The organism is Stenotrophomonas sp. 610A2 (assembly GCF_030549615.1).
Taxonomy (GTDB): Bacteria; Pseudomonadota; Gammaproteobacteria; order Xanthomonadales; family Xanthomonadaceae; genus Stenotrophomonas; species Stenotrophomonas pigmentata.
Map to the genome: position 1 here is coordinate 4,290,001 of NZ_CP130832.1, position 57,359 is coordinate 4,347,359.

Here is a 57,359-nt window from a genome sequence, read left to right on the forward strand (position 1 = left end):
TGATCTCACGCGGGTTGATGGTGCCGGCCTCGACATCGGCGCGCAGCTGCCTGGCCTCGTCAATGGAGATGTCGAAGCTGAGCAGGTCGATCCAGCGCCACATCAAGGTGTCGTCCACCTTCATGGTCTTGGTGACCATGTCGATGGCCGGCTCACTGATGCCGATGTAGTTGTTGAGCGACTTGGACATCTTGTTGACGCCGTCCAGGCCTTCCAGCAGCGGCATGGTCAGCACGATCTGCGGCTTCTGGCCGTGGTTTTCCTGCAGGCCACGGCCCATCAGCAGGTTGAACTTCTGGTCGGTGCCGCCGAGCTCGACGTCCGCTTCCAGTGCCACCGAGTCGTAGCCCTGCACCAGCGGGTAGAGGAATTCATGGATGGCAATGGACTGCTGGGCGGCATAGCGCTTGGCGAAATCGTCACGCTCGAGCATGCGGGCGACGGTGTGCTGGCCGGCCAGGCGGATCATGTCGGCCGCACTCATCTTGCCGAACCACTCGGAATTGAAGCGGACTTCGGTCTTTTCCCGGTCCAGCACCTTGAATACCTGCTCTTCATAGGTGCGCGCATTGGCCAGCACGTCTTCCTTGCTGAGCGGCTTGCGGGTCAGGCTCTTGCCGGACGGGTCACCGATCATGCCGGTGAAGTCGCCGATCAGAAAAATGACCTGGTGGCCGAGGTCCTGGAACTGACGCAGCTTGTTCAGCAGGACGGTGTGGCCGAGGTGCAGATCCGGTGCGGTGGGGTCGAAGCCGGCCTTCACGCGCAGTGGGCGGCCGCTTTCCAGACGCTGGCGCAGGTCTTCCACTTTGAGGATTTCATCGGCTCCGCGACCGATCAGGGCAAGGGCTTCATCAATCGAGGACACGCTAAAACTCCCGACTTCGCAGTCAAAAACATGAATGGTGTTAAGTACAAGTTAACCACGTTAACCGATCGAAAAGCCATGCGGCTCAATGGTTTGACGCGGTATTGATAGGTGTCTATGTTACCTGCGTTTGGGCCCGCGATCCGGGTCGACCAGAGAACCGACCGATGTCCCAACCCGATCATGGCTCCGCGCGCAAACAGCGCTTCCAGGAAAGACTGCACGTCCTGCACGACAACGCCCTGCATCGGAAGTTGAAGGAACATCTGCCCGCCGCGTTCAACGAACGCTGGAGCCGGCGGCATTGGATCCACGCCAGCCTGTTCGTCACCATCGGTGCGCTGGCGGCGACGATTGTTCCGGGCTTTTCCAACGCCATCGACAGCAACCTGCCGTCATCCCACTCCACGCTCGCCCTGCCGCTGCCGCCGCTGTCCTTGGCGCGACGCGGTGAAACCCCGGGTGACAGCTGGCAGATCCAGCGGGTGGAGCGCGGCCAGACCTTGAGTGACCTGTTCGCCGCCGCTGGCGTGCCGGCCAGCACGATGCAGAAGGTGCTCGATCATCCCGGCACCCGCGATGTATTGACCAAGCTGCGGCCGGGCGCCGAAATCGCCTTCGACCTGCCGGTCAATGGCACGCTGCGCAGCATCCGCTTCGACCGCGATGGCAACCACCGCGTTGAGCTGAGCCTGCAGGGCGACCAGATCCGCGAAAAAGTCAGCGAGCGTGCAACCAGCACCCGCACCGTGGTGGCCAGCGGTGAAATCACCAGTTCGCTGTACAACGCCGCGCGCAAGGCCGGCTTGTCGCCATCGGCCATCGCCACGATGACCGATGAGATCTTCAAGTACGACATCGACTTCTCCAAGGACCTGCAGCCAGGCGACCGCTTCAGCGTGGTGATGGACGAAACCTGGCGCGAAGGCGAGCGCATCGACACCAGCAAGATCCTGGCGGCGACCTTCCAGACCGGCGGCAAGACCTATACCGGCTTCCGTTTTGATCGCAATGGCAAGTCCGAGTACTTCGACCTCAACGGCCGCTCGCTGAAGAAGAGCTTCATCCGTTCGCCGATCCAGTTCGCCCGCCTGAGCTCGAACTACGGCACCCGGCGCCATCCGATTCTCGGCACCATGCGCACCCACAAGGGCGTGGATTACGCAGCGCGTACCGGCACCCCGATCATGGCCGCCGGTGATGCCCGCGTGCAGTTTGCAGGCACCCAGCGCGGCTACGGCAATGTGGTGATCCTCGACCACGGCAGCGGCCACACCACCCTGTACGGGCATATGTCGCGGCTTGGCCCCTACCGTGCCGGGCAGCGCGTGAACCAGGGCCAGGTGATCGGCTACGTGGGCTCCACCGGCATGTCGACCGGCCCACATCTGCATTACGAATTCCGCGTCAACGGCGTCCATCGCAATCCGCTGTCGGTGACGATGCCGCCGCCGCAGCCGCTGCAGGGCGCCGATCTGGCCGCGTTCCGCGCACAGACCGCACCGGCGATGGCGCGCATCCAGGGCATGGAAGAACTGATCTACGCCGATGCTGGCGACAGCAAGCAGCCGGCAGCAACACAGACGGCGGCTGCCACACCGGCAGCAGGCGGCAAGCGCGGCTGAGCCAGCGCAACACCGTTGACGATACGGGCAGGGAGCTAGAAGCTTCCCTGCCCGTTTCTTTTTGGCGACCGCCATGACCTCTGTTGATCCACAGCTGCCCCTGTTCCTTGGCTTGATGTCCGGCACCAGTGCCGACGGCATCGATGCGGCGCTGGTGCAGTTTCCGCAGAGTGGCGGCTGCCGCTTCGTGCACGGTCTTACCCATGCCTGGGATGGCGCCACCCGTGACGCGTTGATCGCGCTGGGCCAGGGCGGCGAGCCCGCATCGATGGATGCGCTGGGGCAACTGGATGCCAGTGTCGGCATCGCCTTCGCCGCGGCCGCCAACCAGCTGCTGGAAGACGCCGGTGTGCAGCGCGCGCAGGTGCGAGCGATCGGTTCGCACGGCCAGACCATCCGTCACCGCCCGTTGAGCAACCCGGCTTTCACCTGGCAGATCGGCGATGCCAACCGTATTGCCGAGCTGACTGGCATCACCACTGTTGCCGACTTCCGCCGTCGCGATGTCGCTGCTGGCGGGCATGGCGCGCCGCTGATGCCGGCCTTCCACCTGGCGATGCTGGGCAGCGCCGACGAAGACCGCGCGGTGCTCAATCTCGGCGGCATCGCCAACCTCAGCCTGATTGCGCGCGATGGCAGCATCCGCGGCTTTGATACCGGCCCGGCCAATGCCTTGCTGGACGCTTGGTGCCAGCGTCATCTTGGTCATGCGTTTGATGCTGATGGGGCGTTTGCTGCCAGTGGTCGGGTGGATGAAGCGTTGTTGGGTCGGCTATTGGCCGAGCCTTGGTTCACGTTGCCGCCGCCGAAGAGCACCGGACGCGAGCAGTTCCACCTGGAATGGGTGGAGGCGCAGCTCGGTGCGGCCTCGTTGTCACCTGCGGATGTACAGGCGACCTTGCTGGAGCTGACCGCAGCCACGGTGGCCGATGCGCTGCTGGCACAGCTGCCAGCTGCGCGGCGCGTGCTGGTCTGTGGCGGTGGTGTGCGCAATCCGCAGTTGTTGTCGCGGTTGCAGGCGCGGCTACCGGGCGTGCTGATCGGCTCCAGCGCCGAGCATGGGCTGGACCCGGATTACATGGAAGCGATGGGGTTTGCGTGGCTGGCGCAGGAAACCCTGGCCGGGCGGCCGGGCAACCTGCCCAGCGTCAGCGGCGCGCGTGGGCCGAGGATTCTGGGCGCGATTCATTTGGCGTGAACGGTTGGCGGTAGGCGGTAGTGCCGAGCCATGCTCGGCAGAGGCTTTACCGGGAACGCCCCAGCCGAGCATGGCTCGGCTCTACAGGGGCTTAGATGTCGCTGCCGGTTGGCAGGGCCTGCAGGGCCTTGATGGCTTCGGAGAGGACGTCCACTTCCGGGTCCTCGAATCCGCCGCGCACATTGTGTTCGCTGGTGAACAGCCCCTGCTCCAGCAGGGCCAGGCAGGTTTGCTCGCGGGTCCAGCCGCGCGCCACCGAAAGGCGACGAATGCGCTCCATCAGCAACGGATCGATATCCCGCAGAGTCACGTCGGCCATGTGCACCACATTACTGTCGGTGGATCCCCCGGCGGCATCATCAACGACACCGCCGGAGGATTCAATCGGTGCGCAAGATCAACCCGCGCGCGACAGCTGGGTGGTGGCGTCAACCTCGCGGCGCAGCCACCACGCCATCAGCAGGCCTGGCATGCCTACTACCACCGAGACCAGGAAGAAAATCTGCCAGCCATAGGCGTCGGCCAACACACCGGCAAACGGCCCGACAAACACCCGCCCCAGGGTCGCGAATGCCGATAGCAAGGCGTAGTGGGTGGCCGAGAAGCGTGTACCGCAGAGGCCGCTAAGCAGCGCAACAAACGCGGCCGTGCCCATGCCACCGGCGAAATTGTCCAGGCTCAGGGCGAACAACAGCAGGCCATCCATCGGTGTGGGATGGTCGAGGTGGACGATCAACAGGTTGAACGCCGGCACTTCAACCGTACCCCATGCCCCTGCCCCTTCCCGCGCCAACAGGTAGAAGCCAAGATTGGAAACCAGCTGCAACACGCCAAAACCAATCACCGCGGTCGACAGGCGCAGACGCAGCAGGAAGAAACCGCCGACGATGGCACCCACTATCGTCATCAGCAGGCCGATGGTCTTGTTGGCCAAGCCCACTTCAGCCTGGCTGAAGCCCATGCCCTTGAGCAGGAACGGGGTGGACAGGCTCAGCGCGAACGCATCGCCCACCTTGTACAGCACCACCAGTGCCAGGAAGGCACCCGCGCCGCGCATGCCGAAATAGCTGCGCAGCGATGCATTGAGCGTCTCGAACCGCACCCAGCGGGTAACGCCCAGCCCCAACACCATTGCTGCTGCGATCTGGGTGACGACGAACACCAATCGCACCCAACGATCCGCGCTGTCCGGATCCAATCCGCACAGCACCAGTGCCTGATGCGCCAGCCATGCACCCAGCGCGACGCCGGCGACCAGCGCCAGGAAACCTCGCAGCTCACCGCCAGCCTTGGAGACCGGTGCCTTGAAGCGCTCCGGCAGCTGCGGCATCAGCAGCAGCGCCAACGCACCCACCGCCACCGACAGGCCGGCCATCACCCGGTAGACCTGCGGCCAGCTCTGCCATTGCTCAGCCCAGATCAGGGTGATGCCGCCGGACAGGACCATCGCCAACCGGTAGCCCAGCACGGTCAACGAACCACCCAGGCCGCGCTCGGCCGGTGCCAGCAGATCGGTACGGTAGGCGTCGATCACCACGTCCAGCGTGGCCGACAAGCAAGCCACCAGCACCGCCACCGAGGCGAACAACGCCAGGTTGCGTGATGGCGACAGCGTGCTCATGAAGGTCAGTGCCGCGCCAAGCGCGAACAGCATCAGCACGATCCAGCCGCGCCTGCGGCCTAGCACCGGCAGATCGAAGCGGTCGATCAGCGGCGCCCACAGGAACTTGAAGGTGTACGGGATGCCGATCAGCGACAGGAAGCCGAGCGTGACCAGGTCCAACCCGTCCACCGTCAGCCACGCCTGCATCGCACCACCGGTCAGCGCCAATGGCAGGCCGGAGGCGAAACCGAGCAGCAGGATCACGAACAACCGGCGCAGGCGTTGCAACCCGGCCGGCGGGGCTTCCACTACCGCTTCAGTCACAGGTCGTAGTCCACGGTGAACGGGGCGTGGTCGGAGAAGCGCTGGCCGGTATAGATCGAGCAGCCGCGCATGCGCTCGCGCAGGCTGGGGGTCACGAACTGGTAGTCGATGCGCCAACCAACATCGTTGGCGCGGGCCGCGCCGCGGTTGCTCCACCAGGTGTAGTCCTGGCCTTCCGGGTGCAGCGCGCGGTAGGCATCGACCCAGCCACGGCCATTGGCGGTATCGGTCAGCTCGGCCTGGTCGGCGCAGAAGCCGTTCATCCAGTCGCGCTCCTGCGGCAGGCAGCCGGAGTTCTTCTGGTTTGACTTCCAGTTCTTGATGTCCAGCGCGCTGCGCACGATGTTCCAGTCGCCGCACAGCACGTAATCACGGCCGCTGGCCAGCCATTCGTCGAGGATCGGCTTCAACCACTCCATCACTTCATATTTGAAGCCCTGGCGCAGATCACCCGAGGAACCGGACGGGATATAGAACGAAACCACGCTGAGGTTGCCGAAGCGTGCCTCGATGTAGCGGCCCTCGTCGTCGAACGGTGCCCAGCCCAGTGCGGTACGCACCTCGTCCGGCTCGCGTCGGCTCCAGATGCCTACGCCGCTATAGCCTTTCTTGGTGATGGCATCGCGGTAGAAGCAGTGATGGCCATCCGGGCGGAACAGCGCGTCGGTCAGCTGCGACTCCTGCGCCTTGGTTTCCTGGATGCAGAGCACATCGGCCTGCTGGGACAGGAACCACTCGTTGAAGCCCTTGGTGGTGGCCGAACGGATGCCGTTGGCATTGAAGCTGGTAATACGCATGAAGGACCGCTGTTGGGAAAGCTCAAGACCGGCACAGCATACCGCCCGGACCGGGGCGGTCGACAAACCAGGCCGGGGTTTTCCCCTGACAGCACTTCGGCCCAAGGGCCAGGTGCGGTCCGGACCCGCAGCGCAGCAATTGCAGGGGCCATGCTTTACCCTAGGAGCCTCAATAGACGATAAGACAGCGTATTTACATGAGTGACCACCGTTCCCGTTTCCTGCAGCTGGCGCTGAATGCCGACGCGCTGCGTTTTGGCCAGTTCACCCTCAAGTCCGGCCGGGTAAGCCCGTATTTCTTCAATGCCGGCCGTTTTGACACCGGCCTGGCCCTGGCCGAGCTGGGCAACTGCTATGCGGACGCCATCGATGCCGCCGGCATTGCCTACGACCAGCTGTTCGGCCCGGCCTACAAGGGCATCCCGCTGGCTACCGCCATTGCCTGCGAGTTCTCGCACCGCGGCCGCAACCTGCCGTTGACCTTCAACCGCAAGGAAGCCAAGGACCACGGCGAAGGCGGCACCCTGATCGGCGCCGACATGGCCGGCAAGCGTGTCCTGATCGTCGACGACGTGATCACCGCCGGCACTGCCATCCGTGAGGCACTGGCCATCATCCGCGAGGCCAAGGGCATCCCGGCCGGTATCGTGGTGGCACTGGACCGCCAGGAGATCGCTTCGGAAGAAGACCGCCGTTCGGCCGCCCAGGCGGTGTCTGCCGAAACCGGCATTCCGGTGATCGCCGTCGCCAATCTGGCCGACCTGCTTGCATTCGCCTCCGGGAACCCGGAACTTGTTGGCTATCGCGAACCGTTGCTGGCCTACCGTGGCCGCTACGGGAGCAATCCGACAGGCTGATAGCAGGGGGCTGCCATGGTGCCGAATCCGTCCAAAAACGCTGCAACGTTGTTGTTGGTGCTGGCTGCGCTGGCACTGCCCGCGTTCGCCCAGAACGCGCCGTCGAATGCCGGCAAGAAGCTGTATTGCTGGGATGAAGGCGGCAAGCGCATCTGCTCGGACACCTTGCCACCGGAAGCGGTGAACAAGGCGCGCGAGGAGTTCAACGCACGCAGTGGTATACGAGGTGCGGAGGTGCAGCGCGCGCTCACGGCCGAAGAACGTGCTGACGCAGCCCTGGCCAAAGCCCAGCAGGAAGTGGACGCGGCGGCGGCGGATACGCGCAAGCGTACCGAGCAGGCGATGTTGTCCACTTATGGCAGCGAAGATGATCTACGCCGTGTATTCAGTGAGCGCACGGCGATCGTCGACAACAACATCAAGACTGCGATTTTCAACGTGACCAGCCTGCGTGGGGCCCTTGCCTCCCAGCTTGCTGGCGCCGGCAACAGGGAGCTGGCCGGGCAGAAGGTACCTGACAAGCAGGCCGGTGAAATCCGCCAGCGCCACAACGAACTGCTGGCGCAGCTGCGTCTGCAGACTGCCTTCGAGCAGCAGCGGCAGGCGTTGGAAGTCGAGATCGCCGAGAGCCTGGCGCGGTACCGCGAGCTGAAGGGGATTGCAGCGCCGGCTTCGGCCGCTGCCGCACCTGCGGCCAGCGCAGAGCCAGCCAAGGGCTGAAAGCGGTAGTGCCGAGCCATGCTCGGCAGGGCTTTCCAAATAAACTGTCGGACTCAGAATGAAAGCGGCCTTCGGGCCGCTTTTTTTGTTTAAAAGCTTCCCCTCATCCGCCCCTTCGGGGCACCTTCTCCCGCAAGCGGGAGAAGGGATTGGCTTTCCTACGGCCGCAAGTCCGCGAGCTGCTGAAAGTCCACGTGCACCTGAGAGTCCACGAACTGCAGCAGAGTCGCAGCAGAGCAAGCGGGAGAAGGGATTGGCTTTCCTGCGGCCGCAAGTCCGCGAGCTGCTGAAAGCCTAAGGGCGCCTGAAAGTCTACGAGCAACAGCAGAGCCAGCCGCAAGCCATGACCGCCGTCCCTTCTCCCGCCTGCGGGAGAAGGTGCCCCGTAGGGGCGGATGAGGGGGCTTCGGCTCTGGACCTCGCTTCGGCTTCAGTTTGGGCTCTGGCTCTGGACTTTGACGCCGCTTCCACCGCGCCGTCAGCCGCCCCTCCCCAAAACCCCACTTTTTACGCGCCTTTTACGCCAACCCAACCCCAGCAGCGTCGATCGTTTACGCCTCCCAGGCGGACGATAGCGGCCTGATCGGGGTGATCAGACTTGTCGTTCGCGCCTGCCTGCCGCCCTACCCGTCCACCGACGCGTACTCCGGCAGCCCCGGCCGCGTCCTGATCCTGATTCGAGGTTTCCATGCCCGGCTGGCTTGCTCTGTTGTGCGGCGTAGTGGTGCTGATCGCCGCTGCCTACCTGTTGTACGCGGTCCTTCGACCTGAGTCGTTCTGAGGAGCGCCGTCGTGATTGAACCCATCATCATCATTCTGGCCAGCCTGGCGCTGGCCTGGCCGCTCGGCCTGTACCTGGCGCGGCTGATGCGCGGTACGCCGATGCGTATCGACGTCCTCTTCCATTGGATCGAGAAGCCGCTGTACCGCGTGCTCGGCGTTGATCCCAAGCATTCCATGTCCTGGCGCGGCTATGTGGTCGCCTTCCTGCTCAGCAACCTGGTGTTGGCAGTGCTGACCCAGGCGGTGTTCATGACCCAGGCCTGGTTGCCGTTGAACCCGGACAACGTCCCCAACATGCGCTGGGATACCGCGTTCCACACCATGGTCTCGTTCCTGACCAACACCAACCAACAGCATTACAGCGGCCAGGCGCAGCTGTCCTATTTCTCGCAGATGACCGGCATCACCGGCCTGCAGGTGATCACCCCGATGATGGGCCTGGCACTGGCAGTGGCAACGCTGCGTGCCTTGTTCATGAAACCGGCGACAAGCGACACCAGCAACACCCCGGTGCGCGTGACTGTAGGTAACTACTACGCCGACGTCGTGCGCCTGTGCCTGCGCTTCCTGCTGCCGCTGTGTCTGGTATGGACGCTGCTGCTGAACTGGCAGGGCGTGCCCTCCACGTTGGCCGCTGGCCCCCAGGCCACACCGATTGATGCCAGTGCCGGCATGGAAACGCAGAAGATTCCGCTCGGCCCGGTGGCGGCGATGGTTGCAGCCAAGCAGCTCGGTGCCAATGGTGGCGGCTGGTACGGTCCGAACAGCGCCTTCCCGCTGGAAAACCCGACGCCATTGTCGAATGCGCTGGAACTGATCGGCATCCTGCTGATTCCGATGGCCATCATCTGCATGCTCGGTGCCTTCACCGGCCGACGCCGCTTTGGTGCCCTGGTGTTCGGCTGCATGCTGACCATGTCGGTGCTCTCCACCGGCGCCAGCCTGTGGCTGGAAGGTCACAGCGCCAGCGCCGCCAGTGCGCTGCTGATGGAAGGCAAGGAAGCCCGCTTCGGCGCCGATGGCACAGCGCTGTGGTCGTCCATCACCACCCAGGTGCAGAACGGCTCGGTCAACGGCATGCATGATTCATTGAGCCCGCTCGGCGGCATGATGCCCATCGTCAACATGCTGGTCAGCGCGATCTGGGGCGGCATTGGTTGCGGCATCCAGCAGTTCCTGGTCTATCTGATGATGGCGGTGTTCCTGGCCGGCCTGATGACCGGACGCACGCCGGAACTGCTGGGTCGCAAACTGGAAACACCGCAGGTGCGCCTGCTCGCAGTGCTGGTGCTGCTGCAGCCGATCACCCTGCTTGGCTTGACCGCGCTGACCCTGGCCGTGCCCGGCCTGGCCGGCACCTCCAACCCCGGCTTCCATGGCATCAGCCAGGTGTTCTACGAGTTCACCTCGGCCTATGCCAACAACGGCTCGGGCTTTGAAGGGCTGGCTGACAACACCGTCTGGTGGAACCTGAGTTGCGCGCTGGTGTTGGCACTGGGTCGATTCCCGATCCTGATCATCCCGCTGATCATCGCCACCCAGCTGGCAGCAAAACGGCAGGTGCCGCAAAGCGCCGGCAGCCTGCAGATTGAAACCCCGACCTTCGCATTGACGCTTATCTGCGTGGTCATCGTCCTTACCGTGCTGCAGTTCCTGCCAGCGCTGGTGCTTGGCCCGGTGGCCGAACACCTGAGCCTGCTGGCCCTGCAGGGAGCCCCGTCACCGTGAACGCCCCCATGAACCGTTCTGCCTCTCCTGCGGCATCGCGCCGCCCCGCCCTGCTTGATGCAGCCGGCCTGCGCCGTGCGCTGCTCGACTCGGTACGCAAGCTGTCGCCGCTGCACCTGCTGCACAACCCGGTGATGGCGGTGGTGATGGTCGGCACCGCACTGGCGCTGATCGTCACCCTCAGCGGCCATGCGCCGATGGGCTTCGGCCTGGCCGTTACCGCGATCCTGCTGGTGACGGTGTTGTTCGGCAATTTCGCCGAAGCCGTGGCCGAAGCACGTGGTCGTGGTCAGGCCGCGTCGCTGCGGCGAGCACGTCAGGACCTGGTCGCACGGCGTGTCACCACGCCGTTGCAGGGCGCGACCGAAAGCCGCGTCCCCGCTGCCGAGCTGCGCCCGGGTGAGTATGTGATCGTCAGCGCCGGTGAGTTCGTGCCGGCCGATGGCGAGATCGTGCGCGGCTTGGCCACCATCAACGAAGCTGCCGTAACTGGCGAATCGGCACCGGTATTGCGCGAGGCCGACACCGACCGCTCCGGCGTGATCGGCGGCACCAAGGTGCTGTCCGACGAGATCATCGTGCGGGTCAGTGCCGAGCCGGGCCACAGCTTCCTCGACCGCATGATCGCGCTGGTGGAAGGTGCAAACCGTCAGAAGACGCCGAACGAGATCGCATTGACCCTGCTGCTGGCGGCGATGTCGCTGACCTTCCTGGTGGTGGTGGCAACGCTGCCGGCCATTGCAGGCTTTGTCGGCGTCACCGTCGATCCGCTGCTGCTGATCGCCCTGCTGGTCTGCCTGATTCCGACCACCATCGGCGGCCTGCTGCCGGCCATCGGCATCGCCGGCATGAACCGTGCGCTGTCGGCGAATGTGCTGGCCAAATCCGGCAAGGCCGTGGAAGTAGCCGGCGACGTCGACGTGCTGTTGCTGGACAAGACCGGCACCATCACCTACGGCGATCGTCAGGCTACCCACTTCCATCCGTTGGCCGGCATCGACGCCGCACAGCTGCGTGAAGCGTCACTGCTGTCGTCCTTGGCCGACCCGACACCGGAAGGCAAATCCATCGTACGTCTGGCCCGCGAGCAGGCCTGCACCACCGCCGAACCGGAAAAGGCGGAGTACCTTTCCTTCACCGCACAAACCCGCATGTCCGGCGTTGACCTGGACAACGGCCGCAGCATCCGCAAGGGTGCCGCCGATGCCATCACCGCACATGTGTTGGCGCTGGGCGGCAGCGTGCCGAACGAACTGCAGGCACGCGTGGACCAGGTTGCCCGTGGCGGCGCCACGCCATTGGTGGTCAGCGAAGGAAAGCATGTACTCGGTGTGGTGGAACTGGCCGACGTGGTCAAGCACGGCATGCGCGAAAAGTTCGCACAGCTGCGGGCAATGGGTATCCGCACGGTGATGATCACCGGCGACAATCCGCTTACCGCCGCCGCCATCGCCGCCGAGGCCGGTGTCGATGACTACATCGCGCAGGCGCGGCCGGAAGACAAGCTGGCACGCATCCGCGCCGAACAGGCCGGCGGTCGGCTGGTGGCAATGGTCGGCGACGGCACCAACGATGCACCTGCGTTGGCCCAGGCCGATATTGGCCTGGCGATGAACTCCGGTACGCAGGCGGCCAAGGAAGCCGGCAACATGGTCGATCTGGATTCGGATCCAGCCAAGCTGCTGTCAGTGGTGGAAGTCGGCAAGCAGCAGCTGATCACCCGCGGCGCGCTGACGACCTTCTCGCTGGCCAATGACGTCTCCAAGTACTTCGCGATCCTGCCGGCGCTTTTTGCTGCCAGCATCCCGTCGATGGCAGCCTTGAACGTGATGCAGCTGTCGAGTCCGCGCAATGCGGTGCTGGCAGCGCTGATCTTCAATGCACTGGTAATCCCGGCCCTGATCCCGCTGGCCCTGCGCGGTGTGCGCTTCCGTCCGGCCACCGCCACCGCGCTGCTGCGGCGAAACATGCTGGTGTACGGCCTGGGCGGCGTGCTGCTGCCATTTGCGGCCATCAAGGCCATCGACCTCCTGCTTGCTTTGGTATTTGGCGCATGAACACCTCAATGAACTCCTCCCCTCGTTCTGGCAACCCGTTGTGGCGACCGGCCATTGGTCTGTCCTTGTTCGGCCTGCTCGGCACCGGCCTGGTCTATGCGGTGCTGGCCACCGGCATCTCCGGCTCGCTGTTTCCGGCACAAGCCGATGGCAGCCTGATCCGCGATGCCGACGGACAGGTGCGTGGCTCGCTGTATCTGGCGCAGCCGTTTGCCGGCGACGGTTATTTCCAGACCCGTCCTTCGGCGGCCAACTACGACCCGATGGCCGCGGCCGGCAGCAATATGGCGCGCAGCAATCCGGACCTGGTCAAGCGCGTCAGCGAAGCCACTGCTGCCACCGCAGCGCGCGAGAAGATCGATCCGGCCACCGTGCCTGGCGATCTGGTCACGCAGTCGGCCAGCGGCCTGGACCCGGAGCTGTCGCCTGCTGCCGTACAGGTGCAGGTGGCGCGCGTGGCCGCTGCGCGTGGCTTGCCACCGGCCCAGGTGCAGGCCTTGGTTGATGCACAGCTGCAGGACCGCCAATGGGGCGTGTTCGGGCAACCACGGATCAACGTGATTGCCCTCAACCGGGCGCTGGATCAGGCCGCGCATGCGCGGTGATGTCGGCCGCACCGGCAACAGCGCACAATCGCAGCCATGAACGACTCCCGTAGCCGCCAGGCTGATGCCTTGGCCGAGGCCCTGCAACGCGATGCCGGCGGCAAGCTGACCGTCTTCCTCGGCGCCGCACCGGGCGTGGGCAAGACCTTCAGCATGCTCACCCGCGCCCAGGAACAGCTGCGGCGTGGGGTGGATGTGGTGGCGGCCGTGGTTGAAACCCACGGCCGCAGCGACACCGCTGCCCTGCTCGACGGCATGCCGCGCATTGCAATATGCGTACTGGAGTACCACGGCCATCAGCTGCAGGAGATGGATCTGGATGCGGTGCTGGCCCGCAAACCGGCACTGGTGCTGGTCGATGAGCTGGCCCATCGCAATGCTCCCGGTAGTCGTCACGAACGTCGCTGGCAGGACGTGATGGAGCTGCTCGATGCCGGTATCGATGTGTGGACCACGATCAACATCCAGCATCTGGAAAGCCTCAACGATGTGGTGATGCGTATCACCGGCGTGCGCGTCAGCGAGACCGTGCCCGATGTGGTGTTCGACCGCCTGCACGACATCGTGCTGGTCGACCTGCCACCGCGCGAGCTGATTGAGCGCCTGCAGCAGGGCAAGGTCTATGTGCCCGAGCAGGCGGCGCAGGCATTGCAGGCATTTTTCTCGCCGGCCAACCTCACCGCCCTGCGCGAACTGGCGATGCAGGAAGCCGCCGACCGCGTCGACAGCAGCCTGCGCGAAACCCGCGCCGCGCGCGGCGAAGGCAATCTGCCGTTGCGGCGGCGCGTTGTGGTTGCCATCGACGGTGGCGGCCAGAGCGAGTATCTGGTGCGGGTGGCGCGACGCATCGCCGAGCGCCGCGATGCACCGTGGACAGTGGTGACCGTGCAGCACCGCCGCCACGACGAGGCCACCCGTCGCGAGATCGATGATGCGTTCGCACTCGCGCGGCGCTTGGGTGGCGATGCCGAGCTGCTGCACGGGCCGGGCATTGCCGATGCGCTGCTCGACTACGCCGCGCACAACGCGGTGTCGTCGCTGGTGCTGGGCCGCACCCGCGAGCGGCCGCTGGCGCGGCTGTTCAACCAGACCCTGACCCAGCAGCTGATCCAGCGTGGCGCGCACTACGAGATCACCATCATCAGCACGCCGCAGGCACGCGCCAACGCGCGTCGCTTCGGCCTGTCGCTCGCCCCGGACAGCTGGGGCAAGGATGCGATGACGGCGGTATTGGCCACCGTCGGCGCCTGCCTGGCCGCATGGCTGGGCGAGCACTGGATAGGCCTGAGCGATCTGGCAATGGTGTTCATCGTCGCGGTGGTGCTGGTGGCTGCACGCACCCGCATGAGCGCGGCGGTGCTGGCAGCGACGCTGTGCTTCCTCGCCTACAACTTCTTCTTCATCGCACCGCGCTTCACCTTCGCGATCAGCGCGCGACAAGGCGTGATCACCGTCTTCCTGTTCCTCGCGGCTGCGCTGGTGGCCGGACGATTGGCATCGCGCCTGCGCATGCAGGTGGTGGCGCTGCGCGCGGCCAATCGCCATGCCAATGTGCGGCAGACCTTGGGCCGGCAGCTTGTCGGTGCCACCGACAACGCCCAGGTCGCGCATGCCGGCCGCCTGGCACTGGAACAGGCACTGGATGCACCGGCATGGGTGCGGTTGGGTGATGACACCAGCACCAGTGGCACGGCCGCACCGGGCGACACCGATCTGGCTGCCGCCGACTGGTCGCTGCGGCATGGGCAGCCGGCCGGTCGCTTCACCGATACCTTGGCCGGCGCAGGCTGGTGGTTCCTACCATTGCTCGATGGCGATGCTCGCGCAATCGGTGTGGCCGGCCTGCGCTTTGACCATCAGCATCCGCGCTTGGCCCCGGAACAACGTCAGCTGGTGGAGGCGATGGCTGACGACATCGCCCAGGCGGCACTGCGCACGCGGCTGGTGGCCGATCTGGAAACCGCCCATCTGCACAATGAAACCGAGCGCCTGCGCTCGGCCCTGCTGTCCTCGGTCTCGCACGACCTGCGCTCACCGCTGGCGGCGATGATCGGCTCGGCCGACAGCCTGTCCAACTACGCCGATGCGATGGATGCCAGCGACCGCCGCGCCCTGCTCGACACCATCGTGGTCGAGGGCGAGCGGCTGGACCGCTACATCCAGAACCTGCTCGACATGACCCGGCTCGGCCACGACGGGCTCAAGCTCAACCGTGACTGGATCGGCGTGGACGAGCTGATCGGCTCGGCCGCACGCCGCCTGCAGCGCTACCAGCCGGACGTGCGCCTGCAGCTGGATATCCCGGCGGATATGGCACCGATCTGGGTGCACCCGGCGCTGGTCGAGCAGGCGGTGTTCAACGTGATGGAGAACGCAGCAAAGTTCTCGCCACCGGGCGTACCGGTGGAAGTGCGCGCGCGCCAGCAGGCCAACGAACTGCGCATCGAGGTGATCGACGCCGGCCCGGGCATTCCCGATGCCGAGCGCTCGCGCATCTTCGACATGTTCTACAGCGTGGAACGTGGCGACCGTGGCCGTCAGGGCACCGGTCTGGGCCTGACCATCTGCCAGGGCATGATCGGCGCACACGGTGGCAGTGTCGAAGCACTGCCGGGACGCGACGGACGCGGTACGCTGATACGCATGACCCTGCCCCTGCTCCAGCCACGCCCCGAGAGCCCGCGCGATGACGGCTGAAACGCCGGCCATTCCACCGCCGCGCGTGCTGGTGGTCGATGACGAAGTACAGATCCGGCGCTTCCTGGATATTTCATTGCGCGCGCAGGGCTATGCGGTCAGCCAGGCCGCCAACGGCGCCGAGGGACTGCAACGTCTGGCCGAGGATGGCGCCGATCTGGTGGTGCTGGATATCGGCCTGCCCGACATGGAAGGCCACGATGTGCTGGCCGAGCTGCGGCAATGGAGCCAGGTGCCGGTGATCATGCTGAGCGTGCGTGCCGGCGAAGCCGAGAAGGTGCGCGCCTTGGACAACGGCGCCAATGATTACGTGACCAAGCCGTTCGGCACCCAGGAATTGATGGCACGGGTGCGTGCCCTGCTACGCAGCCGCAGCACCGACAGCGAAGGCCAGGTGCCGGTGTTCGATGACGGCCGCCTGCATATCGACCTGTCGCGCCGCGATGTGCGCATGGATGGCGAGGCGATTGCATTGACCCGCAAGGAATATGCGCTGCTGGCGTTGTTGTTGCGCAATGCCGGGCGGGTGGTGACCCAGCCGCAGATCCTGCAGGAAATCTGGGGGCCGACGCATCGGCATGACACGCATTACCTGCGCATCCTGGTTGGGCGGTTGCGACACAAGCTCGGCGATTCGGCGCTGGAGTCGCGGTATCTGTTCACCGAGCCCGGGGTTGGTTTGCGGTTTGGTGGGACCTGATCCGGGCAGCTTGTAGAAGCGGCATCAGCCGCGAAGCGGGCGAAACAACAGCCGCCAAGCAATCGGCGATTGCAGCCATCCTGAAGCTGAAGGTGCAGTGGCTTCGCGGCTGACGCCGCTCCTACAAACCAGCGCTGGCAGAAGTAGAGGCAACAGCAACCCCTCCCCGGCCCTCCCCTTGGCTATGCCAAAGGGAGGGAGACAGGCGGCTGCGCTTCGGTCTGACAGGCTGCGCGCACTACACCCCCTCCCTTTGGCGTAGCCAAGGGGAGGGTTGGGGAGGGGTGCTCTTCGCGGAAATCCACAGCCCTCCAGCAGAATCTGCTCCGCAAGCAGTTGGCGAGAACCCAAATACCAGAAAACAAAAAACCGCCCACGCGATGCGTGGACGGCTCTTGCACAACAGCACCGCCGATCAGAACCCGAGTTCAGTCCCCGCCGGCAACACCTGCAGCAACTGCTCGCGGAACACGCCCTTGATCCGCTCCAGCGCCACTTCATCATTGGCCTCGAAACGCAGCACCAGCACCGGCGTGGTGTTGGAGGCACGCACCAAGCCCCAGCCATCGCTGAAATCGGCACGCAGGCCGTCAATCGTCGAAATCCGCGCACCGGAGAACACCGAGTCCTCCACCTGCGCCGAAGCCACGATCAAGGCCACCTGCGCATGCTGGGTGCCCTCTTCCACCGCCACCTTCAACTCCGGCGTGGAGACTGCATCCGGCAACTCGTCCAATACCTCGGACGGCTCTTCATCACGCTGCGCGAGGATTTCCAGCAAGCGCGCCGCCGCATACAGGCCATCATCAAAGCCGTACCAGCGCTCCTTGAAGAAGAAGTGGCCGCTCATCTCGCCGGCCAGCTCGGCGTCGGTTTCGCGCATCTTGGCCTTGACCAGCGAATGCCCGGTCTTCCACATCATCGGGCTGCCGCCATTGCGCAGGATGTAGTCCGACAATTTGCCCGTGCACTTCACGTCATAGATGACCATCGCGCCCGGGTTGCGGGTCAATACATCGGCGGCGAACAGCATCAGCAGCCGATCGGCATAGATGATCTTGCCTTCCTTGGTCACAACACCAAGGCGGTCACCATCGCCGTCGAAGGCGACACCAAGGTCAGCGTCGAAACGCTTGACCATCTGCACCAGGTCTTCGAGGTTGTGCGGGTCACTCGGGTCTGGATGGTGGTTGGGGAACTCACCGTCCACATCGCAGTACAGCGGGATGACTTCAGCGCCGATCGCCTCCAGCAGCTGCGGTGCCACCGCGCCGGCCACACCGTTGCCGGCATCGGCAACGATCTTCAACGGACGGTCCAGTTGCACGTCGTCGGCAATACGTTGCACGTAGTCGTTGATGACCTCGCGCTGCTGCAGGCTGCCTTCGTTGTCGGCACGCTGCAGGCGGCCTTCCTGGATGCGCTTGTACAGGTCGGTGATGGCGTCGCCGGAGAGCGTCTCGCCACCGATGACGATCTTGAAGCCGTTGTAGTCCGGTGGATTGTGGCTGCCGGTCACTGCCACGCAGCTGCCGGCGCGCAGGTGATAACTGGCGAAGTAGACCACCGGCGTCGGCGCCATGCCGATGTCGATCACATCGCAACCGGCACGGCGCAGGCCGGTGATCAAGGCGTCGCTCAACTCCGGGCCGGACAGGCGGCCATCGCGGCCCACCACCACATCGCGCAGGCCCTGCGCCTGCATTTCACTGCCGATGGCCTGGCCGATCAGGGTAGCGACGTTGGCATTCAACTCGTCACCGAGCACACCGCGGATGTCGTAGGCACGGAAGATGACCGGCAGCACCGCATCGGCGCCAGGTTCGACGCGCGCCTGCGGCGTATCATCGCTGCCTGCGTTGGCTGGTACCGGCAGTGGCTGCGGGTCCTGTTCCAAGGCTTCCTGCAACGTCAGGCCACCATCATCAACTTCGGCGGTATTCCTGCGCAGCGCCGGCAGGTTCATCAAGCGCTTGCGACCAAGCAGCAACAACAAGGCAGTGCCCAGCAACAGCAACGCCACGATGGCGCTGGAAACCACGCCCAGCCCCAACGCGCCGGTGCTGGCATCTGGCAGCTCGGCGACCACGCGCAAACCGCTGTCACCGACCGGCCGTGCCAGCGCGTCAGCACTGTTGCCCAGCTCGGATGCACCTTTCTGGACGATGGTGAAACCGCCCTGGCGCAAACCAAGGAAAGCGCTGTCCGGCGAATCAATGCCGTCAAACACCGAGGTCAGCCGGGTCAGCGGCTGGCGGATGTAGATCACCGCCGGCTTGCCCTGCAGCAGCACCGGTGCCGCCAGGCCCAGGCGCGGGCTGCCGCCATCGCGGACCACCTGCGCGGTCGGCTGGCCGGCGGCCATGGCCTGCTCCAGCAGCGCCAATCGCGAATATCCGAACGTCGCCGGATCGGCATAGGCCTCGGCCAGGGTGGCATCGAGCACCTGCGCGTCTTCCACGCCGTTCCACTTGTCACGTACCGCCAGGGCTGCCGCCGCGGCATCACCACTGGCCAAGGCGGCCTTCACCGGTTCCAGCGTCAGTTGCCGGGTGAACTGCGTGGTCTGTGCGGACAGCGCTTTCTGCACATCGGCCACGGCCTGATCGCGGGATTGCTCGAGCCCGACACTGGTGCCCGACTGCAACCACTGCTCCACCGCGCTCCAGCCGAACCAGCCGGCCAACAGCAGCAGCAGTACCGCCAGCAGTGGCGTTGAACGACCCAGTGCGGGACGTTGCCGCCCGCTCTCATTCCCTTGGCTCATCGTGCGTCTCCCCCTGTCAGCGCACCCCGGTGTGGCCGAATCCACCCGTTCCACGTGCACTGTCGATGAAAGTATCTACTACCTGCAACGTTACGCGTGCAATCGGCATCACCACCAACTGCGCGATACGGTCGCCCGGTTCAATCGTGAATGCGTCGCGGCCTCGGTTCCACACGCTGATCAGCAGAGGGCCCTGGTAGTCGGCATCGATCAGGCCGGTGCCATTGCCCAGCACGATGCCGTGCCGATGGCCCAGCCCCGAACGCGGCAGCACCACCGCACACAGGCCCGGGTCGGCGATATGGATCGCGATGCCGCTGGGCAGCAGTGCCGCGTCGCCGGGTTCCAGCGTCAGCGCCGCTTCGGTGGCTGCGCGCAGGTCCATGCCAGCGCTGGCCTCGGTGGCGTAAGCCGGCAGCGGCCAGCTGTCGCCGAAGCGCGGGTCCAACAACTTCACCTGCAAGGGCTGCAGTCCATTACTCATGCGTCCAACCTCTCGGCAATCAAATCCAACAACTGTTCGGCAAGCTGGGTCTTGGCGGTGCCCGGGAACTCGCGCAGGCCACCATTCCAGTAGGCAACGGCGGCGTTCTGGTCGCTTTCAAAGCCATTGCCGGCAATGCCGACCTGGTTGGCGATGATGAGGTCCAGGTGCTTGTCGGCCAGCTTGCCACGTGCGTACTTCTCGACGTCGTGAGTTTCCGCGGCAAAACCGACCACCAGCTTCAATGCCTGCTCCTGCACGGCCACTTCGGCCAGGATGTCGGCGGTACGCACCAGTTCCAGCGTCAGCGTCTGGGTGCCGGCGGTCTTTTTCAGCTTCTGTGGCGAGACCTGGCGTGGCGTGTAATCGGCCACGGCGGCGGCGCCGATGTAGATATCGGCCGGCAAGGCCCCCAGCACGGCGTCACGCATCTGCGCGGCGGAGCGCACATCAATGCGCTGCACACCGGCCGGGGTGGGCAACTGCACTGGGCCGCTGACCAGTACCACCTGCGCGCCCTGACGGGCGGCGGCGGCGGCCAGGGCGTAGCCCATCTTGCCGCTGGAGCGGTTGCCGACGTAGCGCACCGGGTCCAGGTCTTCATAGGTGGGGCCGGCGCTGATCAACACGCGCATGCCGTTGAGCCGCCCCGGTTTGGCCGGTGCCTGTGGGGCCAAGCCGCCCGCCAGCGCAGCAATGATGGTCGGCGCCTCGCTGACCCGGCCCGGGCCGGATTCGCCCTCGGCCAGCGGGCCATCTTCCGGCCCGATCACCTGTACGCCGCGCTCGCGCAGCAGCGCCATGTTGGCCTGGGTAGCCGGGTGCAGCCACATGCGGTGGTTCATTGCCGGGCACACGGTCAGCGGCGCGGTACTTGCCAGGCACAGCGTGGTCACCAGATCGTCGGCGTTGCCGTGCGCCAGCCGCGCCAGCAGGTCAGCGGTGGCCGGGGCGATGACGATGCGGTCGGCCCAGCGCGCCAGTTCGATATGGCCCATGGCCTGTTCGGCGGCACTGTCCCACAGGGTGGTGCGGGTCGGATGGCCGGACAGCGCCTGGAAGCTCAAGGGGGTGACGAACTGCTGTGCACCCGCCGTCATCGCCACCTGCACGGTAGCGCCGGCGTCACGCAGCCGGCGTACCAGCTCCAGCGACTTGTACGCGGCGATGCCGCCGCCTACGCATAGCAGCAGCTTCTGTCCTTCCAAAGGTCGGGAAGTGGGGGAAACGCTGGTCACGGATGGATATTCCTAGGTACAGAAGAAGGGTTAGCTTAACCGAAGGCTTTGTTGCGCCTGATCCAGTTTTTGGCAAATGGCGGTGAATCTGCCACTCATGCATATCCGTGATTGGCCCAGCGCTGAACGCCCGCGCGAGAAGCTTCTTGCACGCGGCGTGGCCGCGCTTTCCGATGCTGAACTGTTGGCGATCTTCCTTGGCTCGGGTCTGCGCGGGCGTGATGCCGTGCAGACAGCGCGCGAGCTGCTGCAGGCGCATGGTCCGCTGCGGGCACTGCTGGACCGGAGCGCACCACAACTGGCCAAGCTGCCCGGGCTGGGCCCCGCCCGTGCCTGCCAGTTCAGCGCCGCGCTGGAACTGGGCCGGCGCCATCTGGCTGCCGCGCTGGAGCGTGGCGAGGCCCTGACCGATCCGGCCGCCGCCGGCCGTTACTTCGCCCAGCGCCTGCGCCACCGGCCGCAGGAGGTGTTTGCCGTGCTGTTCCTGGACAACCGCCACCGGGCCGTGGCCTTCGAGGAGTTATCCACAGGCACGGTGGACAGCGCCGAGGTCCACCCGCGTGAAGTCGTCCGCCAGGCCTTGGCACACAACGCCGCAGCGGTGATCCTCGGCCACAACCACCCGTCCGGGAACCCGGAGCCCTCGGCGGCCGACCGCGCCATCACCCAGCGCCTGCAGCAGGCCCTGGCGCTGGTGGATATCCGTCTGCTCGACCATTTCGTGATCGGCGACGGCGCACCGGTGTCGCTGGCCGCACGTGGCTGGGTCTGAGCGGGGCGGCCTGAATCGATCTGCCCGCAGCGCCCACCCCGGATCCGTCGGGGCGGGGTTGGAACACCCTGCGCCTGCTGCCCATGGCGGGTTTTCTGTTTTTTTGACATTCCTGACCCCTGCCGGCGCCTCGCGGGCGGCCTTGCCGCAGGTCAGGTAAAATGGTCAGTTCCGCGCTTCAAGCAGAATAGTCACGTGAAAGCCCAACTCCGCGCCCTCATCGGCCAAGGCATCGAAGCCTTGCGCGCCAACGGCACTTTGCCTGCCGACACCCTGCCGCCGGATTTCGTGGTCGAGCGACCCAAGACCCGCGAACACGGTGATTTCGCCACCAACGCCGCCATGCTGCTGGCCAAGGCCGCGCGCAGCAATCCGCGCGCCGTCGCGCAGGCACTGGTTGCCGCGTTGCCGGTCAGCGACGACATCGTCAATGTCGAGATCGCCGGCCCTGGCTTCATCAACTTCAAACTCTCGCCGGTGGCTTACCAGCGCGAAGTGGTCAGCGTGCTCAAGGAAGCCGAAGACTACGGCCGCAACCTGAGTGGCAACGGCCGCAGCGTCGGCGTCGAGTACGTGTCGGCCAACCCGACCGGCCCGCTGCATGTCGGCCACGGCCGCGCCGGTGCGATCGGCGACTGCATCGCCCGCGTGCTGGAAGCCAACGGCTGGAACGCCAAGCGCGAGTTCTATTACAACGACGCCGGCGTGCAGATCGAAAACCTCGCCAAGTCGGTGCAGGCACGTGCGCGCGGCTTCAAGCCGGGCGACGAGCAGTGGCCGACCGACGCCTACAACGGCGAATACATCGGCGACGTGGCCAAGGCCTACCTGCTCGGTGAGACCGTGGACCTGGAAGGCAGCCAAATCGTCGCCGCCAAGGATGCCGAGAACCTGGAAGAAGTCCGCCGCTTCGCCGTTGCCTACCTGCGCAACGAGCAGAACCTGGACCTGGCCGCATTCGGCGTGGATTTCGACATCTACTTCCTGGAAAGCTCGCTGTACAAGGACGGCAAGGTTGCCGAGACCGTGCAGCAGCTGATCAGCTCCGGCCATACCTACGAGGAAGGCGGCGCGCTGTGGCTGCGCTCCACCGATTTCGGTGACGACAAGGACCGCGTGATGCGCAAGTCCGACGGCACCTTTACCTATTTCCTGCCGGACGTGGCCTACCACCTGAGCAAGTGGCAACGCGGTTACGAACGCGCCATCACCGAGCTGGGTGCCGACCACCACGGTTCGCTGGCGCGCGTGCGCGCCGGCCTGCAGGCGCTGGACCTGGGCATTCCCAAGGGCTGGCCGGAATACGTGCTGCACCAGATGGTGACGGTGATGCGCGGTGGCGAGGAAGTGAAGCTGTCCAAGCGTGCCGGCAGCTACCTGACCCTGCGCGACCTGATCGAAGAAGTGGGCAGCGATGCGGTGCGTTGGTTCCTGATCGCGCGCAAGCCCGATTCGCAGCTGACCTTCGACATCGACCTGGCCCGCCAGCAGAGCAGCGACAACCCGGTGTTCTACGTGCAGTACGCGCATGCCCGCGTCTGCTCGCTGCTGCGCCAGGCGCAGGAGAAGGGCCTGGACTACAAGCAGGTCGAAGGCCTGGCGGCGCTGTCGCGTCTTGGCGATGACGCCTCGCTGGAACTGATGAACGAAATCTCGCGTTACCCGGAAGTGGTGGAAGCGGCCGGCATCGCGCTGGAACCGCACCAGATCGCGCAGTATCTGCGTGAATTGGCACACGCTTTCCACACGTGGTATCACGGCACGCCGGTACTGGTGGATGATGCCGCCGAGCGCAACGCCAAGCTCGCCTTGGCCAGCGCCGCACGGCAGACCCTGGCCAACGGCCTGAGCATCCTGGGCGTCAGTGCCCCGGAAAAGATGTAAACACCTGGAGACGCAGTAGACATGGCAGCACGACGCGGCAAAAGCCAAGCCCGGCGCAACAACGACAATGGCACGCCCGGCTGGGTGTGGCTGGTTGCCGGCGTGGCGATTGCGGCGGTGGTGTTCCTGGCGGCGCCCAACCTGTTCAAGAAGGACGGCGATGGTTTCCTGCGCGTAGGCCCACAACCCAACCCGGACGCACAGCCGGCGCCGGTTGCCGATGCCGACGTCGACGCCGGTGTGGAATCGAACAAGCCAGCCACCCCTGCCGGCGCCAAGCCGGAGGAGAAGCCAGCCACCCAGTACGACTTCTACACCTTGCTGCCGGGCACGGAAGTACAGATGTCCGACGCCGAGTTGGCAGCCAGCGCCAAGGCCGAGGAGCAGCGCCGTGCTGCTGCAGCGCGCGCGAGCGCGGCAGCAACGCCGACTACGCCTGCCACGCCACCGACCGAGGCCCAGCGTGCACAGGCGGCACTGGAAGGGCGTCCGTTGCCGGCACCGGTGAGCGAGACGGTTCGCCAGCCGGCACCGATCAGTGAAACGGCGGCGCGTCCGGCCCAGGTTGCCAGCGCTACCCCAGCACCTGCGGCCACCGCACCAAGGCCGGCACCTGCTGCGGCTGCGCCAGCGGCGACTGTTGCCGCTGCCGCACCGGCGGCAGCGACCGACAATGTTCGCTACATCCTGCAGGCAGGTGCGTTTGGTGCGTCGGGTGATGCCGAATCGACCAAGGCCAAGCTGGCCATGATGGGCTTGGCTGCGCGGGTGGAATCGGCGCAGATCAACGGCAACACCGTTTACCGCGTGCGCATGGGCCCGTATGGCACCGCCAGCGAACTGGCAGAGGCCAAGGCCAAGCTCAACGGCACCGGCTTGCAGGCGATGGCGATCAAGGCGCAGTGAAGTCGCCTACGGCGGCTTCACCCCAAAGTTTGTGAAGCAAACTTTGGGCCCCATGCCCGTCTTCTCCACAACCCCGCGCCTGTCGGCGCGCCCCCTTTACTAAAGGGGAGAGGTGAAACCGCCGATGGCGGCTTCACCCCCAAGATTTGCTTCGCGAATCTTGGGCCCCGTGCCCTTCTTATCCAAAACCCCGCGCCTGTCGGCGCGCCCCCTTTACTAAAGGGGGCTGTTGCGACTGACAGGTCGCTCGAAAAGCTTCTCGATCATTCAGGCCCTGACGTCGCTTTGATGTTGGGGCTTTTTGTTGGTGCCGTTGTAGCGCCGGTGCGTGCAGGCACCTGGGGCTTTGAGTGCGCATTTGCTCGAGAGCTGGTTTCTCTTGCGACGCTGATTTTCCTGCGAAGAGCACCCCTCCCCAACCCTCCCTTGCGCCGCAGGCGCCGGGGAGGGTTGGGGAGAAGTGCTTGGCTGTGGCTTTGGCTGTGGCTTTAGCTTTAGCTTTAGCCCTTCTCCCGCCTGCGGGAGAAGGGTTGGGATGAGGGGCGCTTTGGCTTTGGCTTTGGCTTTTTGCTTTGGTACTTGCTTGTGCCCTCGACCCCACACCCCAAACGTCCCAAAGTGCGAAAATCAACATCCCCCGCCCCTAGGATTCCGCAATGTCCAAGACCGCTTTGATCACCGGTGCCACGTCCGGCTTCGGCGCCGCCGCTGTCCGCCGCTTTGCTGCGGCCGGCTGGAAGGTGATCGCCACCGGTCGTCGTGCCGAGCGCTTGCAGCCGCTGGTTGAAGAATTCGGCGCCGACAAGATCCACGCCGCCGCCTTCGACATCCGCGATGCCGCCGCAATGGAAGCCGCACTGGCCGCCCTGCCGCCCGCCTTCCGCGACATCGACCTGCTGGTCAACAACGCAGGCCTCGCCCAAGGCACCGCTGCGGCCCAGCACGCCAGCCTGGAAGACTGGCGCACGATGATCGACACCAACATCACCGCGCTGGTGACGCTGACCCATCACCTGCTGCCCAAGCTCGTAGAGCGTCGTGGCGCGATCATCAACATCAGCTCCACCGCCGCGCTCTACCCGTATCCGGGCGGCAATGCCTACGGCGGCACAAAAGCCTTCGTCAGCCAGTTCTCGCTGGGCCTGCGCTCGGACCTGCACGGCACTGGCGTGCGCGTGACCGCAATCGAGCCGGGCATGGCCGAAACCGAATTCACCTTGGTGCGTACGCACGGCAATCAGGCCGCATCCGACCAGCTGTACGGCGGCGCGAATCCGATGACCGCCGAAGACATCGCCGAGCAGATCTTCTGGGTGGCGACGCTGCCCGCGCACCTCAACGTCAACCGCATCGAGTTGATGCCGGTAAGCCAGTCGTTCGCCGGCTTCCAGGTGGCCCGCCAGAGCTGACCATCCTTGGCGATCCAGCACCCCAACGAAGCCCCGGGATCGCAAAGATCCCGGGGTTTTTCATATGCACCATGCCAGCGGCTCTGCTGCATCACCGAGCTAAACTTCAGCGCCGCCATGCCGCTATCAAGGTGCAGTGCCAAGCTGGATCAACCGTCCCGCGCGGCCATGAAGGAAACATCACGCTGCCGCAGCAAGGAACAAAGGATTGCGTTTCATGGAAGTCACTTTTGCACGTACCCGCTCCGCGCTTGTTGAACCGGCCTCGAGCCCTGCGCTTCGCACCAGCACAAGCACTGCCAGACCGTCGCTGTTCAAGTGATGGCATCGCCACCACGCCGTGGTCCGGGAAGCACCGAAGCGACCGGCGACATGATCTGTCGCCATATGTCCGCAGGCTTGCCTGGTAGCTGCAGTAACCGACTGCCCATGCAGCCATCCCAACTGGTCAGAGCTGATGCCCGATAACGATCCCAAGGACCCTCTCGTACGCAACCTGGTGACGCTCGGGCTTATTCCACGCCATCGCGGCAAGACCACCCAGGAACTGCTGGCGGCATTGAAGGACCGTGGTTTCAACATCACCTTGCGCACCTTGCAACGTGACCTCAACGACAAGCTCAGCCGCCACTTCCCGATCATTCCCGTCGAGGACGGCAAAGTGGTGCGCTGGTGCTTCGACCGTGATGCCCATTTCAACCAGCCTGCACCCGATCCTGCTGAAGCGCTGGCCATGCATCTGGCCGAAGACCATCTGAAGCAGATCCTGCCGCCAGCTGTCCTGGCGTCGCTGCAGCCGCAATTCACCCAGGCACGGCAACATCTGCAATCGCTTGAGCACAACACCCTGAGCAACTGGGCACGCAGCGTGCGGGTACTGCCCAATGGCAAGGCCTTGTTGCCAGCCGGGGTCGCACCGCAGGTATGGGAGCAGGTCGCCAACGCACTGCTGGAACGCCGCCAACTGCAGGTTGCCTACCTGAGCAGGGTGAAGGGTGAGCCCAAGACCCTGCAACTTCACTGCAAGGGCCTGGTATCTCGCGGCCCAGTCACCTACCTGTTGGCCAACGTGGGTGACTACACCGACATCCGCCATTTCGCATTGCACCGGATCCAGTCCGCATCGGTCATGGATGCGCAAGCCCGGGACGAGGACTTCGATCTGGACGCCTATCTGCCGACGGCCGCTTTTACTCCCAGGCAGGGTACCGGCGTGGTGGAACTGGTTGCCGACGTCCACCCGCAGCTCGCGCAGACATTGCGCGAAACACCACTCAGCAAGGACCAGGTGTTGCAGCGGCTGCCCGATAGCGACTGGGAGCGGCTGTCCGCGCACGTCGCCGATGACCAGGAAACGCTGTGGTGGGTATTCGGCCTCGCTGAAAACATCCTCGTGCATGCACCCGAGTCCCTGCGCAGCCGCATCGAGGACAAGCTTGGCAGGACCGCCCGCATGTATGGGCTGGCGACCACCAGCACACCGCTGTCATCCCCTTGAATGCTGGACCGGAAGTTGCCAGCACCGAATCAACATGTGAGCAGACGAACCCGAGCATGAACACATCAGCACCCAGCCAACTGGTCATCGAGATCGACGAGGAAGTCGCCGTTCTCATCGCCGAAATCAACGCCAGCCCCGGTGTGTCGCGCAGCGATTTCGCTGACAACCTGAAAGATGTCGTGATTGACTCGGTACTTGGCCCGTTTGGGCTGAGCAGGTCCATGTTCTCCGACAAGGATGGTGGCAGCATCACCACCGCACACAACTTCGAGGAAGCACTTGCGGACGGCAAGGAGCACCTGATCGCACTGCGTGATGCCGAACGCCTGCAATCGCTGAAGGAATCCCGCGAGAACCGGATCGATCGCAGCGCCGGCAACAAGCAGCAAGGCATCGCGCCGGGCAAGCACCATGCCTATGACCAGGCCTTGGAGCAAGCGATGCCGCTGAAATCCGCAACACCTGATACCAAGGATGCGTACACCGGCCGCGATATGAAGACGCCGTCGCGTGACCATGTAATCCCGGTTGGCGAGATTGAGCGCTCGGCCAAGGGACAGCTGGCACAGACGCCCGAAGAGCGCGTGCAGACCGCAACGCTCAAGGAAAATCTGGTCTGGACCGAGAAGTCCCTCAATTCGTCCAAGCAGGACAGTGACCTGATGCTCTGGGCCACCGCGGAGACGGCACCGTTGGCCGGAACCAATGATCGGCGCTACGGCATCGACATGGAGAAGGCACAGGAGATCTACGAGACATCGAAGAAGGCGGTGGAACGGAAGCAGAACCTGGCCATGCTCAAGAAGCAGTCAAAGGAGTTCCTGATCGAGGGCGGCTCGGAAGCCGGCAAGCTCGCCCTGCGGCAGATCCTGGGCATGATCCTGAAAGACCTGGCTTCCGGCCTGATCGACGACGTCAAACAACTGGTCCGCGATGGCTTCCAGAGCCTGAAACAGCTGGCCGAACTGCTGAAGGCCCGGCTGCTGGCAACCGCCAGTACGCTCAAGGAGAAATGGGCTGATTTCCTGAAGGAAGGCGGCATGGCCGGCTTCGCCGGACTGCTGTCCAACCTGATCACGCTGCTGATCAACAGCTTCGTGACCACGGCCAAGCGCATCGTGACCATCATCCGCGAATCCACCCTCGCCGTGATCCGTTCCATCAAGTTGATCGCGCTGCCACCGGAAGGCATGAGCGGTAGCGATATCGCCATGGAAGTCCTCAAACTGCTCTCCGGCGGCCTGGTCACCGCAGCCACCTTGCTGCTGCAGGAATCGGTGGCCAAGGCAATCGAATCAATCCCGCTGCTGACGCCGTTCGCCCAGGATATCTCCTCGGTGCTGGTGGCCATCCTCAGCGGAACAATGGGCCTGCTCACCGTGCTTGCCTTCGACCGCCTGAAGGAACACATCGCATTCCAGAACAAGCAGCTGGCCGACGTGCATCGCGGCCATGCTGTTGCCCATCTCAAGATGAAGCAGACGCTGATGATGTTCGACCATTCATATGCGCATGTGGTTGCCACCACCACCCAGATGCAGCTGGAGCTCTCCAGCACATGGATGGAGATCGAGGAATCCTCACAACACGCCCACGTCGCAATCGATGGCTATGCGAGCGCCGTGGACAAACTGCGCTTGCTGGCCAAGCGCGCCCCGTAACCCGGCACTCATGCAAGCAGCTCAATGACTATCAGCACCGACGAAACCCATGCATCCGCCCGCAGCACTGCACTCGCCGCCCAGGAAGAATCACTGAAGGCGCGGTTCATGGCACAGCGTTTCTTCAAGGAAATCGAGTCGCTTGAAGAGGAGATCAAGCAGTCAAAGAATCTCTCCCGTGCCATCGAGGAGCGCGGCATCTGGCAGCGTTTGACTTCCAGCACCGCCAAGGACCTGAGCGAGATCGCCAAGATCCAGGGCAACATCAACAAGCGCATGGTGGACCTGATCCAGGAAACCATTCGCTTGAACATGCTCAGCTACGCCGGGCTTGTGGTGTTGATGAAGGAAATGCGCGCCGGCATCGATGGTGGCTTCAAGGATGCCAACGGCAACATCACCCGGCTTGGCAAAGAGGGTCGCGACCTGGCGGAAACGGCAACCAGCATCATCTCTGGAATCCTGGACAGCTCGCAGGACACCCAGGATCGGATCGACAGCAACGCGCAAGGCATCCAGGACCTTGTCAATCGCCTCGACGCAGAAGCGCAACTGGCAACCGTACGCAGCAACGCCCTCGATGCAACGATTGCAGCACTGTCCCAACGCAGCCAAGAGAACGACACACTCGACCAATGGCAGAACGAGGCACTTTCCAGCCTGCGAGCCGAGTTGCATGAGAAGCAGGAACTGGATACGTCGCGTGACGCCGTCATCGACAAACACGCCGGCGAGCTCGCATCCCAGGCTCACCTACTCAGCACGTTCGAACGCGCACTCATTGCGCAGCAATCGGCTAGCGAGCTGAAGTTCGCTGCGCTGATGAAGGCGCATGTGCGGATGCGCACCACCTTCATTGCTCTATTTGCGCTTGCCTTGGGTTGGTTGTCGGCAGTCAGTTGGCACGTATTCCTGCGCTGAGCCGATGGTCCGGATGGCTCACGAACAAGCGCAGTGGGCCGGCGAAAGCACGCATGGCGACATGGATTGTCGCCAAGCTCGCCCAAGCTTGATCACCGCCCGGCGCATCCGATGCCCGGAACCTTCAGCAGAGTCAAAGGGAGCACGCATGTACAAATTCATTGGCGGCGTTGTTGTATACGGTTTCGCGCTGGTTGGCCTCGCCGTCTATCTGGACAGGGCGCACGGAGATGGCCGCTTGTTCGCCAATGACTGACAGGGAGAACGCGGCTGCCTGCAATCGCAGGCAGCACGGCCTTGTTCAGAGCGCATGGGTGGCACACTGCGGGTTCGGCCGAGGCCCAGCTCAGTCCAGCCAGCCATCACGCTCGCTGTGCAGGATGCGGCCATCGACGCCGCTCATGCGCACTTCCACGCGCTGGTTGCGGGCATTGCGTGCTTCCAGCTTCCAGGTGGCGCCATCGCGTTCCAGCGAATGGATCTCGCGCAGGCCTGCGGCGCCGGCACGGGCCAGGATCTGCTCGCTGCCCAACAGGGCGCGACCATCGTGTTCATCGAAGATCTCACCGGTCGCCGGGTCTACCCACACTTCGGCGAAGCGGCCATCAGCGCGCGCCACATCGGCCTCCCACAAGCCGTCGTCCTTCTCGATCTCGTGGATCTGGGTATAGCCGGCGGCACGCAGCTTCTGCTCGACCTCGGCCATGCCCAGCGACTTGGTCTGTGCATGGGCGCTGGTGCTCAATGCCGCGGCAATGGCGGCGGTGGCGAACAATGACTTCAACATGGGGGAGTTCCTTGAGTGCTGCCGGATCAGCCCGGCCCGGACAGTCTCCGCCGCCTGCCTAACAGCGCCCTAGCCAGCACTGTTAGTCGATTGTTAGCCAGGCGCGCTATTAATTGCGTCATGTTTTCCTACCGCACCCTTGTCGCCCTCGCTGGCCTGTCCTTGCTGACGGCAGGCACGCCGCTGGCCATCGCCCATGGCCAGGACGCCGCACAGCAGACCGCGCGTCAGGCCTTGAAGCAGGGCCACTACGTGCCGCTGGAAAACATCGTGCGCGACGCGCTGAAGCGACATCCCGGCAAGCTGCTGGAAGTAGAACTCGACGACGGCATCTACGAAGTGGAGATCCTGCGTGCAGACGGCGTGGTCATCGAGCTCGACTATGATGCCCGCAGCGGCGCCTTGCTGAAGACCGAACTGGACGATTGATGCGGATCCTGTTGGCCGAAGATGACCTTGAACTGGCCAGCCGCCTGCAACCCTTGCTGGAGCAGGCCGGCTACGTGGTCAACCACGTCAGCGACGGCCGCGAAGCCGAGGAACTCGGCCAGATCGAGGAACTGCAGGCAGCCATCGTCGACCTTGGCCTGCCTGGGCTGGATGGGCTCAGCGTGATCGAACGCTGGCGCAGCAATGGCCGCGACTTCCCGGTGCTGGTGCTGACCGCGCGTGGGCGCTGGCACGACAAGCTGGCCGGCTTCGATGCCGGCGCCGATGACTACCTGACCAAACCTTTCCAGGCCGATGAGCTGATCCTGCGGCTGCGGGCGCTGATCCGCCGCAGCAATGGCCACGCCAGCGCGCAGCTCAGCTGTGGGCCACTGCAGCTGGAGATCAATGCCGGGCGCTTCCTGCTGGAAGGACAGCCGTTGGCACTGAGCCCGCAGGAGTTCCGCCTGCTCAGCTATTTCATCCACCATCCGGGCAGCGTCGTCAGTCGCGAGCGACTGGGCGAGCAGGTCTTCGACGGCGGCCATGATCCGGATTCCAATGCACTGGATGTGCTGCTGGGACGGCTGCGGCGCAAGCTTGGCGTGGACATGATCCAGACCGTGCGCGGCCAGGGCTGGCGTTTGGTCGCACCAGCATGAAGGCACTTTCACTGCGTGCGCGCCTGCTGCTTGCCGGCGGTCTCGGCCTGGTGTTGGTATCGGTGCTGGCCGGTGTACTGCTGGGGCGCTTGTTCGAACAGGCAGCGCGCGACAACCTGGACACGCAACTTGAACAGGACCTGCTTACCGTATTGGCGCAGGCCGAGATCGACGCCAGCGGCAAGCTCACGCTGCGCCAGGAACCCAACGACGCCCGCTTCCAGCGGGTGTTCTCCGGCGCGTACTGGCAGATCGCCACGACCGATGGCCAGGTGCTGCTGCAATCACGCTCGTTGTGGGACGAAAGCCTGCAGCCGCCGATTCCAAAGATTCCCACCCAGGCAATCGGCGCGGACTTCAGCGGTCCGATGCAGCAACCCCTGCGCGGCCTGACCCAACAGGTGCGCTTGCCGCGCAGCAAAGCACCACTGCAGGTCACCGTCGCCAGCGATCGCAGCCAGTTGGATGCCGATGTCGCCCGTTTCCGCCAGCGCTCGGCGCTGGCGATGGCGGTATTGATCGCAGCGTGGCTGGCGGTGCTGGTCAGCCAGGTGCAGTTCGGCCTGCGTCCATTGCGCGCGCTTGGCAAACGTGTGGAACAGGTACGTCATGGCGATGCCGCACAGATCAGCAGCGAGGGGCTGGGGCGCGAAGTAGCGCCGCTGGCCGAAGAACTCAACGCCCTGCTGGCCCACCACCAGCGCATGGTCAGCCGCGCGCGCAGTAGCGCGCAGGATCTGGCGCATGCGTTGAAGACACCGCTGAGCGTGCTGCATGCCGAAGCCGATGGCAGCGGCGAGCACTGGCGGCAAACCCTGCGCGAGCAAAGCCGGCGCATGCAGGCAAGCATTGATCGTTATCTGGCCTCGGGCATGGCCGCAGACCGGCATCAACGCAGCGCGGTAGGACCAGTCGCGCAATCGCTGTGCCGACTGATGCAGCGTGTGCACGACGAACGCAACATCCGTTTCGTCGCCGACGATATCGATGCGCAGCTGTGCTTTGCCGGCGCGGCAGCCGATCTCGAGGAAATGCTCGGCAATCTGCTCGACAACGCTGGCCGCTGGGCAGCGCATGAAGTGCGCATCCAGGCACGTGCAGACAATCAGCAGGTACTGATCGACGTCATCGATGACGGCCCGGGATTGGCCGAGGAAGCGCTGCAACAGGTGCTGCAACGTGGCGTACGTCTGGACGAACGCGATGGCAGCAGCGGGCTTGGGCTGGCGATAGTCGGCGACATCGTCGACAGCTACGGCGGCAGCTTGACCCTGCGCAATACCGCCGGCGGCCTGTGCGCAAGCCTGCAGCTGCCACGGGCCTGAGCGCGCACCAAACCACACAGCCAAAGAAAACGCCGCGCAGGCAGGCCTGCGCGGCGTTCGCTGTTTCCCTGCATGGGCTGTTGGATCAGCCCAGCGGTTCGTCCGACAGGTAGGTGTAACCGGTCAGGCCCGCTTCCAGCGCGGCATCCAGTTCTGCGGCACGTTCTGCCGATAGATCGGCGGCAGCCACGCGCTCACGGTAGGCGGTGCGCAGGTCGGCCAGGCTGTAGCCGACGTAGTCCAGCATCACGTCGGTGGTGTCACCGCGACGCTGCTGGGTGATCACGTAGCCATCGTCTTCCACCACCACTTCCACCGCGTCGGTATCGCCGAACAGGTTGTGGATGTCGCCGAGGATTTCCTGGTAGGCACCGACCAGGAAGAAGCCGATGCGGTAGCTCTCGCCATGACGCACCGCGTGCAGTGGCAACGAGCTGTCCAGGCTTTCGTTCTCGACATAGGTCTTGACCATGCCATCGGAATCGCAGGTCATGTCGGCGATCACGCCGCGACGCTCGGGGCGCTCGTTCAAGCGCTCGATCGGCACGATCGGGAACACCTGGTCGATTGCCCATGCATCCGGGATCGACTCGAACACGCTGAAGTTGACGAAGTACTTGTCGACCAGGCGGTCGTTCAATTCGTCCAGCGCCGGGCGATGGCTCTTTTCGTCATAGCTCAGGCGCGCACGCACGCCGTTGGCGATGGCGTAGAACAGGTCATCAATGCGCGCACGCTGCGGCAGGTCGATCTGGCCCAGCGCATAAGCGCTCAAGCCCTCGGCATGGAAATGCTGGGCTTCCTGGAACAGTTCCACCGCCGGGCGCTGGTCGAGTTCCTCATGGATCTCGCGCAGGTGACGGATCGCCGCCGGCTCGTCGTCATGCGCTTCCGGCACGCGGCCTTCGGCTGCCTGCTCCACTTCCGACACATTGGCGATCAGCACGGCGTGATGCGCGGTCATCGCGCGGCCGCACTCGGTGATGATGCGCGGCGGGGTCAGACCATGCGCTTCGCAGGCCTCGGCCAGCGGCTGCACGATGTTGCTGGCGTAGGCGTTGAGGCCGTAATTGATCGAGCAGTAGCTGCGCGAACGGGTGCCTTCGTAGTCGATGCCCAGACCGCCGCCGACATCGACGTGGCTGATCTTGGCGCCCAGCTGCGACAGCTCGACGAAGTAACGGGTGGCCTCGCGCATGCCGTTGGCGATGTCGCGCACATTGCTGATCTGGCTGCCCATGTGGAAATGCAGCAGGTTCAGGCAATCGGCGTACTCGGTGTCACGCAGGGCCTTCCACAGGTCCAGCAGCTGGCGCGGGGACAGGCCGAACTTGGCCTTGTCGCCACCGCTGTTCTGCCACTTGCCCGCGCCCAGCGAGGCAAGGCGCATGCGCACGCCCAGGCCTGGCTTCACGTCCAATGCCTTGGATTCCTCCAGCACCAGCTTCAGCTCGGACGGCTTCTCGATGACGATATAGGTCTGCAGGCCGAGCTTGCGGCCGATCAGGGCCAAGCGGATGTACTCGCGGTCCTTGTAGCCGTTGCAGACGATCAGTCCGCCCGGCCGGCTCAGCGCCAGCACTGCCATCAGCTCCGGCTTGGAGCCGGCTTCCAGGCCAAAGCCCTCGCCGTGGTGGCTGGCCAGGGTGCCGGCCACGCCACGGTGCTGGTTCACCTTGATCGGGTAGACCGCGGTATAGCCGCCAGCGTAGTCCCAGTCGGACTGGGCCTGGGCGAAGGCAGCCTGCAGCTTGCCCAGGCGCTGGCCGAGGATGTCCGGGAAGCGCACCAGCAACGGCAGTTTGGCACCGGCGGCACGCGCCGAATCGACAACCTGCGGCAACGACACCGCCGCGCCTTGGGCGCCTGCGGGACGGACCATGACGTGCCCGGCGGCATCGACGTCGAAATAACCATCAGACCAGTGCGGAATCGAATAGGTCTTGCGGGCCTGTTCGAGGGACCAATCGCTCATCGGCGTAGCAACTCTCAGCTGTGGATAAATAAGGACGCGCATTCTAACGCTAGCGGGGCAAGGGTCCGTTACAATCCGCGCCCTCACTACCTCCCCTCTCCCCCCGGGAGAGGGGTCGGGGGTGAGGGTAAGCGTGAAACCTGAATATGTCAGGCTTCGCCCTTACCCTCATCCGCCCCTTCGGGGCACCTTCTCCCGGTGGGAGAAGGACAGCCCCAGCACCCAGGAATCATCATGACCTCCAACGAAAACTGGTTCATCGAACACTTCCAGCCGACCGGTTCGGCTATTGGTTTCCGCATCACCGGCAAGCTGGACGAGGTGCAGTCGCCGTTCCAGAAGATCGAGATCTACGACAGCACCGACTGGGGCAAGTTGATGGTCATCGACGGCGCCATGATGCTGACCACCAAGGACAATTTCTTCTACCACGAGATGATCAGCCACCCGGTGCTGTTCACCCACCCGGCGCCGAAGCGCGTGGTCATCATCGGCGGCGGCGACTGCGGCACCCTGCGCGAGGTGCTCAAGCACCCGGGCGTGGAGAGCGCCACCCAGTGCGATATCGACGAGCAGGTCACCCGCATGGCCGAGAAGTACTTCCCGGAACTGTGCGAATCCAACGGTGATGCACGCGCCGAGCTGCTGTTCGACGACGGCGTGGCCTACATGGCCAACTGCGCCCCGGGCAGCGTGGACGTGGTGATCGTCGACTCCACCGACCCGGTCGGCCCGGCCGAAGGCCTGTTCAACAAGGCCTTCTTCGAAAGCTGCTTCCGCGCCCTGAAGGACGACGGCCTGCTGGTTCAGCAGAGCGAGTCGCCGCTGGCCCTGCTGGAGCTGATCAAGGACATGCGTTCGGAGATGGGCAAGGCCGGCTTCCAGTCGTTCAAGACCCTGCCGTTCCCGCAGCCGTGCTACCCGACCGGCTGGTGGTCGGTGACCGTGGCCAGCAAGCAGGCCGGTTTCGGCTTCGGCTTCCGCGAGGCCGATTCGGCCGCCAAGCCGTTCGACACCCTGTACTACACCGCCCCGCTGCACACCGGCGTGCTGGTCAGCCCGCCGTTCGTGGCCAAGGCCCTGGGCGAATAAGCCCGCTGCCAGCGCCGTGAATCGAACCCCGCGCCCGCAATGGCGCGGGGTTTTTCGTTTTCCGGCCATGACGCACACAGGCCAGGTTTCATCAGTCACACCATCGCAACAATCCTTTCCGGCCCAGGACGCCAACATTTTTTTTACATTCAGCAATTCATGGACCGTGCAGTTTTATAATTGCCGCACATCCCCGCCCACTCGGGCACGTTAGACCGGCTTTGCAAGACGCTTTCCGCGCCATGCCCGCGTCAGGAAGGTTTTGATGAACACATTGCCCAGTTTCGACGGCGAACACGCGGTTGTTCCCGCCCACCATCTGCTCAAGCGCGGCGAACGCCTGCTGGAGCCTGACGTCTACCGCACCGAACTGGACGGCCGCCCGGCCGTGGTCAAGGACTACCGCCGCTATCAGGGGACTCCCCTGTCGCCGGTGGCGCGCCTGCTGGTGCACCGCGAAGCCAAGGTGCTCAAGCGCCTGCAGGGCTGGAAGCACGCCCCGGCGCTGCTGGGCACCCTTGGCGGTCTGGCGCTGGGCATGGAATTCATCCCCGGTGACACCTTGAGCGCCGGCGTGCAGGGCGTCACCCAGGAAGTCTTCGACCAGCTGCAGAACGCGCTGGCGCGCCTGCATGCGGCCGGCATCACCCATAACGACCTGCACGGCACCAATGTGGTGGTCAGCGCCGGCGTGCCGGTATTGCTGGACTTCACCTCGGCGCTGCGGGCGCCGCGCTGGCTGCGCAACTGGCCGATCTTCCGCCAGCTGCGCCGCAGCGACATGAAGAACCTGGTGAAGATGCGCCAGCGTCTGACCGGAATGAAGCCCTCCGCCGAACAGGCCGCAGCGCTGGCCGAACCGGGCTGGGTGCAGGCGGTGCGTAACGCGTGGAAGCGGCTTTATCGGCGGATCAAAGGCTAAGGCCGAAGCTACCCCTCCCCAACCCTCCCCTTGGCTGCGCCAAAGGGAGGGGGGCCAAGCTCTTCCCCCTCCCTTGCGCAGAGCGCAGGGGAGGGCTGGGGAGGGGTGCTCTAAAGCTCTAAAGCTTCAAATCCCCAAAACCCAAAACCTCAGAGCGCATCCCCATCCAGCTCGCCGGTACGGATCCGCACCACGCTGCCCAGGTCGTACACGAATACCTTGCCGTCGCCGATCTTGCCGGTGCCGGCGGCCTTGACGATGGCTTCCACCACCTCGTCGGCCTGTGCATCGGTCACCGCAACCTCGATCTTCACCTTCGGCAGGAAGTCGACCACGTACTCGGCACCGCGATACAACTCGGTGTGGCCCTTCTGCCGACCAAAGCCCTTGACCTCGGTGACGGTGATACCGGCCACGCCGCGTTCGGCAAGCGCCTCGCGCACGTCGTCCAGCTTGAACGGCTTGACGATGGCCATGATCATCTTCATTGGTCGGCTCCTTGAGTGATGCCTGAAGCATACCGTGCAGGCTGACGTGCCACTAGCAAGGTTCCGGACTATCCTTACCATTGGCACTAACGGATACCGATGCCCGCAAGCAACAGCCGCCGCCTAGGCTCGGCTCACCCCTGCGGAGAAACCCCATGATCGACCTCAACCACATCGACGAGTTGGCCCGCCGCCTGAGCAGCCTGGTGCCGCCGGGCCTGCGCGAATCGCGCGAAGAACTGCAGGCCACCTTCAAGACCGCGCTGCAGGCCGGCCTGGGCAAGCTGGACCTGGTCACCCGCGAAGAATTTGAAGTGCAGCGTGCCGTGCTGCTGCGCACCCGTGAAAAGCTCGACGCGCTGGAACACGCCGTCGCCGCCCTGGAAAACCGCGCCTCCGACAAGAACGCCTGAGCGCCGGGCCGTGAGCCTGGCGCTGGTGTACAGCCGCGCCCGTGCGGGTGTGCACGCACCACTGGTACAGGTGGAAGTACACCTGTCCGGCGGCCTGCCCTTCACCCAGATCGTCGGCCTCCCCGAGGCCGCGGTGCGGGAATCACGCGACCGGGTGCGTGCCGCCATCCTCTGCGCGCAGTTCGACTATCCGGCGCGCCGCATCACCATCAATCTGGCGCCAGCTGATCTGCCCAAGGAAGGCGGGCGTTTTGATCTGCCCATCGCGCTCGGCATTCTTGCTGCCAGTGGCCAGATCGACCGCAATGCGCTGGCCAATTACGAGTTCATCGGCGAGCTGGCGCTGACCGGTGAACTGCGCGCGGTAGATGGCGCCCTGCCCGCGGCCATTTCCTCCGCCGATGCCAAACGCTGCCTGATCGTGCCGCCCGGCAATGCGGGTGAAGCGGCGCTGGCCCAACACGCCGAAGTCAAAGTCGCACGCACGCTGCTGGAAGTCTGCGCAGCGCTGGCCGGCAGCAAGCAACTACCCGACGCGCAGGTACCGCACACCGACCCCGCAACGCCTGCAGACCTGAGTGATGTGCGCGGCCAGCAACATGCGCGACGCGCCTTGGAGATTGCTGCAGCCGGCGGTCATCATCTCCTGCTGCTGGGCTCACCAGGCTGCGGCAAGACCCTGCTGGCATCGCGCCTGCCCGGCATCCTGCCCGAAGCAAGCGAGGAAGAGGCGCTGGAGTCCGCCGCCATTGCTTCGATCAGCGGTCGCGGCGTTGATCCGAGTCGCTGGCGACAGCGCCCCTACAGATCACCGCATCACACGGCCAGCGCGGTTGCCCTGGTTGGCGGCGGCTCACATCCGCGCCCTGGCGAGATTTCGCTCGCGCACAACGGCGTGTTGTTCCTGGACGAATTGCCGGAGTGGAGCCGACATGCGTTGGAAGTGCTGCGCGAGCCACTGGAGTCCGGCACAGTCACCGTCTCACGCGCGGCGCGCAGCATGGAGTTCCCTGCGCGCTTTCAACTGGTTGCTGCCATGAACCCTTGCCCTTGCGGCTGGGCCGGTGACAGCAGTGGCCGCTGCCGCTGCTCTGCAGAAAGCATACGTCGCTATCGCGCACGCATTTCCGGGCCATTGCTGGACCGCATTGATCTGCATCTGCAGGTGCCGCGGTTGGCACCGAGTGAATTGCGTGGCGACGCCTCACCGGGCGAAAGCAGTGCCGAGGTGCGCGAGCGGGTAATGCGGGCACGCACGCGACAGCTGGAGCGAGCAGGCAAGGCCAATGCGCACCTTGGGCAAGCGGAGACCTTGCGCGACTGCGGTTTGTCGACTTCCGATGCTGATCTGCTCGAGCAGGCAATGGAGCGACTGCAGCTGTCGGCACGCTCGATGCACCGGATCCTGCGGGTGGCAAGGACGATTGCTGATCTTGCCGGTGAAGCTGCGATCCAACGGGTTCATCTGACCGAGGCGATTGGCTATCGGCAGCTGGATCGGAGTGAGGTTGGGGGTGAGGGGTAGGTTGCTGGGGGCGAGGTGCTGCAACGGCAGAAGCTAACCCCTCCCCAGCCCTCCCCTGCGCTTCGCGCAAGGGAGGGGGCAGAGCTTGGCCCCCTCCCTTTGGCGCAGCCAAGGGGAGCGCTGGGGAGGGGTTAGCTCTTAAAGCACCACATTCAAGACAAATCCCAAAAATCCGTTCACCATCGCCAGCAGCCCCCGCGGAGACCGGCCATGGAACGTATTGAACGCCCCTACTTCCCGATCATCTACGTGCGCGGCTACGCGATGACCCGCGATGAGATCGTCGAAACCACCTCCACGCCGTTCATGGGCTTCGAGGCAGGCTCCACCAAGATGCGCCAGGCGCAGGACGGCAGCATCGTCAAATTCGTCTTCGAGTCGCCGCTGGTGCGCTTGATGAAGGATTACAACTACCGCGACGTCTACGAGTTCGGTGCCGAGCGCCGTGACCGTATCTCACCGCGCTGCATCGTCATCCACCGCTACTACGATCCGGCGGACCCGGCATTCGGTGACGGCAAGACGCCGTCCATCCCCGATGCCGCCGCCGCACTGGGCAAGCGCATCGAACAACTGCGCGACAGCATCTGCGGCAACAACGCGGCGATGCGCAAGGAGTTCCGCGTCTATCTTGTCGCCCATTCGATGGGCGGGCTGATCTGCCGCTGCCTGCTGCAGAACCCGGACGTGGCCAGTGCCGAGGTGCGCGCCATGGTCGACAAGGCCTTCACCTATGCCACACCGCACAATGGCATCGAGGTCGGCGGCATCAACCTGCCGAACCTGCTGTCAATCAACGACATCAACAACTTCAACCGGACCAATATGGGCAAGTACCTGAAGGTGCCCAAGGACAAGGTCAACACCTTGGGAACGTCCGGCTTTCCACCCGAGCGCCTGTTCTGCCTGATCGGCACCAACAGCCGCGACTACGCCGCCGCGCACGGTTTGTCCTCGTTTGCGGTCGGTGCATTGAGCGATGGCCTGGTGCGCATCGCCAACGCCTATGTAGAAGGCTCACCGCGCGCCTTCGTCAACCGCAGTCACAGCGGCTACTTCGGCATCGTCAATTCCGAGGAGGGCTACCAGAACCTGGTGCGCTTCCTGTTCGGCGATACCTGCGCCACTGCCCAGCTCGACATCAGCGCCCTGCCCTTCCCGCCGGAGATCGAGGCTGCACGCAAGCGCGGCAAGAAGATCGAGTCCTCGTACTACATCGAGGCCACGGTCGCCCCGCGCGGCGCCTACACCTATGAGCTGACCTCGCGCACGCAAGCCAACCAATGCGCCATCCGCCGCGAGTACGGCGACATCTTCGATGCGCAGGGCAACCTGCTGAAGGACAAACGCTCGACCGTGCTGTTCTCGGTGTTCCTGGACAGCAGCAAGATCCTGGCCGGCAGCGAGATCGCCTTCTCCATCGATCTTGCGGTCAGCAATGCCGGCTATCAAGTAGACGGTGCGCTGTTCCTGAAGAACCATATCCCCGGCGAGTACCTGTTCCGCAACACGCTGGTGGTTTTTGCCAAGCCGGACGATGCCGGCGGCTGGCGCCTGCGCTACGTGTGGAGCGACGATCAATGGGCCGGTGGGCCGAAGAACGAAGCCGAGTTGGATACCGCACGCACCAAGGCCATCGGCATCAACCAGCAGACACCGAATATCTTCAGCGTGCCGATGCAGTCGGCGAAGGGCTTCAGCGCCGAGCTGAAGCTATCGCTCTCCGATTGGCGCTGATCCAGCCGGCGCCACCACGCATCGCCGCCGGTTCACCGGCAATGCGCGGTGGCGTTGCATCAAGCCAACCTCATGCGACCGCCGCAGCCTGATCCAGTTCCTCGCGCAGACTGTCGATGAACACGCTGTCGTTCAAGTAAGCCACGTTCAAGCGTGTCCACGGTGATACCTGCTCCGAATCGATATTGAAGAACGCACCAGGCGCCAGCACAACGCCGCGCGACAACAGGCGCGCAGTCAGCAGGCGGGTGTCTTCTATATCGCCAAACCGTGCCCACAGGTACAGGCTTTGCTCGGGTGCGGCATAGACGGTGGCATCCAACCGCTGCAGGACTTCCAGTCCTTCTGCGGTGGCGGCACGCACCCTGTCCTGCAGGCGCCCAACGTGACGAAGATAATTGCCTTCGCGCAGGATGGCTTCCAGCATGCGCTCGCCGTACTCGCTGCTGCCGATGTGCAGCAGCATCTTCAGATCGGCCAGCTCTTCGATATGCGCATTCTCGCCAGCGATGAAACCACTGCGCAGCGCTGCCGACACCGACTTCGAGAAACTGCCGACATACAGCGTGTTCCTGAATTGCGACAACGAAGACAGACGGAACGCCGAGTTCGGCTTGAAATCAGCCATCGCATCGTTTTCGACGATGAGCACGTTATGCGCCGCAGCCAGCTCCAGCAAACGCTTGCCAACCTCCGGTGCGACATCCGTCCCGGTCGGATTGTGCGCGGTGGTCTGCATGAAGAACACACGTGCCTTGGTGGCCTGCAGCGCAGCCTCGAACTCGACCAGATCGGGACCATCCACGCGGCGCGTTATCGCCACCGATTTCGCGCCCTGCAGCTGCAGCTTGCCGAACAACGGGTAATAACCTGGCTGCTCCACCAGCACCGTATCGCCTGGTGCCACGTAGCGGCGGATGATCAGATCCAGCGCGTGATTGGCACCAAATGTAGTCGCCAGCTGGCGCGGCCCAAGCTCCATCCCATGCATGGCCATACGCCGGATGAGCTGCTGCCGCAGCGGCAGGTAGCCGTACCGGTTCCCGTAACGGAATAGGCTACCGACGCCGCTGCGGGCGACCTGCCGGTGGAACCGATCAAGCCGCATATAGGTCAACCAATCGACCGGCGGAAAGCCCTCGGCGAGATGTGATCGACCGGGTTCTCGGATGGCCTGTTGGCGCATCATCCACAGCGTGTCGATCACCCGACTGTAGCCGACAGGCTCTTCGTCCACGTCACGCTCAGGTGGCGCCTCGACGCCACGCACGAAGAACCCCTTGCCATGCTGCGCTTCAACCAGCGCTCGCTCGCCCAGCAGATCGAAAGCGGATATCACCGTGTTCTTCGAATAGCCGTTCAATCGCGCGTACTCACGCAACGATGGCAACTTGTCTCCGGGCTTGAGAACACCGGCCAATATCTGCCGACCGATGTCCATGGCAACTTTTTCCGCTAGCGAAATCTTCCGTGGTTCAGAGCGCATAAAAATCCATACGAATTTCTTCGGGCGCTCACTGTATCTACGCGCCAACACACTCTGTAAAGAGCATAAATAGACATTTTGAGATGAATTGAAAGATACGCAGCAGCGCATTTGCTGTTCGCAAGAACTGTACCTGTCGCTCGCCTCCCGCAGAGCACAAGGTTGCCGTTGTTCTACGCAATCCTCACCGACAGGCGAAGCAACGGCGCGACAAGAGATGAAAGCAATTAATGCACATCCGGCATACGGGCAATCATCGACTTCAATGTCAGTGATAGCGCACATACCGCGCAATTCGGCACGCGGAATCAGCCCTTCCATGTCGCCAGAAGCATCACTTTCGAAGCACGCATCACGGATGAAGAGTGACAATCATGCTCCGACCCGCGCTTCAGTCTCGTTTGTCGACGGACTGCTGGTGAACAAGCTTGACCTGCGCATTCCGATGGCTGCGCGCCAGCCTGGACATGCCCGTTCAATTCAAGCCATCGCCCAGCTGGCTCATGTCAGCGGTGGTTTCCGCACATTCGGCTCCGGCCCCCTGTTACGAGCAGGCATGCAGTTCAATGCGATCGACGATCTCTACTGTGCGCGCCAACAGATACTTCGGCTTCGCAATCAACTGATCGGTTTTGCCAACACCCTGACCACGACGTTGATAGCCCGCAGCGGAAGCTGCAAGGACATCGACGCCCTTGTCCGAACCTCCAGCGAGGGCGCCACGTTCCTCGAGATCGAGCTTCTGCTCGATGTTCCCGACCGTTCCGACTTACCGGTGGTCGACGCCATGATTGCAAAGATGGCATCGCTGATCGAACAGCTGACCCGCGGCAACAGAGGCCGTATCGCAATCAGCAGCATCGCAGAACGGCAACTGCTGTACGCGCAGCTGACACTGAACGCCGACAGCTTCTCGCTCACCCCGACCCAGGCCGATGCGATGGCCAGACGCCTGGTGGATCTGCACGATTCCAGCTGCAAGGATGCAACGGCCGTCTGTGCACGCAACAGCGAGGTTCTGGCTGCGGCCAATGCTGTCTATGCTGCAGTAGGTGCTACTGATCGCCGCGCTGGTCGTGCGCCTCAACCATTTTCGTCGCACATTGAACCAGGCCCGTCACTGGCGAGCTGGTACCACGATCATCACGGACACCTATCCGGAAGAATCATGCTGCCCCTGCAGATGGACCAGATGACTCACACTGCGGCGCCGCCCACGCATACGTGCACCAGCGTCGCTACTGGATCAATCCGGGAGGTGCATCCAATCGAGCATGCGGTGGCGGCCATCGCGCTGGCCCAGAGCCTTGCCAACCTGCATGCGCATGCGAGCGACTCCATCCTGCGAAAGGAACCTGCCCAGCATGCGCTGGATCTTGCATTGATGGCAGGGGCGCGCGGCAGCGAGATCGAACCGCTGGTGCACGCCATGCTGTCTGCGCGGAACTTTCGCTTCGATCATGCAGTGGCTGGGCTGCACAGGATGAGGACGCAGTAATGCGCGATGAAGATGAAGCACAGCAGGACCACGTGCGCATCATCGAGATAGGCGCAAGCCGCGGGCTGGCACGCCAGACCAAGGCATTGCCCACCAGCGTGCGCATGAACCTGGTTGAGTTGCTGGAGGCAGCCGGCATCAAGGAGCTGGAACTTGGTGCGTTCGCCTCATCGCGGCGAATGCCACAGCTGGCCGACACCGCCGCACTCTACGGTCTGCTTGGCCCGCCGCCGCTCAACCGCATCCGCTCGGCCGTGGTCCCTGACATGCAGCAGCTGGAGATGGCAGTCGCCGCTGGCTGCCGCGACATCACCGTCGCCTCGGCGGCATCGGACGCCTACTGCCGCGCCCGCCTCGGCTGCAGCATCACCGAAAGCCGGCGCCGCGCCGATGAGATCAGCGGGCGCGCCTTGGCGCTCGGCGTCCAGGTGCGCGCCACGCTGGCGACCATCGTTGATTGCCCGCTGAGCGGGGCCGTGTCGACGACCAGCGTCACCCGCATCGTGCGCAGGTTCCATGACATGGGTTGTCGCGAGATCAGCCTGTGCGATACCTCCGGCTCCGGCACCCCGGCAAGCATTGGCGTGCTGTTGCGGGCCTGCACGAGCGAAGTGCCAAGCCATCGCCTGGCTGGGCATTTCCACGACACCTTCGGGCTCGCCATCGCCAACGTCATCACGGCGCTGGAGCACGGCATCCGCGCATTCGACACCGCCATCTCCGGGCTTGGCGGCGACACCCATGCGCCGGGCGCGGCAGGCAATCTTGCCACCGAAGACCTGGTCCATCTGTTCGCCGGGCTGGGAATCCACTGCAGCGCCGATCTCGATGGCCTGCTGCTCGCAGCTGACTACATCGACTGCATGCTGCAGCGCCGGACCGAGTCGCGCGTCGGCAGGGCAACCCGTGCGCGCAGAAGCAGCTACCTGCAGACCGCGCAGGCCTAGCGGCGTGAGTGGCCCGCGCCAGCCCCGCCCGCCATGCCGGGCTGACCTTTGCCAGCAGTGCCCCGACTGGCGGATGTCCAGAAGCCGCTAACGGCAGCTGTCCGTGCTGGTTGGAACACTGTCGGATCAAGTGCGCGACTGACACGCCGTCTCCGATGAAAGTAAGATGTACGGGTCAGCGAGCAGAGCGGCCAGCCGACCACACCGTGACGGCGCCTGGCGCCGTGGAGAACCTCCCATGCCGCTGTCGTCGAATCCTTGGCCATGCTGCCGGAAGCAGCAGCGCCAGGCCTATACCCCGCCCCGTCCCTCGCCTGCCTGCATAGCGCACCGGCCATCCCACAGCGTGCGTGCGTTCCCATGACAGCCTCCAGCACACGCCTGATCGACGCCTTCCTGAGCCTCTACGGTGAGTTGAAGCGGCATCTGCGGCGGCGTACCGGCGACAGCACCCGTGCCGAAGAGGTCATGCAGGAAACCTATCTGCGCCTGCTCGAGACCGACAGCCGCCAGCAGCAGGAGCAGATCCGCGACGAACGCGCTTTCATTTTCCGGGTCGCCGGCAACCTGGCCATCGACGTCGCCCGCCGCGAGCAGCGCGCGAGCGGCAACGGTGAGCCCGATCCGCAACAGGCCGACCCGATCGCCAGCCCGGAGCGCAATGCCATCGCCCAGGACCGCCTGCGCCAACTCGACACTGCCCTGCGCGAGCTGCCGCCCAATGCCCGCCTGGCCCTGCTGCTGTTCCGCGTCGACGGCCTGTCGCATGCGCGGATCGCGCAGCGGCTTGGGGTGTCGGAGAGCATGGTCGCCAAGTACTTGGCCCAGGCCTTACGGCATTGCCGCGACCGCCTGGGGCCATCCTGAAGGCGAAAGTGGAAGACGCTGGCCGCGTGCACTGCAACTTTGGCCTCGCCCAAACGTCTTATGGATAGGTAACCTTCTTTCCCCGCGCAGCCCGCATAGCCACGCCCGATGTTCGACCGCTTCCGATCCCGGAACAACGCGCTCAGTGACGAATCCATCCAGTGGGTAATCCGCTTGGGTGCGCGGCCGTCTGCGGCCGATCGCTTGGCATTCGAACACTGGTGCCAGCGCTCTCCGGCCCATGCCGAGGCGGCGCGGCAGGCCTTCGCCCTGCTCGACGGGGTTGGCCACACCACGCTGGCCGCCGAGCACCGCCATTGGGTGCAGGCACTGACGCCCGCGCCACGGCGAATGAGCCGGCGTGCGGTGTTGGCCGGCGGACTGTCGGCGGCAGCGCTGGCCGGTGTGGTTGGTACCGGCCTGCTGGGGCCGGTCAGCGGCGTGCTTGCCGACCATCGCACCCGCATCGGGCAGCGCCGCCAAGCCTCGCTTGGTGATGGATCAACGGCCTGGCTTAATACTGAGAGCGCGTTCTCGCAGGCGTTCTCCAACGTCCGCCGCACCGTCTCGGTGGCCGCCGGAGAACTGCTGTTCGACGTCGCCCCCGACCCGCAGCGGCCCTTCGTGATCGAGAGCCGCGATGGCAGCGTGCATTGCAGCGTTGGGCGCTTCGCCCTGCACCGCGAAGCACGCCGCAGCACCTTGACCGTGGTCTCCGGCCTGGCCCAACTGCGCAACCAAGCCGGCGCCAGCATCGAGATGATCGCCAACCAGCGCGTCGCCTTCAGCGCCGATGTCCTTGGCCAGGCCGAGAACGTCGATGCCGGTGCATTGACCGCCTGGGTACGCGGCAAACTCATTTTCAACCAGCAACCCGTGTCAGCAATCGCCGACGAACTGCAGCGGCATGTGCCCGGACGCATCGTCGTGGTTGGCGAAGCGCTGCAGCAACTGCAGCTCACCGGCGTATTCGAACTGGATGACATCGATGCAGCGCTGCGCAATATCGCGGCGCTGGCCGGTGCGGAAGTGACCCGGCTGCCGTTGCTGACCCTGATCCGCTGATCCGCTGATCCGCTGATCCGCTGAACAGTTGATCCGCTGAGCAACGCGCCAGCGCGCTAGCCCCGCAATTGCCCGCCACGCGGGTACGCGGACAAGCAGATGATTTTTTTTGCGGCTGACGCTGCAAGTTTCACCTGCGCCGGTCGTCTATAGAAATGAGACTTATTCTCATAAAGTCAGCGCCGGTACATCCGGCCGCCCTCTTCCTCCATTTCCGTCGGACCCATGAGCCCTTCCAGCCACTCCCGTTCTTCACGACTGCCCGCCCTGCTGGCGGTCAGCATCGCCCTGGCACTCGCTGCACCGCTGCATGCCTCCGCGCAGAGCAGCAACGCCGGTGCCACCCAAAGCGTCGCATTTGATGTCCCGGCACAGTCGCTGGACAGCGCGCTGACCCGATTGGCAGACCAGGGCGGGGTCCGCATCCTGTTTGTGTCCAGCGATGTCGGTGGGCTGCAGGGCGCGGCCATCAAAGGACAACTCAGCGCGGCCCAGGCGCTGGATCAACTGCTGGCCGGCAGCGGACTGAGCTGGCAATGGCGCGAACCCGGTACCGCCGTGGTGACGCGCAGCGGCGCTGCTGCCGCAGCTGCCAGCACCCCCATCGTCACCGGCACGCTGAGCGTGACCGGCAAGCAGGGCATCGAAGCGACCGGCGCGCAGCGCGACCTGCGTGGCCACGACGAGGTCTACGACCTGGACCTGTCCACCGCCTACCTCGGCCGCACCGAGATCGAGCGCTACAAGGGCGCCACGCCCTCGGACCTGCTCAACGGCGTCGCCGGTGTGTTCAGCGGTGATGCGCGCAACAGCGGCGCGCTCGACGTCAACATCCGCGGCGTGCAGGGGCCGGGACGCGTGCCGGTCACCATCGATGGCACCGAACAGGCAGTCACCGCCTGGCGCGGCTACAACGGTATCGGCAACCGCAACTACGTCGATCCCAACCTGATCGGCGGCATGCAGATCTTCAAGGGCCCGTCGCTGACCCGCAATGTCACCACCGGCATCGGTGGCGGCGTGGTGATCAAGACACTGGACGTGGACGATGTGGTGCCGGAAGGCGAGTCGTTCGGTGGCGAATTCAAGATCGAAGGCAGCAGCAATGCGGTAGCGCCGCGTCTGCCGGGCAAGTTGTACACCGGCATGAACCACCGCGACGTGCCCGAGCTGGCCACCGGCAGCCCGGCCAACGACCCGACCCTGCGCGTGCAACCGCATACCGGTGGTGGTGGCTACAACGTGCTCGATGGCGAGGACCACGCCTACCGGCTGGCACTGGGCTGGAAGTCGGACACGCTGAGCCTGTTCGGTGCCTACGCCTACCGCGACCGTGGCAATTACTTCGCCGGCAAGCGCGGCGCCGGCTACTACTCGCAGCCGGTGGAGAACATCAGCGCCGGCGACTACATCATTACCATGGCCAACCGCCTGCGCCCGGGCGACGAGGTAACCAATACCTCCAGCCAGATGGAATCGTGGCTGTTCAAGGCCACCTGGAACCCGACACCCGACCAGGTGCTGCGCTTCGGCTACCGCGACACGCTGTCGCACTACGGCGAGATCATGCCGTCGCGCATCAACCGTACCGCGCTCGGCCTGCCGCAGTGGTCATTGAGCCGGGTGGACTCCACCGCCTACAACCTGGAGTACAAGTGGCAGCCGCAGGACAGCCGTTGGATAGACCTGTACGCCAACCTGTGGCGCACCGATACCGACAGCAATGCGAACACCGCCGGCAGCTACCCGAACTACTGGAACGCGGTGACCCAGCCGATCATCATGAACGGCGCGCTGGATGATTCCACCAATACCCGCAACGGCCTGACCGTGAGCAATCTGTTCCGGCTCAGCGATACGTTGGACCTGACCATCGGCGGCGACTTCCAGCACGAGAAGCTGCGCTCGCATGACGAGTACATCGGCCCATCTGCCAGTTGGCGCATGTTCCCGCGCGCCGGCCGCCGCGAGGAGTGGAACGCCAACTTCAACTTCGAATGGCGCCCGGTCGACTTCCTGAAGATCAACGCCGGTGCCCGCTACTCCTCGTACTGGGCGTACGACGATTTCCTCGCTGACCATCCCAACCAGTTCCTGGCCTCGGTATCCGGCTACCAGGCGACCTACCGGACCATGTCTGCCGAGGAGCGCAGCAAAGCTGAGACGCAGGCGCGCACCATTCACCAGGTCTGTACGGCGATGCCGTTCTACTGCGATCTTTTCGGCATTCCGGCGGGGATAAGCGAAGCGGAGTACGTCGCTTCCAAGATTCACGAAGCCGCCAAATCGAACACCATTCAATGGCTTCCTGATGCCAATGGAAAGTTCCATCGCGTAGACAACCCCTGCACCAACGGCATGCTCAACGGCATAGCCGATCTGTATGAGGGAGGGAACTGCACAATCGGCCTCACTGCCAACCCGATCGCATCCCGCTACGCCGTGGCAAAGAAGCGCCGTGATCGTGGCTGGGCTCCATCACTGACGGTGACCGGCTTCTTCTCCGATTACAGCCGCGCCTACTTCAGCTACAACGAGGCACTGCGCTACCCGAACATGTTCGAGAGCGTGATCGCCTTCGGTGCCAGCGTCAGCCCGTTCCGCGACCTCGAGCCGGAGCATACCTACAGCTACGAGCTGGGCTATATCCAGGAGCTCGGGCATCTGCTCGGCGATGACACCATCGCCGACCTCAAGCTGAGCTACTACCACCGCCGCACCGATGACCTGATCGAACGCGACAACAACTTCCTGTTCCGCAACATCGACAAGCAGCTCGTGCAGGGCGTGGAGTTCCAGGGCAGGTATGACAATGGCCGTTTCTTCACCGACCTCGCCGTTGCACACACACTGAAGAACGAGGTCTGCGATGAACACACCGCCATCACCATCGACCCCAACGTCACCAGCACGCCCACCTGCGTCGACCAAGGCTTCATCGGCAGTTGGCTGCTGACCCAGGCCTCGCCGGAAACCTCGGCCAACTGGTCGCTGGGCGGGCGCTTCCTGGACAAGCGGCTGGAACTTGGCACGCGTGTTGTCTATTACCAGCGCCGCAAACCCAACCGTGACCTGGAAGCATTTTCCGAAGCCACCAACCAGAACCTTGGCGTGTTCAACGTGCCGTTCTCCTGGGATACGACCTGGTTGTTCGACGCCTATGCCAGCTACCGCGTCAACGACACCGTGCAGTTGGAACTGATCGGTACCAACCTCAGCGACCGCTACTACGCCGACCCCGCGACGCGCTCGCTGCTGCCCGCTCCGGGCCGCACGTTGAAGCTGAGCGTGACCGCGCGCTTCTGATCATCCCGTAGCACCAAGGAGTCCACCGCAACCCGAACCGTCACTGCAATTCAACTTTTCTTCATCACATCAAGAGAGAAATGATCATGAAAATGCACAAGCGTCTTTCCCAAATCGCCGTCGCCCTGACCGTGGTTTCCCTGGCAGGTACCGCCGCAGCCGCCAACATCGTCGGCGCCCAGTCCGCTGGCTCCGGTGCCTCCACCATCACCGTCGGTGAATCGCAGGTTCCGTTCGGTCCGCATACCGCTGGCAAGGCCGGCGTCGGCATCTCCAGCTATGCCGCAGGCATCAAGGTCGACTTCCAGGGCCTGACCCCGTCCAGCGCCGCAACCGAACTGCACCCGGGCACCGACAAAGGCATGACCGTGTACCAGCTGCACGACCCGATCACCACCGGTACCCCGGGTGATCCGAACAACCCGGCGCACGCAGGCCTGGGCAGCTTCAATTTCGTAAAGGTGGGTACTGGCGATGTATGGTTCGGTGAGTGGTCGACCAACGGCAACACCGGCAGCCCGACCTACCAGAACCGTCAGGTCTATTACGTCGGTGACAAGACTGGCTACACCGCCGCCACCGGTACCGCGGTTGGCTACACGCTGACCGGCCTGCATCGCTACGGCGCCAACACCCACCTGACCGGCAGCCTGACCGCCAACTTCAGCAGCCGCACGTTCCATGGCGACCTGTCGATCGGCGCAACCCAGATCCGCCTTGGCACCAGCGGCAGCCAGATCGCGTTCGACACCAACGGTCACTTCGATGCGGCCAATGCCGGCCAGTGGGTGATCCCGGGCAACTTCGTACTGAAAACCGGCGATGTGAAGGGTGACTTCTTCGGCGCACAGGCGGCCACTGTCGCTGGCATCGTCGACTTCGGCGACCAGTCGATGAACATCGCCTGGGGCGGCACCAAGAACTGACGGCTGAGCCTTTCCGTCAGCCGCCGTAATTCGACTGCTACCGGCAAGGACCAGCCAGCGTCCGCCAATCCTTGCCTCCCTCGATGGCCATTGCATGCATTCTTGTTTTCCCAACGACCGTCGACGCCGGTCTGCTTTCGCGCTTCCTGCGGCACTGCTGCTGGCCGGCCTGCTGTTGCCGGTTGTCGCCTTCGCACAGGAGCAGGCCGATACCCGCCGCCTGCTGGACCAACGCATCGACCAGCAAGCGCAGGCCCGCGAGCGCGAGCTACTCAAGGATGAGCTCGACGCCGAGCGCCCTACGCTGACCATCGATGGCGAGCGCCATGTCATCGGGCACAACGTCGACGACGTCGGCCGCGCACTGTATCTGGCGCTGCAACAGCGGCAGTGGAGCCTGGCCGCACACTTCCTCAACGAATACCTGACCCTGCCCGGTCACGACGAACTGCTGGTGCACTACGCCCAGGGCGGCTTGCTGCGCATCCAGGGCAAGCACGCGCAGGCAGCCGCCGAGTACCGCGCCCTGCTCGCCCTGCAGCCGGACTTCATGCCGGCGCAGCTGGAACTGGCCCGCACCTTGTTCGAAGACCAGCAGGATCGCGAAGCCGATGCGCTGTTCGCCGACGTCGGCACCAGCATCGACGCCAACGACCCGAAAACCGAGGGTGTACGCACCACCATCGCCAGCTTCCGCCAGGCCCTGGCCCAACGCGAGCGCTGGAGTGGCTCCTATGCGGCCGGGCCGAGCTGGACCGACAACGCCAACCGCACCTCGGCCAGTCGTACCTGTCTATTGCTGCTGATCACCGGCGACTGCCTGATCGAGCGCAAATTACCCGAGGCGATCACCGCCACCGGCATCGACTACGACGCCACCCTCAACAAGCGGCATGCGCTGCGCGGGCATCACGGCGTCTACCTGCGCGCAATCGCATTCGGCCAGAACTACCGCGACAACAGCGCCTACAACGAGCTCAACGCGGCGCTGCAGGCCGGATACAGCTTCCGCAGTGCGCGCCACAACCTCGCACTGGCACCGTCGTTCGACTACTACGCGCTGGGCAATAGCGCCCTGTTTGGTGCACCTGGCGTACACGCCGAGTGGAGCTGGACGCCGGGCCAGCGCTCCATGCTGAAGCTGGAGGCCGACTGGAAGGATCTGCGCTATCGGCAGCGTGATTACGCACTCAATCTGGACGGCGTGCAGCGCACAGCATCAGCCACCTATTTCCGCAGTCTTGGCAGCCATTGGATGGCCTTTGGCGGTATCGATGCACTGGACAGTGACTCGCGCGACCGCAGCAACGGCTACCGCTCCGTTGGTGCACGTATTGGTGCGTCGCTGCAGTGGCCGGAGGGTTTCAGCCACACCTTGTTCGCCTCCTATCGGCGCCGCAGCTACGACCTGTACAGCCCGATGCTGGGCGTACGCCGCGATGACGACGAGCGCAACTACACATTGATCATCAAGGCCAGGCGCCTTGCCTTCGCCGGCTTCACGCCCTTGCTCAGCCTTCGCTACAACGTGGTGTCCAGCAACGTCGACTGGCTCTACAGCTATGACCGCAGCACCGCCAGCCTGAAGCTCGAACGCAGTTTCTGACCCCCACCACTTCCTGCATTACCGGGAGTTGCACATGAACGAAAAGAGCACCGCCATATCGCGCAGCCAGCAGCTCAAGGCTGTCACCCACAGCACCCATGACAGCCTGGACAAGCGGGTCATGGCAGCGGACATCTTCGCCAACCGCGACAGCTTCGCGCGCTTCCTGCGCGTGCAATACCGCTTCCATCGCGATATTGATGCGCTGTACTCGCATTCGGGATTGCTGGCGCTGATCCCCGATCTTGGCGAGCGCCGGCGGCTGGCAAAGATCGCACTCGACCTGCAGGATCTCGGCAGCGAAGTTTCCGCCAGCAGCACTCCAGCGGTCGCCGCCGACATCGCCCTGCCCAACGCGCTGGGCTGGCTGTACGTAGCCGAGGGCTCCAATCTCGGCGGTACCGTGCTGTTCAAGCTGGCCCGCGAGCGCCTGCAGTTGCAGGCTGACTTCGGCGCCCGCCACCTGGCCGCACATGCCGACGGCGCGGCGCGCCATTGGCGCAGCTTCACTGCCGCACTGGATGCGGCAGCGCTGGCGGCCGCGCAGGAAGCCCTGGTGGTAGAGGGTGCACGCGCGGCGTTCCAGACCGTGCGCGCCTATGTGGAAGCGGAACTGCATCCCGATCCGGCGCTCGCCTGATGCGCTGGCTCTGGTTCTGCGCAGGTTGCTGGATGCTATCGCTTGGCATCATCGGCGCACTGTTGCCGGTAATGCCCACCACCATCTTCCTGATCCTGGCGCTGGCCTGTTTCGCGCGCTCCTCGCCAAGGCTCGAACGCTACCTGCTGCAGCATCCGCGTTACGGCCACAGCCTGCGCCTGTGGCGTGAGCAGGGCGCGGTCAGCGCCAAGGGCAAGGCCTTCGCCGCGATCGGCATGGCGCTTGGCTATCCGATTTTCTTCTGCACCGCCCACCCAGGCTGGAAGCTGGCACTGGGCATCGGCCTGTTCTTCATTGCCAGCGCCAGCTACGTGCTGTCGCGCCCCGCACCGCGTGCACTCATCCATTGAGGAGATCGATCATGCCCCTGACAACTTCAGGCAACTTGTCGCTGCCGATACGTAACATCCACTCGGCGGCACTGCGCGGCGCCGGCATCCGCGTGACCTCGGCGCGGATCGCCACCTTGCGGCTGGCACCCTTGGTACTCGCCGCACATGGCCACCTCAGCCCACAGCTGTTGCATGCCGCTGCCGTGGAACAGGGCGGCATGCATGTCTCCACCAGCGCCTTCTACAACACCTTGTCGACCCTGACCGCCGCCGGTCTGCTGCCGTCCACTCACGCCGCACATGCATCGGCGACACCTGCCATCGTGAGCGTGCAGGAATGAGCATGCACGCCGGCCTGCCAAGCAACCTAAGCCCGTGGCAGATGTTCCTGCATGCCGACTGGGTGGTTCAGACAGTAATGATCGGCTTGGCAGTCGCCTCATTGGCAACCTGGACGGTATTGCTGGCCAAGCGCCGCCAGCTGCGTCGCGAAGCGCGCAGCCTGCATGATGCGCGCGCCCTGCTGGCAATCGCCGACAGCTTGCCAGCGGCATCGGAAGCAGACCTGCAACACAGCGCAATCGCGGCTTCATTGCTGGCCGAGGCGCAGGACGAGCTGCAACGTTCGCCCGAGGCCGGTAACACCGACGGCATCAAGCACCGGGTCGAATCGCGCCTGCAGCGCATCGAGCTAGCGCATGCGCGACAGCTGCGCAGCGGCACCGGCCTGCTGGCGACCATCGGTGCCACCGCACCCTTCGTCGGCTTGTTCGGTACGGTGTGGGGCATCATGAACAGCTTCGTTGGCATCGCCCAGGCCAACACCACCAATCTGGCGGTGGTCGCGCCGGGTATCGCCGAGGCCTTGCTGGCCACCGCGCTTGGGCTGGTCGCGGCAATCCCCGCCGTGGTGATCTACAACCACCTGAGCCGGCAACTTGCGGCGCTGCGCGGCGACAGCGGTGATCTATCGGCCAGCGTGCAGCAGCTGGTCTCGCGCGACCTCGACCGCTGTGCCGTCCGCCCGTCCGGAGCGCCGTGAGCATGGCGATGAGGACCGACGAGCAGGACGATGTACCCGACGAGAACCACGAGATCAACGTCACGCCTTTCATCGACGTGATGCTGGTGCTGCTGATCATCTTCATGGTCGCTGCGCCATTGGCCACGGTGGATGTCGCCGTCGACCTGCCTGCATCAACGGCGCAGCCACAACCGCGCACCGATGAACCGGTGTACCTGACCTTGCGGCAGGACCTGTCACTGCGCTTGAACCAGGACCCGGTTGCTGCCTCTGCCTTGGCAGCGGCGCTGGATACGTTCACCAGCAGCAACCGCGAGCAACGCATCTTCGTGCGCGCTGACAAGGGCGTTGCTTACGGCGACCTGATGGACACCTTGAACAGCCTGCGTGCTGCCGGCTATCTGAAGGTGGCCCTGGTCGGCCTGGAGCAGGCCGCGCCGTGAACGCGACACTGCATGCAGCCGAAGGCCCACGCTGGGGCCGCAGTCTGTGCATCGTGCTCGGTGTGCATGCGTTGGCGGTGGGCGGCGCTGTCATCTGGTCATCGTGGTCACCAGCACCTGCACCGCCCTCGCCACCACAGGCGGTGATGGTGGAACTGGCGCCACTGCCGAGTGCACCGCCGGCACCGCCCACCGATCTGGCGCCAGGACCGCTGCAACAGGAGCAGCAGGCGCAGCCCGCTCAGGCAGCTGCAACACCGACTGCGGCAGTGACGCCGCCCTCGCCGACCCTGCCAGCAGACGCCGCCCTGCCACCGCCTGCGCCGGAGCGTCAGGAACAACGACCCGCATCGGTCGAAACTGCCGAGGTGTTGCAATCAACTGCACCACCCAGTGTGCAGGCGCCCAGCAGCACCCGCTATACCGCCCGGCAATCCTCGGCCGGTGCCGCCAATCCATCACAGGCCAATTGGCAGGCGTTGGTACTCGCACATCTGGAGCGCTACAAACGCTACCCGCGTGCAGCACAGCGTCGCCGCAGCGAAGGCGTGAGCTTGGTCGAGTACGCGGTGGATCGCAGCGGCGGCGTGCAGTGGGCGCGGCTTGCCCGCAGCAGTGGCAACGCCTTGCTGGATGGCGAGGCGCTGGCCGCCGTGCAGCGCGCCAGCCCGTTGCCGTCACCACCGGATGAAGTACCGGGTGATCCTGTGCAGATCACCACGCCGGTGGAATTCTTCATTCGCTGATTGGCCCGCGTGGTGCTTTCGCGCTGGTCTGCTCAACCGCAAGCTGCGTATCACTGCATTCTTGTTGGCTGCCGCTCGCGGCAGAAACAGCAAAGCCCGCCCGGATCCAGATCCGGGCGGGCTTTGTCATTGCACGCGGCGCGCTGGAACACGCCGCGCTGGATCAGAACCGGTAGTTGAAGCTTGCCTTCAGCGTGCGGCCAGGCGCCAGCATCGACGAGCGGGTCAGCGGATCGATGTAGTAGAGGTTGCCCAGATTGGTCCCCACCACTTCTACCGTCGCGCGATCATTGACGCGCCACGTAGCGTAGGCGTCATACGTGGTGATGCGGCCCCATTGCAGCGGCGTGTTGAGGTAATAGGAAATCGTCGCCGATTGGCTGCCGTAGTTGTCCTTGAACACACTCTCCTGCGGCGCGTGGTGGACGATGCGGCTGCCCAGCTCCAGCTTGCCGTCGAACAGGCGCGTCCCCACCGTCCAGTTGAAGGTGTAGCGCGGGATCGCCATGGTCACCAGGTAGCCACCGACGAAGCCGGTTTCCACGCAGTTGGAGACACCGCCGGTGTTGTCCAGCAGCATCGCGGTGTGCTCATCGCAAACGCGGTTCTCCAGGTTCCAGGCACCGCTGATGTCGGTGAAGAAGCGGCCGTTGTCGAAGCGTCCCTGCACCTCGACGCCGCGGATGGTCTGCTCGTCGATGTTGGAGAAGGTCAGCTGCGGGCTACGCTCGATCACGTCGCGGGTGCGGTGGTGGTAGTAGGCAATCTTCAGGTCCGCCAGCGGATTACCGTCCAGCAGCTGGCCGAAGTCCTGCACCCACGACAACTCGGTGTTGTAGGCATGCTCCGGCTTCAGGCCGTAGCTGTCCTGGACACTGGAGAAGCCAATGGTGCTTTCAAACAAGGCCGGGAAGCGGCGCACCTGGCTGTGGCGCAGGTAGACACGGCTGTGCTCGCTGAATTCATAGGTTGCGGCGAACGACGGCACCCAG

50 protein-coding genes (2 of these 50 only partly in view) are annotated in these 57,359 nt (G+C 64.5%); 38 read left to right on the forward strand and 12 right to left on the reverse strand.

All coding sequences use genetic code 11. The annotated features are described in order from the left end of the window. Positions 1-868: the 5' portion of a tyrosine--tRNA ligase gene (gene tyrS, locus Q5Z11_RS18990; protein ID WP_303747831.1), read on the reverse strand. The gene continues 347 nt to the left of window position 1, outside the view; the window shows 868 of its 1,215 coding nt (coding positions 1-868); it begins with the start codon at positions 866-868; its stop codon lies beyond the left edge, outside the window. Between the two features lie 167 nt (positions 869-1,035). Here tyrS and Q5Z11_RS18995 point away from each other — a divergent pair, with 167 nt between their 5' ends. After that, positions 1,036-2,493 carry a peptidoglycan DD-metalloendopeptidase family protein gene (locus tag Q5Z11_RS18995; RefSeq protein ID WP_303747832.1) on the forward strand — a complete coding sequence of 486 codons (1,458 nt, stop codon included), beginning with the start codon at positions 1,036-1,038 and terminating at the stop codon, positions 2,491-2,493. 73 nt (positions 2,494-2,566) lie between these two features. Then, the gene (locus tag Q5Z11_RS19000) at positions 2,567-3,691 is read left to right on the forward strand and encodes an anhydro-N-acetylmuramic acid kinase (RefSeq protein WP_303747833.1); all 1,125 of its coding nucleotides are present in this window, start codon (positions 2,567-2,569) and stop codon (positions 3,689-3,691) included. A gap of 91 nt (positions 3,692-3,782) precedes the next feature. Here Q5Z11_RS19000 and Q5Z11_RS19005 read toward each other — a convergent pair whose 3' ends face one another. The 3 genes from Q5Z11_RS19005 to Q5Z11_RS19015 all read right to left on the reverse strand — a co-directional run bounded on the left by Q5Z11_RS19005 (position 3,783) and on the right by Q5Z11_RS19015 (position 6,415). Continuing rightward, on the reverse strand, positions 3,783-4,010 hold the full coding sequence (locus tag Q5Z11_RS19005) for a hypothetical protein (protein ID WP_303747834.1): 228 nt from the start codon (positions 4,008-4,010) through the stop codon (positions 3,783-3,785). Positions 4,011-4,088: 78 nt separating this feature from the next. Continuing rightward, positions 4,089-5,618 (reverse strand): AmpG family muropeptide MFS transporter, encoded by a 1,530-nt coding sequence (locus tag Q5Z11_RS19010; RefSeq protein WP_303747835.1) that lies wholly within the window; start codon positions 5,616-5,618, stop codon positions 4,089-4,091. Continuing rightward, the gene (locus Q5Z11_RS19015; protein WP_303747836.1) at positions 5,615-6,415 is read right to left on the reverse strand and encodes an exodeoxyribonuclease III; all 801 of its coding nucleotides are present in this window, start codon (positions 6,413-6,415) and stop codon (positions 5,615-5,617) included. Before Q5Z11_RS19015 ends, Q5Z11_RS19010 begins: the two co-directional genes overlap by 4 nt. Before the next feature lie 197 nt (positions 6,416-6,612). Between Q5Z11_RS19015 and pyrE the strand changes: the two genes are divergently transcribed. The 8 genes from pyrE to Q5Z11_RS19055 all read left to right on the forward strand — a co-directional run bounded on the left by pyrE (position 6,613) and on the right by Q5Z11_RS19055 (position 16,562). Continuing rightward, on the forward strand, positions 6,613-7,272 hold the full coding sequence (gene pyrE, locus Q5Z11_RS19020) for an orotate phosphoribosyltransferase (protein WP_303747837.1): 660 nt from the start codon (positions 6,613-6,615) through the stop codon (positions 7,270-7,272). 15 nt (positions 7,273-7,287) lie between these two features. Then, positions 7,288-7,992, forward strand: a complete 705-nt coding sequence (locus Q5Z11_RS19025) for a hypothetical protein (RefSeq protein ID WP_405051622.1) — start codon at positions 7,288-7,290, stop codon at positions 7,990-7,992. Positions 7,993-8,680: 688 nt separating this feature from the next. Next, a complete protein-coding gene (locus tag Q5Z11_RS19030; protein ID WP_054660392.1) occupies positions 8,681-8,773 on the forward strand; it encodes a potassium-transporting ATPase subunit F in 93 nt (30 codons plus the stop codon). Positions 8,774-8,784: 11 nt separating this feature from the next. Beyond that, on the forward strand, positions 8,785-10,503 hold the full coding sequence (gene kdpA / locus Q5Z11_RS19035) for a potassium-transporting ATPase subunit KdpA (protein ID WP_303747838.1): 1,719 nt from the start codon (positions 8,785-8,787) through the stop codon (positions 10,501-10,503). A gap of 8 nt (positions 10,504-10,511) precedes the next feature. Further along, positions 10,512-12,560 (forward strand): potassium-transporting ATPase subunit KdpB, encoded by a 2,049-nt coding sequence (kdpB, locus tag Q5Z11_RS19040; protein WP_303747839.1) that lies wholly within the window; start codon positions 10,512-10,514, stop codon positions 12,558-12,560. An 8-nt stretch (positions 12,561-12,568) separates the two neighbouring features. Further along, positions 12,569-13,165, forward strand: a complete 597-nt coding sequence (kdpC, locus tag Q5Z11_RS19045) for a potassium-transporting ATPase subunit KdpC (protein WP_303747840.1) — start codon at positions 12,569-12,571, stop codon at positions 13,163-13,165. A 36-nt stretch (positions 13,166-13,201) separates the two neighbouring features. Beyond that, positions 13,202-15,862, forward strand: a complete 2,661-nt coding sequence (locus Q5Z11_RS19050; protein ID WP_303747841.1) for a sensor histidine kinase — start codon at positions 13,202-13,204, stop codon at positions 15,860-15,862. Further along, positions 15,852-16,562, forward strand: coding sequence for a response regulator transcription factor (locus Q5Z11_RS19055; protein ID WP_303747842.1), 711 nt, complete (start codon positions 15,852-15,854; stop codon positions 16,560-16,562). Before Q5Z11_RS19050 ends, Q5Z11_RS19055 begins: the two co-directional genes overlap by 11 nt. A gap of 415 nt (positions 16,563-16,977) precedes the next feature. On the opposite strand, the gene Q5Z11_RS19060 is transcribed toward Q5Z11_RS19055, so the two are convergent. The 3 genes from Q5Z11_RS19060 to coaBC are packed head-to-tail and all read right to left on the reverse strand — an operon-like array spanning position 16,978 to position 21,051. Then, positions 16,978-19,329, reverse strand: coding sequence for a phosphomannomutase/phosphoglucomutase (locus Q5Z11_RS19060; RefSeq protein WP_303747843.1), 2,352 nt, complete (start codon positions 19,327-19,329; stop codon positions 16,978-16,980). Between the two features lie 16 nt (positions 19,330-19,345). Beyond that, positions 19,346-19,813 carry a dUTP diphosphatase gene (dut, locus tag Q5Z11_RS19065; protein ID WP_282272235.1) on the reverse strand — a complete coding sequence of 156 codons (468 nt, stop codon included), beginning with the start codon at positions 19,811-19,813 and terminating at the stop codon, positions 19,346-19,348. Next, the gene (gene coaBC / locus Q5Z11_RS19070; RefSeq protein ID WP_303747844.1) at positions 19,810-21,051 is read right to left on the reverse strand and encodes a bifunctional phosphopantothenoylcysteine decarboxylase/phosphopantothenate--cysteine ligase CoaBC; all 1,242 of its coding nucleotides are present in this window, start codon (positions 21,049-21,051) and stop codon (positions 19,810-19,812) included. Before coaBC ends, dut begins: the two co-directional genes overlap by 4 nt. Before the next feature lie 97 nt (positions 21,052-21,148). Between coaBC and radC the strand changes: the two genes are divergently transcribed. The 7 genes from radC to Q5Z11_RS19105 all read left to right on the forward strand — a co-directional run bounded on the left by radC (position 21,149) and on the right by Q5Z11_RS19105 (position 30,105). Further along, positions 21,149-21,823 (forward strand): RadC family protein, encoded by a 675-nt coding sequence (radC, locus tag Q5Z11_RS19075; protein WP_303750088.1) that lies wholly within the window; start codon positions 21,149-21,151, stop codon positions 21,821-21,823. Between the two features lie 195 nt (positions 21,824-22,018). Then, positions 22,019-23,707, forward strand: coding sequence for an arginine--tRNA ligase (argS, locus tag Q5Z11_RS19080; protein ID WP_303747845.1), 1,689 nt, complete (start codon positions 22,019-22,021; stop codon positions 23,705-23,707). Positions 23,708-23,728: 21 nt separating this feature from the next. Next, positions 23,729-24,613: an SPOR domain-containing protein gene (locus Q5Z11_RS19085; protein ID WP_303747846.1), complete on the forward strand. Its 885-nt coding sequence runs from the start codon at positions 23,729-23,731 to the stop codon at positions 24,611-24,613. Positions 24,614-25,269: 656 nt separating this feature from the next. Further along, a complete protein-coding gene (locus Q5Z11_RS19090; RefSeq protein WP_303747847.1) occupies positions 25,270-26,022 on the forward strand; it encodes an SDR family NAD(P)-dependent oxidoreductase in 753 nt (250 codons plus the stop codon). Between the two features lie 457 nt (positions 26,023-26,479). Then, on the forward strand, positions 26,480-27,520 hold the full coding sequence (locus Q5Z11_RS19095) for a helix-turn-helix transcriptional regulator (protein WP_303747848.1): 1,041 nt from the start codon (positions 26,480-26,482) through the stop codon (positions 27,518-27,520). Between the two features lie 56 nt (positions 27,521-27,576). After that, positions 27,577-29,184 carry a hypothetical protein gene (locus Q5Z11_RS19100; protein ID WP_303747849.1) on the forward strand — a complete coding sequence of 536 codons (1,608 nt, stop codon included), beginning with the start codon at positions 27,577-27,579 and terminating at the stop codon, positions 29,182-29,184. 24 nt (positions 29,185-29,208) lie between these two features. Further along, a complete protein-coding gene (locus Q5Z11_RS19105; RefSeq protein WP_303747850.1) occupies positions 29,209-30,105 on the forward strand; it encodes a hypothetical protein in 897 nt (298 codons plus the stop codon). 346 nt (positions 30,106-30,451) lie between these two features. Here the strand turns inward: Q5Z11_RS19105 and Q5Z11_RS19110 are convergent, their stop codons facing one another. Continuing rightward, positions 30,452-30,892: a PepSY domain-containing protein gene (locus Q5Z11_RS19110; RefSeq protein ID WP_303747851.1), complete on the reverse strand. Its 441-nt coding sequence runs from the start codon at positions 30,890-30,892 to the stop codon at positions 30,452-30,454. A gap of 120 nt (positions 30,893-31,012) precedes the next feature. Here Q5Z11_RS19110 and Q5Z11_RS19115 point away from each other — a divergent pair, with 120 nt between their 5' ends. From Q5Z11_RS19115 to Q5Z11_RS19125, 3 genes are read left to right on the forward strand one after another with little or no spacing between them, the layout of a single operon-like run. Continuing rightward, a complete protein-coding gene (locus Q5Z11_RS19115; RefSeq protein ID WP_303747852.1) occupies positions 31,013-31,321 on the forward strand; it encodes a PepSY domain-containing protein in 309 nt (102 codons plus the stop codon). Next, a complete protein-coding gene (locus Q5Z11_RS19120) occupies positions 31,321-31,983 on the forward strand; it encodes a response regulator transcription factor (RefSeq protein WP_303747853.1) in 663 nt (220 codons plus the stop codon). The genes Q5Z11_RS19115 and Q5Z11_RS19120 overlap by 1 nt, the downstream gene beginning before the upstream one ends. Continuing rightward, on the forward strand, positions 31,980-33,308 hold the full coding sequence (locus Q5Z11_RS19125; RefSeq protein WP_303747854.1) for an ATP-binding protein: 1,329 nt from the start codon (positions 31,980-31,982) through the stop codon (positions 33,306-33,308). The genes Q5Z11_RS19120 and Q5Z11_RS19125 overlap by 4 nt, the downstream gene beginning before the upstream one ends. An 85-nt stretch (positions 33,309-33,393) precedes the next feature. Here the strand turns inward: Q5Z11_RS19125 and speA are convergent, their stop codons facing one another. Beyond that, positions 33,394-35,283, reverse strand: coding sequence for an arginine decarboxylase (speA, locus tag Q5Z11_RS19130; RefSeq protein WP_303747855.1), 1,890 nt, complete (start codon positions 35,281-35,283; stop codon positions 33,394-33,396). 234 nt (positions 35,284-35,517) lie between these two features. Here speA and speE point away from each other — a divergent pair, with 234 nt between their 5' ends. Both speE and Q5Z11_RS19140 read left to right on the forward strand, forming a co-directional pair. Next, positions 35,518-36,375, forward strand: coding sequence for a polyamine aminopropyltransferase (gene speE, locus Q5Z11_RS19135; RefSeq protein WP_282267936.1), 858 nt, complete (start codon positions 35,518-35,520; stop codon positions 36,373-36,375). 265 nt (positions 36,376-36,640) lie between these two features. After that, positions 36,641-37,297, forward strand: coding sequence for an RIO1 family regulatory kinase/ATPase domain-containing protein (locus tag Q5Z11_RS19140; RefSeq protein ID WP_303747856.1), 657 nt, complete (start codon positions 36,641-36,643; stop codon positions 37,295-37,297). Between the two features lie 149 nt (positions 37,298-37,446). Here Q5Z11_RS19140 and Q5Z11_RS19145 read toward each other — a convergent pair whose 3' ends face one another. Continuing rightward, positions 37,447-37,785, reverse strand: coding sequence for a P-II family nitrogen regulator (locus tag Q5Z11_RS19145; protein ID WP_057628415.1), 339 nt, complete (start codon positions 37,783-37,785; stop codon positions 37,447-37,449). 155 nt (positions 37,786-37,940) lie between these two features. Between Q5Z11_RS19145 and ubiK the strand changes: the two genes are divergently transcribed. The 3 genes from ubiK to Q5Z11_RS19160 all read left to right on the forward strand — a co-directional run bounded on the left by ubiK (position 37,941) and on the right by Q5Z11_RS19160 (position 41,460). Next, complete coding sequence (gene ubiK / locus Q5Z11_RS19150) at positions 37,941-38,198, forward strand: ubiquinone biosynthesis accessory factor UbiK (protein ID WP_303747857.1); 258 nt, start codon at positions 37,941-37,943, stop codon at positions 38,196-38,198. Between the two features lie 10 nt (positions 38,199-38,208). Beyond that, on the forward strand, positions 38,209-39,723 hold the full coding sequence (locus Q5Z11_RS19155) for a YifB family Mg chelatase-like AAA ATPase (RefSeq protein ID WP_303747858.1): 1,515 nt from the start codon (positions 38,209-38,211) through the stop codon (positions 39,721-39,723). A gap of 210 nt (positions 39,724-39,933) precedes the next feature. Further along, complete coding sequence (locus tag Q5Z11_RS19160) at positions 39,934-41,460, forward strand: esterase/lipase family protein (RefSeq protein WP_303747859.1); 1,527 nt, start codon at positions 39,934-39,936, stop codon at positions 41,458-41,460. A gap of 70 nt (positions 41,461-41,530) precedes the next feature. Here the strand turns inward: Q5Z11_RS19160 and Q5Z11_RS19165 are convergent, their stop codons facing one another. Beyond that, positions 41,531-43,267 carry an aminotransferase-like domain-containing protein gene (locus tag Q5Z11_RS19165; protein ID WP_345783918.1) on the reverse strand — a complete coding sequence of 579 codons (1,737 nt, stop codon included), beginning with the start codon at positions 43,265-43,267 and terminating at the stop codon, positions 41,531-41,533. Here Q5Z11_RS19165 and Q5Z11_RS19170 point away from each other — a divergent pair. From Q5Z11_RS19170 to Q5Z11_RS19230, 13 genes are all read left to right on the forward strand, one after another. Beyond that, entirely contained in the window at positions 43,266-44,444 is a 1,179-nt protein-coding gene (locus Q5Z11_RS19170) for a hypothetical protein (RefSeq protein WP_303747861.1), read from the forward strand. The genes Q5Z11_RS19165 and Q5Z11_RS19170 overlap by 2 nt on opposite strands. After that, positions 44,444-45,391 (forward strand): hydroxymethylglutaryl-CoA lyase, encoded by a 948-nt coding sequence (locus tag Q5Z11_RS19175; protein WP_303747862.1) that lies wholly within the window; start codon positions 44,444-44,446, stop codon positions 45,389-45,391. The genes Q5Z11_RS19170 and Q5Z11_RS19175 overlap by 1 nt, the downstream gene beginning before the upstream one ends. A 360-nt stretch (positions 45,392-45,751) precedes the next feature. Continuing rightward, the gene (locus Q5Z11_RS19180; RefSeq protein WP_303747863.1) at positions 45,752-46,258 is read left to right on the forward strand and encodes an RNA polymerase sigma factor; all 507 of its coding nucleotides are present in this window, start codon (positions 45,752-45,754) and stop codon (positions 46,256-46,258) included. A 108-nt stretch (positions 46,259-46,366) separates the two neighbouring features. Continuing rightward, on the forward strand, positions 46,367-47,323 hold the full coding sequence (locus Q5Z11_RS19185) for a FecR family protein (protein ID WP_303747864.1): 957 nt from the start codon (positions 46,367-46,369) through the stop codon (positions 47,321-47,323). Positions 47,324-47,548: 225 nt separating this feature from the next. Then, positions 47,549-50,629 (forward strand): TonB-dependent receptor, encoded by a 3,081-nt coding sequence (locus Q5Z11_RS19190; RefSeq protein WP_303747865.1) that lies wholly within the window; start codon positions 47,549-47,551, stop codon positions 50,627-50,629. 86 nt (positions 50,630-50,715) lie between these two features. After that, entirely contained in the window at positions 50,716-51,555 is an 840-nt protein-coding gene (locus tag Q5Z11_RS19195) for a HupA family protein (RefSeq protein ID WP_303747866.1), read from the forward strand. A gap of 94 nt (positions 51,556-51,649) precedes the next feature. Beyond that, positions 51,650-53,161 carry a surface lipoprotein assembly modifier gene (locus tag Q5Z11_RS19200; protein WP_303747867.1) on the forward strand — a complete coding sequence of 504 codons (1,512 nt, stop codon included), beginning with the start codon at positions 51,650-51,652 and terminating at the stop codon, positions 53,159-53,161. Between the two features lie 34 nt (positions 53,162-53,195). Further along, positions 53,196-53,801 carry a biliverdin-producing heme oxygenase gene (locus Q5Z11_RS19205; protein WP_303747868.1) on the forward strand — a complete coding sequence of 202 codons (606 nt, stop codon included), beginning with the start codon at positions 53,196-53,198 and terminating at the stop codon, positions 53,799-53,801. Then, positions 53,801-54,172 carry a YbaN family protein gene (locus tag Q5Z11_RS19210; protein WP_303747869.1) on the forward strand — a complete coding sequence of 124 codons (372 nt, stop codon included), beginning with the start codon at positions 53,801-53,803 and terminating at the stop codon, positions 54,170-54,172. Before Q5Z11_RS19205 ends, Q5Z11_RS19210 begins: the two co-directional genes overlap by 1 nt. A gap of 11 nt (positions 54,173-54,183) precedes the next feature. Further along, positions 54,184-54,495 carry a hypothetical protein gene (locus Q5Z11_RS19215; RefSeq protein WP_303747870.1) on the forward strand — a complete coding sequence of 104 codons (312 nt, stop codon included), beginning with the start codon at positions 54,184-54,186 and terminating at the stop codon, positions 54,493-54,495. Then, complete coding sequence (exbB, locus tag Q5Z11_RS19220; protein WP_303747871.1) at positions 54,492-55,196, forward strand: tonB-system energizer ExbB; 705 nt, start codon at positions 54,492-54,494, stop codon at positions 55,194-55,196. Before Q5Z11_RS19215 ends, exbB begins: the two co-directional genes overlap by 4 nt. A gap of 2 nt (positions 55,197-55,198) precedes the next feature. Then, on the forward strand, positions 55,199-55,621 hold the full coding sequence (exbD, locus tag Q5Z11_RS19225) for a TonB system transport protein ExbD (RefSeq protein WP_303747872.1): 423 nt from the start codon (positions 55,199-55,201) through the stop codon (positions 55,619-55,621). Further along, positions 55,618-56,367 (forward strand): energy transducer TonB family protein, encoded by a 750-nt coding sequence (locus Q5Z11_RS19230; protein WP_303747873.1) that lies wholly within the window; start codon positions 55,618-55,620, stop codon positions 56,365-56,367. Before exbD ends, Q5Z11_RS19230 begins: the two co-directional genes overlap by 4 nt. Before the next feature lie 163 nt (positions 56,368-56,530). Here the strand turns inward: Q5Z11_RS19230 and Q5Z11_RS19235 are convergent, their stop codons facing one another. Beyond that, positions 56,531-57,359, reverse strand: the 3' end of a protein-coding gene (locus tag Q5Z11_RS19235; RefSeq protein ID WP_303747874.1) for a TonB-dependent receptor. The gene runs 2,321 nt beyond the window's last position; 829 of the gene's 3,150 nt are visible here — the last part of the coding sequence; the start codon falls outside the window, past its right edge; the stop codon is at positions 56,531-56,533.

What these genes read in the sequence shown, in the direction of transcription:
- Q5Z11_RS19200 (WP_303747867.1), top strand. Translation starts at nt 51,650, where the DNA reads ATGCATTCTTGTTTTCCCAACGACCGTCGACGCCGGTCTGCTTTCGCG.
- Q5Z11_RS19005 (WP_303747834.1), bottom strand. Translation starts at nt 4,010, where the DNA reads ATGGCCGACGTGACTCTGCGGGATATCGATCCGTTGCTGATGGAGCGC.
- speA (WP_303747855.1), bottom strand. Translation starts at nt 35,283, where the DNA reads ATGAGCGATTGGTCCCTCGAACAGGCCCGCAAGACCTATTCGATTCCG.
- Q5Z11_RS19000 (WP_303747833.1), top strand. Translation starts at nt 2,567, where the DNA reads ATGACCTCTGTTGATCCACAGCTGCCCCTGTTCCTTGGCTTGATGTCC.
- Q5Z11_RS19175 (WP_303747862.1), top strand. Translation starts at nt 44,444, where the DNA reads ATGCGCGATGAAGATGAAGCACAGCAGGACCACGTGCGCATCATCGAG.
- Q5Z11_RS19170 (WP_303747861.1), top strand. Translation starts at nt 43,266, where the DNA reads ATGTCGCCAGAAGCATCACTTTCGAAGCACGCATCACGGATGAAGAGT.
- Q5Z11_RS19095 (WP_303747848.1), top strand. Translation starts at nt 26,480, where the DNA reads ATGCCCGATAACGATCCCAAGGACCCTCTCGTACGCAACCTGGTGACG.
- pyrE (WP_303747837.1), top strand. Translation starts at nt 6,613, where the DNA reads ATGAGTGACCACCGTTCCCGTTTCCTGCAGCTGGCGCTGAATGCCGAC.
- Q5Z11_RS19140 (WP_303747856.1), top strand. Translation starts at nt 36,641, where the DNA reads ATGAACACATTGCCCAGTTTCGACGGCGAACACGCGGTTGTTCCCGCC.
- Q5Z11_RS19100 (WP_303747849.1), top strand. Translation starts at nt 27,577, where the DNA reads ATGAACACATCAGCACCCAGCCAACTGGTCATCGAGATCGACGAGGAA.
- exbD (WP_303747872.1), top strand. Translation starts at nt 55,199, where the DNA reads ATGGCGATGAGGACCGACGAGCAGGACGATGTACCCGACGAGAACCAC.
- dut (WP_282272235.1), bottom strand. Translation starts at nt 19,813, where the DNA reads ATGAGTAATGGACTGCAGCCCTTGCAGGTGAAGTTGTTGGACCCGCGC.
- Q5Z11_RS18995 (WP_303747832.1), top strand. Translation starts at nt 1,036, where the DNA reads ATGTCCCAACCCGATCATGGCTCCGCGCGCAAACAGCGCTTCCAGGAA.
- Q5Z11_RS19125 (WP_303747854.1), top strand. Translation starts at nt 31,980, where the DNA reads ATGAAGGCACTTTCACTGCGTGCGCGCCTGCTGCTTGCCGGCGGTCTC.
- Q5Z11_RS19085 (WP_303747846.1), top strand. Translation starts at nt 23,729, where the DNA reads ATGGCAGCACGACGCGGCAAAAGCCAAGCCCGGCGCAACAACGACAAT.
- Q5Z11_RS19185 (WP_303747864.1), top strand. Translation starts at nt 46,367, where the DNA reads ATGTTCGACCGCTTCCGATCCCGGAACAACGCGCTCAGTGACGAATCC.
- Q5Z11_RS19090 (WP_303747847.1), top strand. Translation starts at nt 25,270, where the DNA reads ATGTCCAAGACCGCTTTGATCACCGGTGCCACGTCCGGCTTCGGCGCC.
- Q5Z11_RS19015 (WP_303747836.1), bottom strand. Translation starts at nt 6,415, where the DNA reads ATGCGTATTACCAGCTTCAATGCCAACGGCATCCGTTCGGCCACCACC.
- speE (WP_282267936.1), top strand. Translation starts at nt 35,518, where the DNA reads ATGACCTCCAACGAAAACTGGTTCATCGAACACTTCCAGCCGACCGGT.
- kdpB (WP_303747839.1), top strand. Translation starts at nt 10,512, where the DNA reads ATGAACCGTTCTGCCTCTCCTGCGGCATCGCGCCGCCCCGCCCTGCTT.
- Q5Z11_RS19030 (WP_054660392.1), top strand. Translation starts at nt 8,681, where the DNA reads ATGCCCGGCTGGCTTGCTCTGTTGTGCGGCGTAGTGGTGCTGATCGCC.
- Q5Z11_RS19190 (WP_303747865.1), top strand. Translation starts at nt 47,549, where the DNA reads ATGAGCCCTTCCAGCCACTCCCGTTCTTCACGACTGCCCGCCCTGCTG.
- Q5Z11_RS19205 (WP_303747868.1), top strand. Translation starts at nt 53,196, where the DNA reads ATGAACGAAAAGAGCACCGCCATATCGCGCAGCCAGCAGCTCAAGGCT.
- kdpC (WP_303747840.1), top strand. Translation starts at nt 12,569, where the DNA reads ATGAACTCCTCCCCTCGTTCTGGCAACCCGTTGTGGCGACCGGCCATT.
- Q5Z11_RS19025 (WP_405051622.1), top strand. Translation starts at nt 7,288, where the DNA reads ATGGTGCCGAATCCGTCCAAAAACGCTGCAACGTTGTTGTTGGTGCTG.
- Q5Z11_RS19215 (WP_303747870.1), top strand. Translation starts at nt 54,184, where the DNA reads ATGCCCCTGACAACTTCAGGCAACTTGTCGCTGCCGATACGTAACATC.
- Q5Z11_RS19110 (WP_303747851.1), bottom strand. Translation starts at nt 30,892, where the DNA reads ATGTTGAAGTCATTGTTCGCCACCGCCGCCATTGCCGCGGCATTGAGC.
- exbB (WP_303747871.1), top strand. Translation starts at nt 54,492, where the DNA reads ATGAGCATGCACGCCGGCCTGCCAAGCAACCTAAGCCCGTGGCAGATG.
- Q5Z11_RS19120 (WP_303747853.1), top strand. Translation starts at nt 31,321, where the DNA reads ATGCGGATCCTGTTGGCCGAAGATGACCTTGAACTGGCCAGCCGCCTG.
- Q5Z11_RS19115 (WP_303747852.1), top strand. Translation starts at nt 31,013, where the DNA reads ATGTTTTCCTACCGCACCCTTGTCGCCCTCGCTGGCCTGTCCTTGCTG.
- Q5Z11_RS19210 (WP_303747869.1), top strand. Translation starts at nt 53,801, where the DNA reads ATGCGCTGGCTCTGGTTCTGCGCAGGTTGCTGGATGCTATCGCTTGGC.
- ubiK (WP_303747857.1), top strand. Translation starts at nt 37,941, where the DNA reads ATGATCGACCTCAACCACATCGACGAGTTGGCCCGCCGCCTGAGCAGC.
- Q5Z11_RS19160 (WP_303747859.1), top strand. Translation starts at nt 39,934, where the DNA reads ATGGAACGTATTGAACGCCCCTACTTCCCGATCATCTACGTGCGCGGC.
- Q5Z11_RS19180 (WP_303747863.1), top strand. Translation starts at nt 45,752, where the DNA reads ATGACAGCCTCCAGCACACGCCTGATCGACGCCTTCCTGAGCCTCTAC.
- Q5Z11_RS19165 (WP_345783918.1), bottom strand. Translation starts at nt 43,267, where the DNA reads ATGGAAGGGCTGATTCCGCGTGCCGAATTGCGCGGTATGTGCGCTATC.
- radC (WP_303750088.1), top strand. Translation starts at nt 21,149, where the DNA reads ATGCATATCCGTGATTGGCCCAGCGCTGAACGCCCGCGCGAGAAGCTT.
- Q5Z11_RS19105 (WP_303747850.1), top strand. Translation starts at nt 29,209, where the DNA reads ATGACTATCAGCACCGACGAAACCCATGCATCCGCCCGCAGCACTGCA.
- Q5Z11_RS19060 (WP_303747843.1), bottom strand. Translation starts at nt 19,329, where the DNA reads ATGAGCCAAGGGAATGAGAGCGGGCGGCAACGTCCCGCACTGGGTCGT.
- Q5Z11_RS19050 (WP_303747841.1), top strand. Translation starts at nt 13,202, where the DNA reads ATGAACGACTCCCGTAGCCGCCAGGCTGATGCCTTGGCCGAGGCCCTG.
- Q5Z11_RS19055 (WP_303747842.1), top strand. Translation starts at nt 15,852, where the DNA reads ATGACGGCTGAAACGCCGGCCATTCCACCGCCGCGCGTGCTGGTGGTC.
- Q5Z11_RS19145 (WP_057628415.1), bottom strand. Translation starts at nt 37,785, where the DNA reads ATGAAGATGATCATGGCCATCGTCAAGCCGTTCAAGCTGGACGACGTG.
- Q5Z11_RS19195 (WP_303747866.1), top strand. Translation starts at nt 50,716, where the DNA reads ATGAAAATGCACAAGCGTCTTTCCCAAATCGCCGTCGCCCTGACCGTG.